The sequence below is a fragment of the Pontivivens nitratireducens genome, assembly GCF_011290545.1.
In the GTDB taxonomy this organism is placed as follows: Bacteria; Pseudomonadota; Alphaproteobacteria; order Rhodobacterales; family Rhodobacteraceae; genus Pontivivens; species Pontivivens nitratireducens.
Map to the genome: position 1 here is coordinate 568,985 of NZ_CP049811.1, position 55,757 is coordinate 624,741.

At 61.7% G+C, this 55,757-nt stretch carries 58 protein-coding genes (2 of these 58 running past the window's edge); 32 read left to right on the plus strand and 26 right to left on the minus strand.

Annotated elements, in window-relative coordinates:
- The 7 genes from G8E03_RS02745 to G8E03_RS02775 form a co-directional block, all read right to left on the minus strand.
- Positions 1-91: the 5' end (the start) of a CaiB/BaiF CoA transferase family protein gene (locus G8E03_RS02745; RefSeq protein ID WP_166188423.1), read on the minus strand. It extends 1,124 nt beyond the left edge of the window; the window shows 91 of its 1,215 coding nt (coding positions 1-91); the start codon lies at positions 89-91; the stop codon falls past the left edge of the window.
- 137 nt (positions 92-228) lie between these two features.
- Complete coding sequence (locus G8E03_RS02750) at positions 229-942, minus strand: RraA family protein (RefSeq protein ID WP_166188425.1); 714 nt, start codon at positions 940-942, stop codon at positions 229-231.
- Positions 939-1,799, minus strand: a complete 861-nt coding sequence (locus G8E03_RS02755) for an ABC transporter permease (protein WP_166188427.1) — start codon at positions 1,797-1,799, stop codon at positions 939-941. Before G8E03_RS02755 ends, G8E03_RS02750 begins: the two co-directional genes overlap by 4 nt.
- Positions 1,796-2,704: an ABC transporter permease gene (locus G8E03_RS02760; RefSeq protein WP_166188429.1), complete on the minus strand. Its 909-nt coding sequence runs from the start codon at positions 2,702-2,704 to the stop codon at positions 1,796-1,798. Before G8E03_RS02760 ends, G8E03_RS02755 begins: the two co-directional genes overlap by 4 nt.
- Complete coding sequence (locus tag G8E03_RS02765; protein WP_166188432.1) at positions 2,701-4,338, minus strand: dipeptide ABC transporter ATP-binding protein; 1,638 nt, start codon at positions 4,336-4,338, stop codon at positions 2,701-2,703. Before G8E03_RS02765 ends, G8E03_RS02760 begins: the two co-directional genes overlap by 4 nt.
- Complete coding sequence (locus G8E03_RS02770) at positions 4,331-5,899, minus strand: ABC transporter substrate-binding protein (RefSeq protein ID WP_166188434.1); 1,569 nt, start codon at positions 5,897-5,899, stop codon at positions 4,331-4,333. The genes G8E03_RS02765 and G8E03_RS02770 overlap by 8 nt, the downstream gene beginning before the upstream one ends.
- Positions 5,896-6,792 (minus strand): carbon-nitrogen hydrolase family protein, encoded by an 897-nt coding sequence (locus G8E03_RS02775; RefSeq protein WP_166188437.1) that lies wholly within the window; start codon positions 6,790-6,792, stop codon positions 5,896-5,898. Before G8E03_RS02775 ends, G8E03_RS02770 begins: the two co-directional genes overlap by 4 nt.
- 103 nt (positions 6,793-6,895) lie before the next feature.
- Between G8E03_RS02775 and G8E03_RS02780 the strand changes: the two genes are divergently transcribed.
- A complete protein-coding gene (locus G8E03_RS02780; RefSeq protein WP_166188439.1) occupies positions 6,896-7,786 on the plus strand; it encodes a LysR family transcriptional regulator in 891 nt (296 codons plus the stop codon).
- Between the two features lie 46 nt (positions 7,787-7,832).
- On the opposite strand, the gene G8E03_RS02785 is transcribed toward G8E03_RS02780, so the two are convergent.
- Genes G8E03_RS02785 through G8E03_RS02795 form a run of 3 tightly spaced genes read right to left on the minus strand, consistent with a single transcriptional unit; the run spans position 7,833 to position 10,583 of the window.
- Positions 7,833-9,086, minus strand: a complete 1,254-nt coding sequence (locus tag G8E03_RS02785) for a TRAP transporter large permease (RefSeq protein WP_166188442.1) — start codon at positions 9,084-9,086, stop codon at positions 7,833-7,835.
- The gene (locus G8E03_RS02790) at positions 9,083-9,592 is read right to left on the minus strand and encodes a TRAP transporter small permease (RefSeq protein ID WP_166188444.1); all 510 of its coding nucleotides are present in this window, start codon (positions 9,590-9,592) and stop codon (positions 9,083-9,085) included. Before G8E03_RS02790 ends, G8E03_RS02785 begins: the two co-directional genes overlap by 4 nt.
- Position 9,593: 1 nt before the next feature.
- Entirely contained in the window at positions 9,594-10,583 is a 990-nt protein-coding gene (locus tag G8E03_RS02795) for a TRAP transporter substrate-binding protein (protein WP_166188447.1), read from the minus strand.
- A gap of 379 nt (positions 10,584-10,962) precedes the next feature.
- Between G8E03_RS02795 and G8E03_RS02800 the strand changes: the two genes are divergently transcribed.
- On the plus strand, positions 10,963-11,616 hold the full coding sequence (locus G8E03_RS02800) for a 5-formyltetrahydrofolate cyclo-ligase (protein WP_166188449.1): 654 nt from the start codon (positions 10,963-10,965) through the stop codon (positions 11,614-11,616).
- Between the two features lie 125 nt (positions 11,617-11,741).
- Here the strand turns inward: G8E03_RS02800 and G8E03_RS02805 are convergent, their stop codons facing one another.
- From G8E03_RS02805 to G8E03_RS02825, 5 genes are all read right to left on the minus strand, one after another.
- Entirely contained in the window at positions 11,742-12,161 is a 420-nt protein-coding gene (locus tag G8E03_RS02805) for an EVE domain-containing protein (protein ID WP_166188460.1), read from the minus strand.
- Position 12,162: 1 nt separating this feature from the next.
- Positions 12,163-12,438 carry a YciI family protein gene (locus tag G8E03_RS02810; RefSeq protein WP_166188463.1) on the minus strand — a complete coding sequence of 92 codons (276 nt, stop codon included), beginning with the start codon at positions 12,436-12,438 and terminating at the stop codon, positions 12,163-12,165.
- 11 nt (positions 12,439-12,449) lie between these two features.
- Positions 12,450-13,520 carry a tRNA (adenosine(37)-N6)-threonylcarbamoyltransferase complex transferase subunit TsaD gene (gene tsaD, locus G8E03_RS02815; protein ID WP_166188466.1) on the minus strand — a complete coding sequence of 357 codons (1,071 nt, stop codon included), beginning with the start codon at positions 13,518-13,520 and terminating at the stop codon, positions 12,450-12,452.
- Positions 13,521-13,643: 123 nt separating this feature from the next.
- A complete protein-coding gene (locus G8E03_RS02820) occupies positions 13,644-15,098 on the minus strand; it encodes an NAD-dependent succinate-semialdehyde dehydrogenase (protein ID WP_166188468.1) in 1,455 nt (484 codons plus the stop codon).
- A gap of 30 nt (positions 15,099-15,128) precedes the next feature.
- The gene (locus tag G8E03_RS02825) at positions 15,129-15,314 is read right to left on the minus strand and encodes a DUF1674 domain-containing protein (RefSeq protein WP_166188470.1); all 186 of its coding nucleotides are present in this window, start codon (positions 15,312-15,314) and stop codon (positions 15,129-15,131) included.
- A gap of 92 nt (positions 15,315-15,406) precedes the next feature.
- On the opposite strand from G8E03_RS02825, the gene htpX reads away from it, so the two are divergent.
- From htpX to G8E03_RS02915, 18 genes are all read left to right on the plus strand, one after another.
- On the plus strand, positions 15,407-16,309 hold the full coding sequence (htpX, locus tag G8E03_RS02830; RefSeq protein ID WP_166188472.1) for a zinc metalloprotease HtpX: 903 nt from the start codon (positions 15,407-15,409) through the stop codon (positions 16,307-16,309).
- Positions 16,306-17,571 carry an RsmB/NOP family class I SAM-dependent RNA methyltransferase gene (locus G8E03_RS02835; RefSeq protein WP_166188474.1) on the plus strand — a complete coding sequence of 422 codons (1,266 nt, stop codon included), beginning with the start codon at positions 16,306-16,308 and terminating at the stop codon, positions 17,569-17,571. The genes htpX and G8E03_RS02835 overlap by 4 nt, the downstream gene beginning before the upstream one ends.
- 53 nt (positions 17,572-17,624) lie before the next feature.
- Positions 17,625-19,340 (plus strand): heparinase II/III family protein, encoded by a 1,716-nt coding sequence (locus tag G8E03_RS02840; RefSeq protein ID WP_166188476.1) that lies wholly within the window; start codon positions 17,625-17,627, stop codon positions 19,338-19,340.
- Between the two features lie 13 nt (positions 19,341-19,353).
- The gene (purH, locus tag G8E03_RS02845; RefSeq protein WP_166188479.1) at positions 19,354-20,943 is read left to right on the plus strand and encodes a bifunctional phosphoribosylaminoimidazolecarboxamide formyltransferase/IMP cyclohydrolase; all 1,590 of its coding nucleotides are present in this window, start codon (positions 19,354-19,356) and stop codon (positions 20,941-20,943) included.
- 120 nt (positions 20,944-21,063) lie between these two features.
- Entirely contained in the window at positions 21,064-21,540 is a 477-nt protein-coding gene (gene lspA / locus G8E03_RS02850) for a signal peptidase II (protein ID WP_347340508.1), read from the plus strand.
- Positions 21,541-21,572: 32 nt separating this feature from the next.
- Complete coding sequence (locus G8E03_RS02855) at positions 21,573-22,133, plus strand: DUF3035 domain-containing protein (RefSeq protein WP_166188481.1); 561 nt, start codon at positions 21,573-21,575, stop codon at positions 22,131-22,133.
- 118 nt (positions 22,134-22,251) lie between these two features.
- Positions 22,252-23,550, plus strand: coding sequence for a M16 family metallopeptidase (locus G8E03_RS02860; RefSeq protein ID WP_240910403.1), 1,299 nt, complete (start codon positions 22,252-22,254; stop codon positions 23,548-23,550).
- Positions 23,547-24,887 (plus strand): M16 family metallopeptidase, encoded by a 1,341-nt coding sequence (locus G8E03_RS02865; protein WP_166188483.1) that lies wholly within the window; start codon positions 23,547-23,549, stop codon positions 24,885-24,887. The genes G8E03_RS02860 and G8E03_RS02865 overlap by 4 nt, the downstream gene beginning before the upstream one ends.
- A gap of 269 nt (positions 24,888-25,156) precedes the next feature.
- Positions 25,157-25,825 (plus strand): cupin domain-containing protein, encoded by a 669-nt coding sequence (locus tag G8E03_RS02870; RefSeq protein ID WP_166188485.1) that lies wholly within the window; start codon positions 25,157-25,159, stop codon positions 25,823-25,825.
- 106 nt (positions 25,826-25,931) lie between these two features.
- Positions 25,932-26,987 (plus strand): flavin monoamine oxidase family protein, encoded by a 1,056-nt coding sequence (locus tag G8E03_RS02875; RefSeq protein WP_166188487.1) that lies wholly within the window; start codon positions 25,932-25,934, stop codon positions 26,985-26,987.
- A gap of 3 nt (positions 26,988-26,990) precedes the next feature.
- On the plus strand, positions 26,991-27,608 hold the full coding sequence (locus G8E03_RS02880; RefSeq protein ID WP_166188489.1) for a TetR/AcrR family transcriptional regulator: 618 nt from the start codon (positions 26,991-26,993) through the stop codon (positions 27,606-27,608).
- 91 nt (positions 27,609-27,699) lie between these two features.
- Positions 27,700-29,232: a catalase gene (locus G8E03_RS02885; RefSeq protein ID WP_166188492.1), complete on the plus strand. Its 1,533-nt coding sequence runs from the start codon at positions 27,700-27,702 to the stop codon at positions 29,230-29,232.
- A 314-nt stretch (positions 29,233-29,546) separates the two neighbouring features.
- Positions 29,547-30,689 (plus strand): ROK family transcriptional regulator, encoded by a 1,143-nt coding sequence (locus tag G8E03_RS02890; RefSeq protein ID WP_166188494.1) that lies wholly within the window; start codon positions 29,547-29,549, stop codon positions 30,687-30,689.
- A gap of 16 nt (positions 30,690-30,705) precedes the next feature.
- Entirely contained in the window at positions 30,706-31,500 is a 795-nt protein-coding gene (locus tag G8E03_RS02895; protein ID WP_166188496.1) for an ABC transporter permease, read from the plus strand.
- 2 nt (positions 31,501-31,502) lie between these two features.
- Complete coding sequence (locus tag G8E03_RS02900) at positions 31,503-32,279, plus strand: ABC transporter ATP-binding protein (RefSeq protein ID WP_166188498.1); 777 nt, start codon at positions 31,503-31,505, stop codon at positions 32,277-32,279.
- A 43-nt stretch (positions 32,280-32,322) separates the two neighbouring features.
- The gene (locus tag G8E03_RS02905) at positions 32,323-33,279 is read left to right on the plus strand and encodes an aliphatic sulfonate ABC transporter substrate-binding protein (RefSeq protein ID WP_166188500.1); all 957 of its coding nucleotides are present in this window, start codon (positions 32,323-32,325) and stop codon (positions 33,277-33,279) included.
- 63 nt (positions 33,280-33,342) lie between these two features.
- A complete protein-coding gene (locus G8E03_RS02910; RefSeq protein ID WP_166188503.1) occupies positions 33,343-34,887 on the plus strand; it encodes a sulfatase family protein in 1,545 nt (514 codons plus the stop codon).
- A gap of 153 nt (positions 34,888-35,040) precedes the next feature.
- Positions 35,041-35,985 carry a formylglycine-generating enzyme family protein gene (locus G8E03_RS02915; protein ID WP_166188506.1) on the plus strand — a complete coding sequence of 315 codons (945 nt, stop codon included), beginning with the start codon at positions 35,041-35,043 and terminating at the stop codon, positions 35,983-35,985.
- Between the two features lie 46 nt (positions 35,986-36,031).
- Here G8E03_RS02915 and G8E03_RS02920 read toward each other — a convergent pair whose 3' ends face one another.
- From G8E03_RS02920 to G8E03_RS02930, 3 genes are read right to left on the minus strand one after another with little or no spacing between them, the layout of a single operon-like run.
- Positions 36,032-36,628 (minus strand): Smr/MutS family protein, encoded by a 597-nt coding sequence (locus G8E03_RS02920; protein WP_166188508.1) that lies wholly within the window; start codon positions 36,626-36,628, stop codon positions 36,032-36,034.
- Position 36,629: 1 nt separating this feature from the next.
- Entirely contained in the window at positions 36,630-37,670 is a 1,041-nt protein-coding gene (gene mltA, locus G8E03_RS02925) for a murein transglycosylase A (protein ID WP_166188510.1), read from the minus strand.
- Between the two features lie 4 nt (positions 37,671-37,674).
- The gene (locus G8E03_RS02930; protein ID WP_166188512.1) at positions 37,675-38,340 is read right to left on the minus strand and encodes a Tim44/TimA family putative adaptor protein; all 666 of its coding nucleotides are present in this window, start codon (positions 38,338-38,340) and stop codon (positions 37,675-37,677) included.
- Between the two features lie 130 nt (positions 38,341-38,470).
- Between G8E03_RS02930 and G8E03_RS02935 the strand changes: the two genes are divergently transcribed.
- Both G8E03_RS02935 and secB read left to right on the plus strand, forming a co-directional pair.
- The gene (locus tag G8E03_RS02935; RefSeq protein ID WP_166188514.1) at positions 38,471-38,956 is read left to right on the plus strand and encodes an FxsA family protein; all 486 of its coding nucleotides are present in this window, start codon (positions 38,471-38,473) and stop codon (positions 38,954-38,956) included.
- A 78-nt stretch (positions 38,957-39,034) separates the two neighbouring features.
- Entirely contained in the window at positions 39,035-39,547 is a 513-nt protein-coding gene (gene secB / locus G8E03_RS02940) for a protein-export chaperone SecB (RefSeq protein ID WP_166188516.1), read from the plus strand.
- 53 nt (positions 39,548-39,600) lie between these two features.
- Here the strand turns inward: secB and dnaQ are convergent, their stop codons facing one another.
- Genes dnaQ through G8E03_RS02965 form a run of 5 tightly spaced genes read right to left on the minus strand, consistent with a single transcriptional unit; the run spans position 39,601 to position 43,132 of the window.
- Positions 39,601-40,299: a DNA polymerase III subunit epsilon gene (dnaQ, locus tag G8E03_RS02945; protein WP_166188518.1), complete on the minus strand. Its 699-nt coding sequence runs from the start codon at positions 40,297-40,299 to the stop codon at positions 39,601-39,603.
- Positions 40,292-40,888 carry a dephospho-CoA kinase gene (coaE, locus tag G8E03_RS02950; protein WP_166188520.1) on the minus strand — a complete coding sequence of 199 codons (597 nt, stop codon included), beginning with the start codon at positions 40,886-40,888 and terminating at the stop codon, positions 40,292-40,294. The genes dnaQ and coaE overlap by 8 nt, the downstream gene beginning before the upstream one ends.
- The gene (locus G8E03_RS02955) at positions 40,885-41,721 is read right to left on the minus strand and encodes a shikimate dehydrogenase (RefSeq protein ID WP_166188522.1); all 837 of its coding nucleotides are present in this window, start codon (positions 41,719-41,721) and stop codon (positions 40,885-40,887) included. Before G8E03_RS02955 ends, coaE begins: the two co-directional genes overlap by 4 nt.
- On the minus strand, positions 41,718-42,314 hold the full coding sequence (locus tag G8E03_RS02960) for a Maf family protein (RefSeq protein ID WP_166188524.1): 597 nt from the start codon (positions 42,312-42,314) through the stop codon (positions 41,718-41,720). Before G8E03_RS02960 ends, G8E03_RS02955 begins: the two co-directional genes overlap by 4 nt.
- A complete protein-coding gene (locus tag G8E03_RS02965; RefSeq protein WP_166188526.1) occupies positions 42,311-43,132 on the minus strand; it encodes a pyruvate, water dikinase regulatory protein in 822 nt (273 codons plus the stop codon). Before G8E03_RS02965 ends, G8E03_RS02960 begins: the two co-directional genes overlap by 4 nt.
- A 490-nt stretch (positions 43,133-43,622) precedes the next feature.
- On the opposite strand from G8E03_RS02965, the gene hemJ reads away from it, so the two are divergent.
- The 7 genes from hemJ to G8E03_RS03000 all read left to right on the plus strand — a co-directional run bounded on the left by hemJ (position 43,623) and on the right by G8E03_RS03000 (position 50,961).
- Positions 43,623-44,069 (plus strand): protoporphyrinogen oxidase HemJ, encoded by a 447-nt coding sequence (gene hemJ / locus G8E03_RS02970; protein ID WP_347340509.1) that lies wholly within the window; start codon positions 43,623-43,625, stop codon positions 44,067-44,069.
- Between the two features lie 130 nt (positions 44,070-44,199).
- Positions 44,200-45,471: a transcription termination factor Rho gene (rho, locus tag G8E03_RS02975; RefSeq protein ID WP_166188528.1), complete on the plus strand. Its 1,272-nt coding sequence runs from the start codon at positions 44,200-44,202 to the stop codon at positions 45,469-45,471.
- A gap of 46 nt (positions 45,472-45,517) precedes the next feature.
- Positions 45,518-46,810, plus strand: a complete 1,293-nt coding sequence (mnmE, locus tag G8E03_RS02980) for a tRNA uridine-5-carboxymethylaminomethyl(34) synthesis GTPase MnmE (RefSeq protein WP_166193787.1) — start codon at positions 45,518-45,520, stop codon at positions 46,808-46,810.
- Between the two features lie 11 nt (positions 46,811-46,821).
- Positions 46,822-48,687, plus strand: coding sequence for a tRNA uridine-5-carboxymethylaminomethyl(34) synthesis enzyme MnmG (gene mnmG / locus G8E03_RS02985; RefSeq protein WP_166188530.1), 1,866 nt, complete (start codon positions 46,822-46,824; stop codon positions 48,685-48,687).
- 47 nt (positions 48,688-48,734) lie between these two features.
- A complete protein-coding gene (rsmG, locus tag G8E03_RS02990; protein WP_166188532.1) occupies positions 48,735-49,292 on the plus strand; it encodes a 16S rRNA (guanine(527)-N(7))-methyltransferase RsmG in 558 nt (185 codons plus the stop codon).
- Positions 49,293-49,304: 12 nt separating this feature from the next.
- On the plus strand, positions 49,305-50,102 hold the full coding sequence (locus G8E03_RS02995) for a ParA family protein (protein WP_166188534.1): 798 nt from the start codon (positions 49,305-49,307) through the stop codon (positions 50,100-50,102).
- The gene (locus G8E03_RS03000) at positions 50,089-50,961 is read left to right on the plus strand and encodes a ParB/RepB/Spo0J family partition protein (protein WP_166188536.1); all 873 of its coding nucleotides are present in this window, start codon (positions 50,089-50,091) and stop codon (positions 50,959-50,961) included. Before G8E03_RS02995 ends, G8E03_RS03000 begins: the two co-directional genes overlap by 14 nt.
- Here G8E03_RS03000 and hemW read toward each other — a convergent pair whose 3' ends face one another.
- Genes hemW through rph form a run of 3 tightly spaced genes read right to left on the minus strand, consistent with a single transcriptional unit; the run spans position 50,962 to position 53,451 of the window.
- Positions 50,962-52,134, minus strand: coding sequence for a radical SAM family heme chaperone HemW (gene hemW / locus G8E03_RS03005; RefSeq protein WP_240910404.1), 1,173 nt, complete (start codon positions 52,132-52,134; stop codon positions 50,962-50,964). It lies immediately after the preceding gene.
- Positions 52,127-52,741, minus strand: coding sequence for a non-canonical purine NTP pyrophosphatase (locus tag G8E03_RS03010; RefSeq protein WP_166188538.1), 615 nt, complete (start codon positions 52,739-52,741; stop codon positions 52,127-52,129). Before G8E03_RS03010 ends, hemW begins: the two co-directional genes overlap by 8 nt.
- Entirely contained in the window at positions 52,738-53,451 is a 714-nt protein-coding gene (gene rph, locus G8E03_RS03015; RefSeq protein ID WP_166188540.1) for a ribonuclease PH, read from the minus strand. Before rph ends, G8E03_RS03010 begins: the two co-directional genes overlap by 4 nt.
- 138 nt (positions 53,452-53,589) lie before the next feature.
- Here rph and hrcA point away from each other — a divergent pair, with 138 nt between their 5' ends.
- The 3 genes in view from hrcA to G8E03_RS03030 are tightly spaced (at most 23 nt apart) and all read left to right on the plus strand, a layout consistent with a single transcriptional unit that may run on beyond the window.
- Positions 53,590-54,660: a heat-inducible transcriptional repressor HrcA gene (gene hrcA / locus G8E03_RS03020; RefSeq protein WP_166193793.1), complete on the plus strand. Its 1,071-nt coding sequence runs from the start codon at positions 53,590-53,592 to the stop codon at positions 54,658-54,660.
- A 23-nt stretch (positions 54,661-54,683) separates the two neighbouring features.
- Positions 54,684-55,241, plus strand: a complete 558-nt coding sequence (gene grpE, locus G8E03_RS03025) for a nucleotide exchange factor GrpE (protein WP_166188542.1) — start codon at positions 54,684-54,686, stop codon at positions 55,239-55,241.
- Between the two features lie 10 nt (positions 55,242-55,251).
- Positions 55,252-55,757, plus strand: partial view of a pyridoxamine 5'-phosphate oxidase family protein gene (locus G8E03_RS03030; protein ID WP_166188544.1) — the 5' portion only. 103 nt of this gene lie beyond the right edge of the window; only the first 506 of its 609 coding nucleotides appear in the window; its start codon is at positions 55,252-55,254; the stop codon falls past the right edge of the window.

Sequence of the window (55,757 nt, forward strand, 5' to 3'; positions counted from 1 at the left end):
CACCGAAGTCGGAGAGCAAGGCCGTCGACAGCGGTGCGGCAATCACATGACCGAGTTCGATTATTTTCAGGTGTTCAAGGGGTCCGGCCATCTGCGCACTTCGCTAATAATCTAACATTTGTTAGATTATTAGCGAAGTGGAACGCAAACCTCAAGTCATGAGCTGATTGGCGGCCCGCAAATCCTCTTTTGATCCCGATGACCTGTTCTTCGCTGTAACCTTCAGGTCTAGATATCAGTCGGATTTGGCTCCATCGCTTCATTGACCATGCGGCTGGCGCCGGACAGTTGCCCCAGTGGCGGCGCATCATCGCCGCGCGCGCGCCGCCGTTCGGCCACGATCCGGCCACGGGACAGGGCGATGTCACTGACCGTCGCCGCATCGCCGGGCTGCATCACGTAGACGCCGTCCGCATCCGCCAGCACCGCGTCACCCGGCAGCACCGCCACGCCGCCCACGCTGACCGGAACATGCGCGCGCCCGGCCAGATTGGCCATGCGCGTCGTCATCGGGGACACGCCGCGGCACCAGACCGGAAAGCCCAGTTCGGCCAGTTCCTGCCCATCGGTGCAGGGGCCGTCGATGATGGCCCCGACGATGCCCTGCCGCATCGCCGCCTCCGCCACGCCGTCGCCCAGACAGGCGTGGCGCATATCGCCCAGACGGTCGATCACCAGGATATCCCCCGGCTGCGCCAGCCCGATCGCATGGTGCAGCATAACCGAGCACGGTCCGGGTATCTGCACGGTCAGCGCCCGCCCGACGGTGCGGGGGCCATGCCCCTGATTGGCGCGGATGCCGGGATCCATCGCGCCCCAATACAGGATATGGCCCAGCATCGTCGTCTCGCACTGTCGCAAGGTCTCGACCGTTTCGGGGTCCAGCGGCGGCGGGGTCGGGCCGATGGCGTATTTCGGGGGGGACGGCAGGGGCTTCGTCATCGTTCACTCCGCAATGTGGGGTCGAGTCTGTCGCGCAGCCAGTCCCCGATCATCGAGACCGACAGCGCGAGGCAAAAGATGATCGCGCCGGGCAGCAGCGTCAGCCACCATGCGGTCATCAGGCGGTCACGCCCTTCGGACATGATCTGGCCCAGGCTGGTCAACGGCGGTTGCACGCCCAGCCCCAGAAACGATAGCGCCGTTTCCAGCAGGATCGTCAGGGGCAGGTTCACCGTGAACTGTACCAGCGCGATGTTCAGGATGTTTGGCAGGACGTGGCGCAGATAGATCCGCGCCGGCGTCGCGCCCAGCGCGCGCACGGCGGTGACATAGCCGGATTCCTTGGCCTGCAGGGTCGCGCCACGCATCAGCCTTGCATAGACCTCCCAGCCGTTCAGGCCGACCAGCAGCAGGAACAGGGTGAAGGAATTGTCGAACATAGCCAGCATGAACAGCGCCACGATGATGATCGGCAGCGAGGCCTGCACGTCGATGGCCGCGACGATCACGGCTTCGGTCTTGCCCCGTTGTGCACCGGCCATGATCCCCAGCAGCGAGCCGAGCACCGCCCCGATCACTGTGCCGACGATCGCCACCACAAGCGTGATCTGCGCCCCCGTCACGAGGCGGGCAAACAGATCGCGCCCGCGCGCGTCGGTGCCCAGCCAGTAACCTTCGCTGCCCGGCGGCTCCAACCGATGAAACAGCGACGTCTCGCGAAAACCGTGCGGCGTCAGGAGGTGGCCGAACAGCGCGAACATGACGAACAGCGCCACGAAGCCAAGGGCGAGCTTGACGCTCAACGGGATCGGGGGGCGCTTTCGTGCGAGGGGTGCGGTGGAATGGACGTCCGTCATTTCGCGCGGATCCTCGGGTCGATGACAAGGTAGAGCAGATCGACGATCAGGTTCGCCATCACCATGGTCGCGGCCACCACCAGCACCAGAAACTGCACCTGCGCCAGATCGCGCGTCGCGACCGAACGGACCAGCAGTTGCCCGACGCCGGGCCAGGCGAAGACCTGCTCCGTCACGACGGAGCCCGCCACCAGCGCGCCCAGCGACAGCCCGATAAGCGTCACCAGCGGGATCGCGGCATTGGGCGCAGCGTGGCGCAGCAACCGCTTGGCAAAGGGCACGCCCCGTGCCTCCGCCGCGCGCATGTAGGGGGCGTTGATCGTCTCAAGCACCGATGAGCGGGTGAACCTTGCGAAGCTGCCCATCGCCGCCAGCCCCAGGGTCAGCGCGGGCCAGATGACGTTCGCGCTCTCCCCGCCCAGAAAGGTGCCGAAGGCCAGGGCCGCGACCAGGATCATCACCAGCCCGAACAGGAAATTCGGCATCGCGAAGGCAAAGACCGAAAAGCCCATCACCAGCCGGTCCAGCGGCGTGCCCCGGCGGATCGCGGCCAGCGCGCCTATTGGAATACCGATGGCGACGGCCAGCGCCAGCGCGGTGCCGCCAAGGTGCAGCGTATAGGGCAGACGCCTCAGAAATGTCTGCTCCACCGCGATACCGGTATGGATCGAGAAGCCGAAGTTCCCCTGCGCCAGACCCGCGAGATAGCCCAGATATTGTTGCCATAGCGGCTGGTCGAGGCCCATGGCGCGGGAATACTGGTCGATCACCGATTGCGGCGCGTCGGGCGGAACCAGCGCCGCCGCCGGATCGCCCGACAGGCGGATGAAAAGGAAAACCAGCGTCACCGTCACCAGCATGGTCAGCATGGCGCGCAGCAGACGGGAGAGGATGTAACCGATCATGCCGCGCTGCCCTTTTGAAACAGATCCAGCCCCGGCGCCGCGGCCAGCAAGGCTTGTGTATAGGGATGTTGCGGTGCGGCAAAAACGCGGCTCGCGGGGCCGTGCTCCACGATTTCCCCCGCTCTCATGACCAGAATATCGTCCGCGATGGCGCGGGCGACGGCCAGATCGTGGGTGATGAACAGGATCGCGAAGCCGAAGCGGCTTTGCAGATCGGCGAAGAGGTCCAGAATCTGCGCCTGAATGGACACGTCGAGGGCGGAAACCGCCTCATCCGCGATCAGCAATTCGGGTTCCAGCGCCAGCGCCCGCGCGATGCAGATGCGCTGGCGCTGGCCACCGGAAAATTCCTGCGGATAGCGCCCGCCTGCCTGCGCGGACAGCCCCACCAGGTCGAGAAGTTCGGCCGCTTTCGCCCGTGCTTGCGCAGGCGGCGTGCCATGGATGATCGGGCCCTCGGCCACGGCGGACAGGACCGTCTGGCGGGGGTTGAGAGCGGAAAACGGATCTTGCAACACCACCTGAATGGACCGCCGCAGCCTTCGCAGCGGGGCGCCGGTCAGGTCGGCGATCTCCTCCTCCTTGAAGCGGATCGAGCCACTGTCGATATCCTCCAGTCGCAGCAGGCACCGCGCGAGGGAGCTTTTGCCGGACCCGCTTTCGCCCACAACGGCAACGGTGCGGCCCCGCGCGATGTCCAGCGTGACATCCTTGACCGCATGCAGCGCCTTGCGGTTGCCCAGAAAGCCGCTGCGATAGACCAGATTAACGGCGCGCGCTTGCAGGATCGGGGTCTCCTCATCGTGCTCCAGAATGCGGGGCGCGGGGCTGACGGCGGCGATCAGCTTGCGCGTGTAGGGATGTTGCGGATTGCGCAGGACGTCGCCGGCCTGCCCGCTTTCCACCAGCACGCCCTGCTGCATCACCGCGACGCGATCCGCGATCTGGGCCACGACGCCGAAATCGTGGGTCACGAACAGCACGGCCAGATTATGTTCCCGCTGCAAACGGGCGATCAGGGTCAGGATTTCGGCCTGCGTCGTCACGTCCAGCGCCGTCGTCGGCTCATCCGCGATCAGCAAGCCGGGGTGCAGCAGCAAGGCCGCCGCGATCACCGCGCGTTGCGCCTGCCCGCCGGACAATTGGTGCGGATAGGAACGCGCGATCCGCTCCGGCTCGGGCAGGGCGACGTCGTGCAGCACCTCCAGCACGCGGGCGCGGCGGCGGGATCGGGGCACGCCATGCACCGCCAGAACCTCCGCCAGTTGGCTGCCGATGGTGCGCACGGGATTCAGGCTGGCGCCCGCGTCCTGAAAGATCATCGCGATCCGGGCGGATCGGATCGTGCGGAAATCGCGGTGACGCTGTGGCGGCAACTGCGCCCCATCGAAACGGATCGTGCCGCCCGTGACTGGCAGCGCATGGGGCAACATGCCCATGATCGCCTGCCCCGCCACGGATTTGCCCGAGCCGCTTTCCCCGACCAGGCACAGCGTCTCACCCGGTGCGATGTCGAAGCTGATGCGCGACACCGCCTCCGCCCGGTCGCCATCCGGCGGCAAGGCGACCGTCAGTTCGTCGATGGTCAGGAGCGGCAGGCGCGCCGCGCCTGGACCGGTTGCGGTTTCACTCATCGTAACCCGTCATGTAGAGGTGATCGAAGATCGTGACGTCCGAATTGCCCGGATCCCATTGCAGATCCTCATCAATCGCGTAGTTCACCACATTGCGCCACATATACATGCCGGGCGTCACGCGCTCCCACTCCGCCACCAGGTCGAGATAGGCCTGATACCTCTCGTCGAAGTCCTGCGCCTGCTCGAAGGTTTCGCCCAGCCTGACGAAATCCTCCGTCATGTCCCAGGTGCGGTGCGAGGCGCGGAAGCGGCTGGATTCAGGACCCCAGTCCATCCACAACGGGCGGTAGGGATCGCCGGAAAACTCGCTGGACATCGACATGTTCAACAGGTGGAACGGCCGCTCGTAGGCCAGCGAGAAGTTATCCTTGAGCGCGATGCGCACGTCGATGCCCAGATCGGCCCATTGCTCGACCATGAATTCCGCTGCGATCTCGTAATTGGGATAAAAACCGCGGGTGATGTGCCAGATCAGTTCCTGCCCGTCATAGTCGCTGGCGGCGAGGTATTCGGCCGCCTGTTCGGGGTCGTAGGGCATGGCGCGGGCGCGGTCGGGATCGAAATACTCGCCGTATTCGGGGAAGTTGAACGGCGTCGGCACGAAGGTCGCATCACCCCAGATTGCCTGCGCGATCGCCTCACGGTCCACACCGGCGACGAGGGCGCGCCGCAGATTCACATCCGTCAGCGGATTGTCGGGCAGGGCCTCGGTTTCCAGCATGTTGAAGGCGACCATCGGGTAATTCTCGATGCCCTTCTCCATCACGGTGATGCCATCAGTCCCTTCGAGGGAGGCGACCTGATCGGCGGGAACGCTGACCACCACGTCATATTCGCCCGCGACCAGACCCGCGAACCGGGTGGAAAACTCCGGCACGATCTCGAATTTAAGCGAGGCGGCGGGCGGCTCCCCGGCCCAATAGTCCTCAAAGGCCTCCGCCTCGACCGAAACCGACGGGTCGAAAGATGTCATGCGGTAGGGGCCGGTGCCGATGGGCATCTGGCCGAACGCGTCGGTTCCGACCTCCTCGTAATAATGCGCCGGCAGGACGAAGCCGATGGGCGTGACCATGCGGAACGGCAGGTTCGGATCGGGAAAGCTGGTTTCGACCTCCACCGTCAGGGGGCCGGTTGCCTCGACCCGGACGAAACCGCGCGCGTAGCGGGTGCCGCGCGGGGCCAGGGGTTCCTCCCCCCACAATCGTTCGGCGGACAGCGAGAAGGCTACATCCTCGGCGTCCATGATATGCCCGTCATGGAAGGGCACGCCGTCGCGCAGCGTGAATTCCCAGACCATGGGTGAAAGCTGCTGCCAGCTTTCGGCCAGCCACGGCACCAGTTCGGTTCCGTCGGGATCGTCCCAGCGGTTGCGGCGCACCAGCGTGTCGAAGATGTTGGAATGCACCCGCGCGCCGGTCGTCGAAATGCCGACCACCGGGTCCATCGTCGGCCACAGGTTGTCCACCGCGATCACCAGATCGGGGCGGTCCTGTGCAAGGGCGGGCATCGCCAGCGCCCCTGTCAGTGCCGTGGCGGCCATCAAGTTGCGATAGGTCATGTCAAAGCTCCTGTTGATGAATGTCTTGCCGGGGTGGAGGGCATGTCGTTTCTGGCGGGGCCGATATGGCGAAGGTCGAAGGCCCGGGCGTTCTTCAGGTTCGGGATCTGGCGCCGTGCCGCCGCGACGGCATCCAACGGCAGATCGACCGTGACTTGCCCGGCCACCGCGCCCCCCAGATCGGCCAGCACCTCACCCCAGGGGGAGATGATGAGCGAATGGCCCCATGTTGCACGCCCGTCCGCATGATCGCCAACCTGCGCCGGGGCGATCACATAAGCCCCGTTTTCGATGGCCCGCGCCCGCAGCAGCACCTCCCAATGCGCCCGGCCCGTGGGCACGGTAAAGGCGGAGGGCACGAACATCACCGTGGCACCGGCCAGCGCATATTCGCGGTAAAGATGCGGGAACCGCAAATCGTAGCAGATCGACATGCCCAGCGGGCCGAAGGGCGTGTCCACCAGAACGGCATCGGTTCCGGGGGCGTAACGGCTGGATTCCCCTGTCGCGTCGCGCCCGTCCAGGAACACGTCAAACAGGTGGATCTTGTCATAACGTGCGAGGATCTCACCTGCCGGGTCGATCAGAACCGTATGGTTGAAATACCTGCCATCGGGCGCCTTGACCGGGCTGGAGCCGGAATGAATCCAGATGCCATGCTTCGCGGCCTCCTCGCGGCAGGCGGCTATGTAGGGGTCGTGGCTCTCCTGCGTGATCTGGGCGCGGGCGTGGTCCTTGTCGCGGTCCATCAGGCCCGCGGCCTCGGGCAGGGTCAGCATGTCGGCGCCCTCATCCGCGGCACGCTTCGCGGCGGTGCTAAGGCTCTCGATATTTCGATCATGGGTGTTGTGCGATGTCATCTGAAGCATCGAAACCCGCAGCGTATCCGTCATGTCCGGCCCCCTGATTGCAGCACCTCCACCCTAGGGGGTGTGACCTTCAAGAAAATAGAATAAAATTGTTGTAACCTGTCTGTTTACCTCACATGTTTATTCTATGCAGAGCACGCGCCGTCTTCCCTCGCTCAACGCCTTGCGCGCATTGGAGGCGGTGCGCGAAACCGGCTCCGTTTCCGCTGCCGCGCGTCGGCTCAGCGTATCGCATTCTGCCGTCAGCCATCAGATGAAGCAGTTGGAGGAGTGGATCGGCCGGCCCATTACCGTGCGCCGGGGCCGCAGCGTCGCCTTTACCGAAGCGGGGGAAAGCCTGGCGCGGGTGGTGCACGATTCCTTTGACGCGATCCGGCACGAGATCGACCTGCTGCCGCTGCGCTTCGCCCGTGCGGTGTCCATCTCCGCGTTGCCTGTGATCGCGGAGGAGGTGCTGCTGCCCAATCTGGCGCAGTTTCGCAACGCCCATCCGCAGATCAGCCTGCACGTGTCACTGGCGCAGACCGATCGCCCAAAAACCCCCGCGCCCGATGTGGAGATCCTGTTTCGCAAACGCGACCGCCTGTTGCCGGATGAGGTCGTGCTGTTTCCCGGCGATGCCGTCCCCGTCTGCACCCCCGACCTGCTGCGGGCCGCCGGGGGCGATCCGGTCACCGCCGTGCGCAACGGACCGCTGGTCGCGGACGAGGATTCGCGCATGTGGACCCGCTGGCTGGCCGAAGCGGGTGAAGGCTGGACCCCCGAGAATGCAGCTCGGACCATCTACCTCGAAGGATCGTTCCTGCTGCAAAACGCCGCGATGCACGGCATCGGCGTCGCGATCTGTCGCAGGGCCACCATCACGCGGGCAGTGCAGGCATCGGGCCTGATCTGCTTGTCGGACTTCGCGATAGATCAGGACTGGGCCTACACGATGCGCGTCGCCACCGGGCGGGAGGTCGAACCCGAGGTGCAGATCGTTACCGCCTGGCTGCGCAGCCTCACGACGAAGGCATGACTGTGACAGGCAGCGCCTTATCACAGTCGCTCAAGTCAACGCCCCGTTAGTTTGCAAAAATCACCGGGATGTAGGCGATCATAAGATAGACGACGATCAGCACGGCCAGGTAGGGCACGACCGCCCGCGCAATCCGCTCAACCGGTTGATCCGTCGTGGACGAGGCGACGAACAGGTTGATTGCGACGGGGGGCGTCACCATCCCGATCGCCAGACCCACCACAATGATAATGCCGAAATGCACAGTCCCGATGCCCAGCTGCGCTGCAAGCGGCAGCAGCATCGGTGTCAGGATGATCAACGCACTCGCCGTTTCCAGAAACACGCCTGTAATCAGGATCAGGGCCATAACCACCAGCAGCAGCAGGAACACATTGTCGGTGAGAGACAGGGCAAGCGCGGCAATCGCGTTGGGCACCTGCCAGCTTGCCAATGTCCAGCTCAACACAGAGGAGGCGGCGATGACGAAGAGTATGACAGCCGTCGTAACGCCCGCCCGCAGGATGATCCGATATAGCCCGCGCAGGGTCAGATCCCGGTAAATGAACAGCGAAACGAGGATCGCGTAGTTCACGGCAACCACGGCCGCCTCGCTTGGCGTGAATACGCCTGAGAAGATCCCGCCAAGGATGATCAGGGGCGCCATCAGGCCCCAGCTGGCCGCGAAAAAGGTGCGAACGATGGTTTTCAGGGAAAGGCTGGTGCCGCGTGGATAGGCCCGCCTGTAGCCTTGGATCACGGCCACGATCATCAGGCCAAGACCCATTGCGACACCGGGGATGAAACCGGCCAGAAAGAGGCTCTTGACCGATTCCTGCGCGATCACCGCGTAGATGATCATGGGCACCGAAGGCGGGATCACCACGCCGATGGTTCCGGCAGCGGCGATCAGCGATGCAGCGGATGCCGGGTCATAGCCCTTGCGCTTCAGTTCGGGGACGAGGCTCGCACCGACCGCTGCGGTGGTCGCGGCGCCCGAACCGGAAATAGCGGCAAAAAACACCCCTGCCAGCACCGAGACGACAGAAAGCCCACCCTTGATAAAACCAAGCAGGCTGTCAGCGAAGGCGATCAGGCGCTTGGAAATCTCACCCTGAGCGAGGATATCGCCGGCCAGAACGAACATCGGCACCGCGACCAGCGCAAAGCTGTTGATGCCTGCGAACATCTGTTGTGGCACAACCATCAGGGGCACATCGCCCAGATTGAGCGCGGCCATGGTCGAGGCGCCGATCACGATCGCAACCGGCAATCCCATCAGAAGGAACAGAACGAAGAGCAGGACGAGGACAAGGCTCATTCAACAACATCCCGCATTCGATCCCGTATCGTCGTGTCGCCGGTCAATAATCGGACCAGGTCGATACACGACATCGCCGCCATCAATCCGCTCGCCACCGGCATCACGAGGTAGATGTTGTTCATCGGAATCCGCAGCGAGGGAGACCGCTGAAAGCTCTGAAGGTCCATATACCGCCAGCCGATCCAGGTCAGGGTGGCGAGAAAGGCAATCGAAACCAGAATCCCCGCGCCGATTACAATTCGGCGCAGGTTGGCGGGCAGGCTGTCGCGCGCCAATTGCACCGCGATGTGCCTGCCCTGTTGAAACGCCAGGGTGGCCCCAAGGAAGGTAATCCAGATCAACAGGAAACGTGCGACCTCCTCGGTCCATGTGACCGAGGTGAAGAACACACGCGATACGATCTGAAGCGATATGACGAATGTCAGCGCGACCATGCCCGCGACCACAACCGGCCCCAGCACCGCACCGACAATCCGATCCACCCACCCGAGCACCTTGAGCATGTTATCTGAGCGCTTCCTGAATGCGGGGCAGGTAATCGCCGAACCGCTCACCATATTTCACGTAGACCGGGGCGACAGCCTCGGAGAAGGCCGACAGATCCGCGTCGTCGATCACGTTCATACCGGAGGCGCGCAGCTCTTCGAGTTGCTGGCTCTCCTGCTCAGCGTTGAGCTCGCGTTCGTACTCGGCTGCTTCCTGAGCGGACTGAAGAACGATCTCCTGCGCTTCTTCGGAAAGGTTGTTCCAGACAGGAAGGCTCATCACGAAGATCGCCGGGGCGTAGGAGTGCCGCGTCATGGTCATGTTCGTCTGCGTTTCGTTCAACTGGAACGAGTGCACGACGTTAACCGGATTTTCCTGACCGTCAATTGTGCCCTGCTGCATAGCCGTCAACGCTTCGGTCCAGGCCATCGGAATTGCGTCGGCGCCCAGCTCACGGAACGTGTCGATATAGACCGGATTTTCCATAACCCGCACCTTGAGGCCCTGCACATCGGCGGGCGAGTTGATGGGACGTTCGGAGTTGGTCAGATTGCGAAAACCACGTTCCGCATAGGCCAGACCCTTCAGGTTCACCTCGGAAAGACGATCCAGAAGCTCCTGCCCGATGGGCCCGTCCAGAACCTCGTAGGCTTTCTCGGCCGAGGGGAACAGGAACGGCATTTCGAACACCGCCATATCCTCAAGGAAGTTCGAGACCGGGCCATTCGTGATCACGCCCATGTCAACCGTGCCGATCTGCATCCCTTCGAGCAATGTGCGCTCGTCACCCAGCGTGGCGTTCGGAAACACCTCGACGCTGATCTTGCCGTCCGACCGTTCCGCGACAAGCTCCTGAAACCGCGTGGCCGCCGCGTGAAAGCCATCGTTTTCGTTCACGACATGCGCAAGACGCAGGTTCGTTTCCTCGATCTCTGCGAAGGCGGGCTGGCTGATGGCGATTGAGGCCACGCAACCGAGCAGCACCGCGAACTTTCCAGTGATTTTCATGATATCCTCCCTAATATGCCTTGAGGTGAGAGACTTGTCGGGCATGTGCCGTCCCATTCCGGCATCCGAAAATGGCAAGTTGCGCCGCACCCAGGTGCCTCACGCCCCACGCCGATCAGGTGCCGACCCCACCCGCTCCGTTCGAGCAGGCGTTCTGCTTATCATTCCTTGGATTCGTTTAACATACCGCTCTGGACATGTGCGTGACGTTTCGGGCGCGCTGGCCCTATCGCCCTCGCGCGGGCGACAGACCTTGTGCCGCCGGGCTTTTCTTTGACCAAGGCAACCGCGAGAGACAGGGCCGCGCGCCGTTCTGGACAAGCTTCACAGCAGCGGTATCGTGAACCGTACAGGCCATTTGGAACCGAAGGAGGCGAGGATGCAGGATGACGATACCGGCGGTTCGGCCCCCTGTATGGCGCATCTTCTGATCGGGGGAAAACCGGTTGATCCGGGCACGATGCGCGATGTCGCCCGCTTTCGCAAAGCCGAACGCACCCGTCTGATGCAGTCACGGCGCGCCGTGAGCAGCCCGGATCGTGAAGCCCTCACGCGCGATTTGCGCGCCGCGCTTGATACGATCGTGACGCCGCATCCGGGTATGAGGATCGCCGCCTACTGGCCCATTCGGGGCGAACCCGATCTGCGCGACTGGATGGTGGCGGCGCATGAGGCAGGTGCGACGGTTTTGCTTCCCGTCGTGATCGCGAAGGACGCGCCGCTGGTATTCCGCGCCTGGTCGCCGGGCTGCGCGATGACACGTGGGATCTGGGATATTCCGGTGCCTGCTCACGGGGTGGAGGCGGTGCCGGATGTCGTAATCTCTCCCCTGTTGGGGGTGGACGGGGGATGCTTCAGGCTGGGCAATGGCGGCGGCTATTACGACCGGACGCTGTGCGACCTCCACCCCGCGCCGAGGGTGATCGGCGTCGGGTTTGCGGATTGCGTGATCCCCACGATCTTTCCGATGCCGTGGGACATTCCCATGGACAGTGTCGTACTGTCCGATGGGTCTGTGCGCCACAGGGCCTGAACCGATACATCCACATCGGATACTTCCCGCCGCACCCGCGCCGTTCATCCCAGTCAGACGATTCACGGATGAGGTCGCGCCGATCAGCGGCGCGATGAACCGTCTGCTAATCTGACTTTCGCCCCTTAATCCTTGTAACCGCCCAGATCGCAAACGATCCGCCATTCCTCATCCGTGACGGGTTGCACGGACAGGCGGGAATTGTTCACGAGGATCATGCCGGACAGCCGCGGATCGTCCTTGCAATCTTGAAGCGTGACGGGCCGCGGGAAGGGGGCGATCGCCTTGATGTCCACGCATTCCCACCGGTCGTCGTCGGCCTTGCTGTCGGGATGTGCCTCGGCGATGACCTCGACCACGCCGACGACGCGCTTCTCATCTATCGAGTGGTAGAAGAAGCCCCGGTCGCCGATCTTCATGGCGCGCATGTTGTTGCGCGCCTGATAGTTGCGCACACCGTCCCATTCCTCACCTTCGTCGCCCTTGGCGACCTGATCTTCCCAGCCCCATGTGTTCGGCTCGGATTTGAACAGCCAATATGCCATGTCAGCCTCCAATGACCCGCTTCCACGGGTGAATATCGACCGAGGCGAACAGACCCGCGCGGGCATAGGGATCGGCATCGGCCCATGCATGCGCCGCGTCCATGTCCGCGACGTCCAGAATCACCAGGGAACCGGCCATATCGCCCTGCGCGTCGAGCAGAGGGCCTGCCTGTGCCACCACCCCTGTCTGGGCGATATAGGCGAGGTGCGCATCGCGGTTGGCCTTGCGCGTTTCCAGCGCGCCGGGTTTGTCATGGGCAAAGATCGCATAGAACATGGTGTTTCCTCTCAGGCTTTCGCACCTTTCTTGCCGGAACCGAGCATCGGTACGGCGGTTTTGTCGAGCGGCCAGCGCGGGCGGGCCGTCAGGGTGTCCTCGGTCAGGCCGGCGTCAAACCTCTCCCACCCGGCCCAGGCGATCATGGCGCCATTATCCGTGCACAGTTTCAAGGGCGGCGCGGTGAAGGTAAAGCCCGCCTCATCCGCCGCACGCTGCAATCCGGCGCGGATCGTGGCATTGGCCGCGACACCGCCCGCGACAGCGATGGTGCTGGCACCGTGCAGTTCGGTGAAGGCCGCCAGCGCGCGCGCGGTCTTTCTGGCCAGCACGTCCGCCACGGCCTGCTGGAAACTGGCGCACAGCTCGGCACGGTCCTGACGAGTGATACCGCCCTTTTCCTCGACGATCATGTCGCGGGCGCGGCGCAGAGCGGTTTTGAGTCCTGAAAAGCTCATGTCACAACCCGGCCGGTCCAACAGCGGCCGGGGGAAGGCGAAGCGGCGCGGATCGCCGTTGGCGGCCTCTGCCTCCACCAACGGGCCGCCGGGCTGCGGCAGGCCCAGCAGCTTGGCTGTCTTGTCGAATGCCTCCCCAGGTGCATCGTCGATGGTGCTGCCCATGCGGGTGAAATCGTCGGGGCCGGTCACGGCGAGGAACTGGCAATGCCCGCCCGAGACCAGCAACATCAGATAGGGAAACGGCACCCCGTCCGTCAGGCGCGGTGTCAGGGCATGCCCGGCCAGGTGATTGACACCGATCAGCGGTTTTCCCGCTCCGGCGGCCAGCCCCTTGGCGAACATCACGCCCGACAATACACCGCCGATCAGGCCGGGGCCGGCGGTGACGGCAATCAAGTCGATGTCGGAAAGCATCACGCCCGCCTCGGCCAGAGCTGCCTCGGCCACGATGTCGAGCCGTTCGGCATGGGCGCGGGCGGCAATCTCCGGCACGATGCCGCCGAAATCGGCATGCAGATCGGTTTGCGAGAACACCCTATTGGACAGGATCACGCGATCCGCGCCGACGACGGCGGCCGCCGTGTCGTCACAACTCGATTCTATGCCAAGGATCAGGGTCATGGGCGTTGCCTAACGGCTGGCGCGCGGGGCGTCCATTTCGGATTCGCCGCGACATGCCCGCCGGAGGTTCCGACCTTTGTGGTCTGATGCCTCCGGCGGGGATATGTGAGGAAAGTGAACGGATCAGATGCCGCCCATGCACATGTACTTGATCTCCAGATATTCCTCGATGCCGTATTTCGACCCCTCGCGGCCGAGGCCGGATTGCTTGACGCCACCGAAGGGCGCGACCTCAGTCGAGATCAGTCCGGTGTTCAGGCCGACGATGCCGTATTCCAGCGCCTCACCCACACGCCAGACCCGGCCGATGTCGCGGGTGTAGTAATAGGCGGCGAGGCCAAAGACCGTGTCGTTGGCCAGGGCGATGCCCTCCTCCTCCGTCTCGAACTTGAACAGGGGGGCCACCGGGCCGAAGGTTTCCTCACCCGCGATCTGCATGTCCTGCGACATGCCGGTGACGACGGTGGGGGTGAAGAAGGTGCCGCCCTTGTCGCTTTTCGTGCCGCCCTCGATGATTGTCGCGCCCTTGGACACGGCGTCGTCCAGGTGGGTCTGCACCTTTTTGACCGCATCGGTCGAGATCAGGGGGCCGATATCCGTGCCCTCCTGCATGCCGTCACCGACCTTCATCGCCGCGACCCGTTCGGCCAGCTTGCGCGAGAATTCGTCATAGACGCCCGACTGCACGTAGATGCGGTTCGCGCAGACGCAGGTCTGGCCGGCATTGCGGAACTTGCAGATCATCGCGCCTTCGATCGCGGCGTCGATATCGGCGTCGTTGAATACGAGGAACGGGGCGTTGCCGCCCAGCTCAAGGCTCATCTTCTTGATGGTGCCGGCGCATTGTTCCATCAGGATCGAGCCGACGCGGGTCGAGCCGGTGAAGGTAATCTTGCGCACCTTGTCGTTCTCGCACAGCTCCTTGCCGATGGCGGAGCTGTCGGACCCGGTGACGACGTTAAACACCCCCTTGGGAAAGCCTGCCTGTTCGGCCAGCTCAGCCAGGGCCAGCGCGGTCAGAGGGGTCAGTTCGGCGGGCCGGGCGACAACCGTGCACCCTGCGGCCAGACCGGGGGCCAGCTTGCGCGTGATCATCGCCAGCGGGAAGTTCCACGGCGTGATCGAGCCGACGACGCCCACGGGCTGCTTAATGACCACGATACGCTTGTCCGCCTGATGCGGCGGGATGGTGTCGCCGTAGATGCGCTTCGCCTCCTCAGCGAACCACTGGATAAAGGACGCGCCGTAAGCGACCTCACCGCGCGCTTCCTTGAGCGGTTTGCCCATCTCGGCGGTGATGATCCTGGCCAGATCCTCCTGATTTTCCATGATCAGGCGATACCATTCCATCAGGATCGAGTAGCGTTCCGAGGCGAGTTTCGCGGCCCAGTCGGCCTGTGCGGCATCCGCGGCGTCGATGGCGCGGGCGACCTCGGTCCGGCCCAGATCAGCAACCTGCGCGATCACGCTGTCATCCACCGGGTTGGTTACGTCGAAGGTGGCACCGCCATCCGCGTCGGTCCACGCCCCGTCGATATAGGATTTCGTGACGAACAGTTTCGAGTTGTCGAGTTTCATGGTGCCCTCCCGGCGGTCGGTTTCATTCGTTCAAAAGTCGCAGGTGATGCCCTTCTTCTCCCAATCACCGAAGCGGATCGGCTCGGGCCCGTCGCGGCCGCCCAGTTCCTCGGGCAGATCCAGCGGCGGTGTGGCCCGCTTGCGGTCCTCGGCCTCGGCCAGGGCGCGGGTCGCGGCGGCGCGCAGGCGGGCGGTCTTTTCGGGATCGTCGGTCATTCCTACATCTCCTATCGGGGCCTACATCTCCTATCGGGAGGTGCCTATACTGCATATGTTCCACCGAGTTTCGGACGCAAGGGGTCACGGCGATGAACTATTTCAAGACGGGTCTGCTGCTGGCGGGGTTGACCGCCCTGTTCATGGGTGTGGGCTATCTGATCGGCGGGCAGTTGGGGATGCTGATCGCGCTGGGTTTCGCCGTCGCCACCAATGCGTTCGCATGGTGGAATTCCGACAAGGCGATGCTGAGGATGCATGGCGCGCAGCCTGTGACCCGCGCCTCGATCCCCGAAGTGTTCCAGATGGTGCAGGAGCTGTCGCGCAACGCCGATCTGCCGATGCCCAAGATCTATCTGATCAACGAGGCGCAGCCGAATGCCTTTGCCACCGGGCGCAATCCGGAAAACGCGGCGGTGGCGGTCACGGCGGGTCTGTTGCGCAGCCTGTCCCCGGATGAGGTGCGCGGCGTCATCGCGCATGAGCTGGCGCATATCAAGAACCACGACACGTTGATCATGACCATCGCGGCCACCATCGGGGGGGCGATCTCGATGCTGGCGCAGTTCGGGCTGTTCTTTGGCGGTGGCAACCGTGAGCGTGGGGCGTTGAGCGGGATCGGCATGATCGCGGCGGTGCTGCTGGCGCCCCTGGCCGCGATGATGATCCAGATGCTGATCAGCCGCACGCGGGAATATTCCGCCGACCGGATGGGGGCGGAAATCGCCCGTGATCCCATGGGGCTGGCCAATGCTCTGCGCAAGATCGCGGGCGGCGCGCAGGTCCGTGAAATGACCAGTGCCGAGAGCAATCCCGCAACCGCGCACATGTTTATCGTGAACCCTCTGACTGGACGCGGGACCGACAATCTGTTTTCGACGCACCCAGATGTGAACAACCGGATCGAGGCATTGATGAAGATGGCAGGCTCCCCCCAGATGAGCGGACCGCAGGTGCGGACCAGCTCCGTTCCCAACATTCGGCGCAACCGGTGAGCGCGCCGGGCCTTCCCGCGCGGCTGGCGGCGGCGGAATTGTTGATCGGGGTGCTGTCCGACGGCATCATGCTGGGCGATCTGGTGGACCGTTTGCCCGACGACCTGCCCCCACCGGCGCGGGCGCGGGCGCAGAGCCTCGCCGCGATGGTGCTGCGCAATCTGGAGCCGATCGACACCGTTTTGGAACAGTTCCTAACGCGTAAGCCCCCCGCCCGCGCCATGCAGGCTCTGCGCATCGCGGCGGCGGAAATGCTGATCGATGAGGTCGCCCCCCACGCCGCCGTGGACGCCGCCGTGCGCGCCGCCCGCAACGATCCGAAGACCGCGCGGCTCAGCGGTCTGGTCAATGCGGTCGCGCGCAATATCAGCCGCGAGGGGTTCGACATCTGGGCGCAGATGGACCCGCAGCGCCTGCCAAACTGGCTGCGCACGCCGCTGGTCCGCGCTTACGGTGAGGATACGGTGGACGCGATGGAGCGGGTTCACGCAGGCGGTGCGCCGCTGGACCTGACCCTGCGTGGCGATCTGCCCGAGGGGTTGGAGGGGGAGATGGCCCCGACCGGCACCCTGCGCCGGTATCGCCCCGGTCAGGTCAGCGCCCTGCCCGGTTATGACGAAGGCGCGTTCTGGGTGCAGGACGCCGCCGCCGCCCTGCCCGCCCGCGTTCTGGATGCGAAACCGGGCGAACGGGTGCTGGACCTTTGCGCCGCACCGGGGGGCAAGACCTTGCAACTGGCCGCCGCCGGTGCGGATGTCGTGGCATTGGATATCTCCTCGAAGCGGTTGGAGCGGGTGCGCCAGAACCTCGACCGGACCCGGCTGAAGGCCGAGATCGTGCGCGCGGATGCGCTGAAGTGGACACCCGACGCACCGTTCGACGCGATCCTGCTGGACGCGCCCTGTACCGCCACCGGCACCCTGCGGCGGCACCCCGACCTGCCCTTCGTCAAGACGGGTGAGGAAAACAAGTCGCTGGTGCAGTTGCAGCGTGAGCTGCTCGAACGCTCCGCCCAGTGGGTCAAGCCGGGGGGGCGTCTGGTGTTTTGCACCTGCTCGCTGCTGCCATCCGAGGGGGAGGTGCCGGTCGCCCGCTTCCTGGAAACCCGTCCCGACTGGACGCTGGACCCGATCGACGCCGAGGCCCTGGGCGGCGATGCCGAATGGTGCGTGGACGGCGCACTGCGCCTGCGCCCCGATTTCTGGGCTGAACAGGGCGGTATGGACGGCTTCTATATCGCGCGCCTGCGCAAGAAGGCATGACATCCCCCTCACCCTGTGGATAAAGTCGCGAAAAGCGAGAGTTCCCGACCGGCATGGCCAAATCAAACTTCAGCAGCCGCGCGCGCAGCGCCGACAACCGTATTCAGGCGTGGCGCTCCGCGCTGGGGGGCAAGGTCACGGCGATCACGACCCAACCCGAACCCCGCGCCATCGGCACGGTGGCCCGGGCGCGGCAACTGCAATCGGGAAACTTCCTGTTCAACGGTGAGTTGGTGGAGGCTCCGCACACCTCGATCTGGGATATCGAGCAACCCTCCGATGCGTTCACCTTCGCCCTGCACGGGTTCGAGTGGCTGGACGATCTGGCCGCGGCGGGCGATCCGGCGGCGCGCAGTCTGGCGCAGGACTGGCTGTGGCAATGGATTGATCGCTACGGCGCGGCGCGCGGGCCGGGCTGGTATCCCGATCTGGCCGGGCGGCGCCTGATCCGCTGGATCAGCCACGCGCCCTTCGTTCTGAAGGGGCGTGAAAGCCGGGTGTCCCACAAGTTCTTCAAGAGCCTCGGCCGGCAGACCAACTATCTGGCCCACGCCTGGCCCGACGCGGCGCAGGGCTTGCCCCGGGTGGAGGCGCTGACCGGTCTGCTCTATGCCGCGCTGTCGCTGGAGGGAGCCGAAGGGTTGCTGAAGGGCGCACGCCGCGGTCTGGCCAAATCCTGCGAGGCGCTGGGTGAGGATGGCGCGGTGCGCAGTCGCAACCCCGAGGAATTGCTCAAGCTGTTTACCCTGTTGGTCTGGGCGGATCACGCCCAGCGCGATGCGGGGCAGCCCACCGATGCGGCGCAGCAGAACGCCATCGCCCTGATCGCACCGACCCTGCGCGGATTGCAGCTGGGCGACGGGGCGCTGGCCCGCTTCAACGGTGGCGGGCGTGGCGGGGAGGGTCAGCTCGATCAGGCGCTGGCCGACAGCGGCAACCGCTCCGCCACCCGTGGCAAGACGATGATGGGATATACCCGCCTGTCCGCGGGACGCACCACTGTCATCATGGATGCCGCCGCCCCGCCCGAGGGGGATGCCGGTCTGCGGGCACATGCGGGAACCCTCGCCTTCGAAATGTCGGCGGGCCGGCGCCCGGTGATCGTGAACCAGGGGGCGGGCGATGCGTTCGGGGCGGACTGGCGGCATCATGCCCGCGAAACCCACGCCCATTCCACGGTTGAGGTCGCGGGTGCCTCCATGGCGCGGTTCGTGCCGATGCGCGTCTTTGGCCGACCCGATACCGAAGCGTTGGTCGATGGGCCGAAACAGGTGGCACTGGAACGGGCGGTGGATGCCAGCGGGCATTGGGCGCTGGCCAGCCATGACGGCTACACCGCCAGCCATGGCCTGTTCCACGAACGCCGCCTGTTCATGACCCCCGACGGGGCCGAACTGCGCGGCGAGGATACGTTGAGCGCCCAATCCAGCAGGGGACAGGCCCGGTTCGCCCGGATGCGCGAATCCGGTGTGGTCACATGGTGCGCCCGGTTTCATCTGCATCCTGAGGTCGAGGCCTCACTGGATCTGGGGGGTGATGCCGTCAGCCTGTCCCTACGCTCGGGCGAGGTCTGGATCTTTCGCCAGTCGGGTGGAGATCTGGCGCTGGAACCTTCGACATATCTGGATCAGCGGCGTTTGAACCCGCGCCTGACGCAACAAATCGTGGTCTCCGTCGCCGCGATGGATTATGCGAGCCGCATCAATTGGGTTGTGGGCCGCGCGGGGGACCGCAGGCACGCCGTCCGCGATTACGAGACCGACCAATAAGAGGCTGCTTTTCATGACCACAGATCTCGCCCCGATCCGGCGCGCATTGCTCTCCGTTTCCGACAAGACCGGGCTTCTGGGCCTTGGCCAGGCCCTCGCCGCGATGGGGGTCGAGCTGGTATCGACCGGAGGCACGGCGGCGGCGCTGCGCGATGCAGGGCTGGCGGTGCGGGACGTATCGGAACTGACCTCCTTTCCCGAAATGATGGACGGTCGGGTCAAGACGCTGCACCCCGGTGTGCATGGTGGCCTGCTGGCCCAACGCGCCAACCCCGCGCATGTCGCCGCGATGGAGCAGCACGACATCGCCGCAATCGACCTGCTGGTCGTCAACCTCTACCCGTTCGAGGCGACGGTGGCGGCAGGCGGCGACTATGACACCTGCATCGAGAATATCGACATCGGCGGCCCCGCGATGATCCGCGCAGCGGCCAAGAACCACGGCGACGTGACCGTGATCGTCGACAGTGAGACCTATGAGGATCTGGTCGCGGAGCTGGAGGCAAACGGCGGCGCGACCTCACGCGCGTTCCGTCAGGCGATGGCGGCGCGGGCCTATGCGCGCACCGCCTCCTACGATACGGCTGTATCGGCGTGGATGGCCGACGCAATCGGTGATGCCGTGCCGGAACGGCGCAGCACCGGCGGCACCTTGCGCCAAACCTTGCGCTACGGCGAAAACCCGCACCAGTCCGCGGCGTTCTACGTCACCGGCGATCCCCGCCCCGGCGTGGCCAGCGCACGACAGCTTCAGGGCAAGGAGCTGAGCTACAACAACATCAACGATACCGATGCCGCGGTGGAGCTGGTGGCCGAGTTCGACGCCGACAGGCCCACCGTCGCGATCATCAAGCACGCCAATCCCTGCGGCGTCGCGACCGGCGATACCATGGCCGAGGCTTACGCGCGCGCCTACGATTGCGACCGCACCTCCGCCTTCGGCGGCATCGTCGCGCTGAACCAGCCGCTGGACGGCCCCACGGCGGAGGCGATCAGCAACATCTTCACCGAGGTCGTCATTGCACCGGGCGCGGATGACGACGCCCGGCGCATCTTCGCCGCGAAAAAGAACCTTCGCCTGCTTCTGACCGACGGTCTGCCCGATCCCGCCATGGCAGGCCGCACCTGGAAACAGGTCGCCGGCGGCTGGTTGGTGCAGGACCGTGACAATGGCCGACTGGACATGAACGACCTGAAGGTCGTCACCAAGCGCCAGCCATCGCAGGCGGAGCTAGCCGACATGCTGTTCGCGTGGCGGGTGGCAAAGCACGTGAAATCCAACGCCATCGTCTATGCCAGGGAAGGCGCGACCGTCGGCGTCGGCGCGGGGCAGATGAGCCGCGTGGATTCCTCGCGCATCGCCGCGCGCAAGAGCATCGATATGGCCGAGGCACTGGGTCTGTCCGCCCCGTTGACGCAGGGATCCGTCGTGGCCTCCGACGCGTTCTTCCCCTTCGCGGACGGCCTGCTTGCCGCGGCCGAGGCCGGGGCCACCTCTGTCATTCAACCGGGCGGGTCGATGCGGGACGAGGAAGTCATCGCCGCCGCGGACGAGGCGGGCCTGTCGATGGTGTTCACCGGAATGCGCCACTTCCGCCACTAGCACCGCGACCCGGCACCCGGGTCACCACAATATCCCTGCCGGGGACTTCCGGCGGGGCAATCGCTTGAAAACATCGCACGTGGCACGCATCCTGTGCCCTCAACAGTTTCCGGAGCCCTCATGCCGCTGATGCGTATCGTGCTGTCCGCCCTTGTGGCCTTTGGCCTCGACCGTTTGTCGAAGGTCTGGATCGTCGAATGGGCGAACCTGAAGGAACGGCACTATATCGAGGTGTTCGATCCCTATCTGAACTTCGCCATGGGCTGGAACAAGGGGGTCAATTTCGGCCTGTTCGCCGGACATGAGGAATGGACCCGCTGGGGCCTGACGGTGCTGGCCCTCGTGGTCTGCGTATGGATCGTCTGGTGGGCGCGTGCGCAGCGTGGTCTGTGGCTTCACCTTGGGGCAGGATTGGTGGTCGGGGGGGCGCTCGGCAATGTCTGGGACCGGGTGCAATACGGTGCCGTGGCGGATTACCTGAACATGAGTTGCTGTGGCTTTCGCAATCCATATACCTTTAACGTGGCAGATATCTTCATCTTCGCCGGGGCGGCCATGCTCATCGTGTTGAGCGGCCGCACGAAAGACGACGCGTGACGCAGCCACCCGAATTGCGTATGGGAGAGACCATGAAGACGACATTTCCTTCCGCCCCGATCCGGGCCATCGCCACCGGGCTCGCGCTCGGCGCGATTTTCACGCTCAGCGCCTGCGGCGATGATCTGGATGAACAGCGCAGTCTGCTGGAACGTGTTCAGGTCGAGCAGGGCGGACCCGATCCGTTTCTGGTGGTCGAACGTGGTCCGCTGGACATTCCGGATCAGCTTGGCTCCCTGCCTGCGCCGCGCCCCGGTGCGCCCAGCCGGGTCGATCCGCAGCCTGACGCCCTGGTCGCAGCAGCGCTGGGTGGCGGAACGCGTGCAGCGGGCGGTGCTCAGGGCAGTGGGGAGCGGCAGCTTCTGGCCAGTCTGGGCGCGACGGATACGCCTGCGGATATCCGCACCCTGATCGAGCAGGACCATCAGCGCACCCTCGAAGGCAAGGATCCGGGTATTCTGACACGCGCCTTCTCGAATATCGGCAATCCCTATCGCGATCAGCAGCTTGATCCGATTGTCGAACTGGTGCGCCTGCGTCGGACATATCCCGATGTGGTAACGCCGAACGCCCCGTTGAGCACACCTCAGTAACGACACCCCGCTTGCTCGTACGGCTAAGCACGCTACGCTGATACGCAGATGATTCAGCGGAGCGTGCACATTGACCCTGACTTCCCGGCTCATAGGCCTGATAGGCCTGTTGTTGTCCTTGATCCCATCCACAGCGTGGTCGCAGGTCGAAACCCACCGGTTGGACAATGGGCTGGAGATCGTGGTGATTCCCGATCACCGCGCCCCTGTCGTGACGAACATGGTGTGGTATCGCATCGGATCGGCGGATGAACCGCCCGGAAAATCCGGAATTGCGCATTATCTCGAACATTTGATGTTCAAGGGAACCGACGAGATTCCCGAAGGGCAGTTCAGTCAGATCGTGTCCGCCAATGGTGGACAGGACAACGCCTTCACCTCCTATGACTACACCGGATATTACCAGCGGATTGCCGCGGACCGGTTGCCACTGGTCATGCGGATGGAGGCGGATCGCATGACGGATCTGATTATCTCGGAGGCCGTCTGGGTGCCCGAACGGGACGTGATTCTGGAGGAACGGCGCAGCCGGGTCGCATCCAACCCCTCCGCCATCATGGCCGAACAACGCGATGCGGCCCTGTACCTAAACCACCCCTACGGCACGCCCATCATCGGGTGGGAACATGAGATGTCCACCCTGACCCGTCAGGACGCGCTGGATTTCTATGCCCGCTACTACGCCCCGAACAACGCCATCCTGATCGTCGCCGGCGACGTGACTTTGCAGGAGGTGGTGCCCCTGGCGGAGGAATATTTCGGTGACCTGCCCCCGTCGGACGCGATACCCGAGCGTATTCGCCCCCAGGAACCTGTGGCGGTGGCCCCGCGCAGGCTGGTTTATGCCGATCCGCGTGTGCAGCAACCCTATGTCATCCGCAGCTATCTGGCGCCTGAGCGGAATGCCGGGGCGCAGCAGGATGCCGCCGCTCTGACGATTCTGGCTGAACTTCTGGGCGGGGGGCCGACCTCGGTGCTTTATCGCGCACTGGTGGTGGATGCGGGTATCGCGGTGTCCGCCGGGGCGTTTTATAGTGGCACCAGTCTGGACCAGACCAGCTTCGGTCTGTACGCGGTGCCCGCGGATGGCGTCGATCTGAAACAGGCCGAGGCGGCGCTGGATGCCGCGATGGCCGATTTCATGCAGACCGGCCCGGATGCGGCGCATCTCGACCGCATCAAGGTACAGGTCCGCGCCTCCGAGATCTTCGCCCGCGACAGTCAGGAGGGGTTGGCCCGTGCCTATGGCGCTGCGCTGACCTCCGGTCTGACGGTCGAGGATGTCGATGCCTGGCCCGCTGTGCTGGATACCGTCACGGCGGAGGATATCATGCGTGTGGCGCAACAGGTGCTGGACCTGCGCCAATCCGTCACCGCACAGTTGCGCGGAACCCCCGAACCGGAGGCTGTCCAATGATACGCTATGCTCTTGCCGCTCTTTTGGCGCTGATCCACCAGAGCGCCGCCGCGCAGACGGAAATCGAGCAGGTCGTAACCCCGGCTGGCATCACTTTCTGGTTATCACAGGAACCCTCGATCCCCATCGTCAGCATGAAGATCCTGTTTCGCGGTGGCACCGCACTGGACCCTGACGACAGGCCTGGCGCGGCCACCATGATGACCGGGCTGCTCAACGAGGGGGCGGGGGATATGGATGCGCTCGCCTATGCCGCCGCCAGTGAGGAAGTCGCCGCGCGTATCGGTTTCGACGTGGGGCGCGACACGCTGTCCGTATCGGCCACCATGCTGCGCGAGGTGCGGGCCGAAGTCGTGGATCTGGTGCGCATTGCCCTGCACGAACCGCGATTCGATGACGACGCGGTGGAACGTGTTCGGGGGCAGATGATGTCCATCATCCGCTCGAACCAGAGCGATCCGGGCGAACTTGCCAGTCACACCCTGTTCGCACACGCCTTCCCCGATCACCCCTATAGCCGACCGACCGATGGCACGCCCGAGAGTATTGCCGCGATGAGCGTGGCGGATCTGCGCCGCATCCACCGCGCCGCCATTGCGCGCGACCGGGCCTTCATCGCCATCGTCGGTGACGTGACCAGCGATGAGGCCTCGGAAATGGTGGACCGGGTGATGGTCGGGCTGCCCACATCCGACACGGCCCTGCCCCAATATGCGGCCGATCAGCTTCGCGGCGGCGTGCACACGATCGACCTGCCGGGTGGGCAAAGCCGCGCTTTGTTCGGTCATGCCGGGATTGAGCGCGACGACCCGGATTTCATGGCGGCCTATGTGATGAACCACATTCTGGGCGGCGGGGGGTTCACCTCCCGATTGACGGAGGAGGTGCGTGAGAAACGCGGCCTGACCTACGGCATTTCGACCTTTCTGACGTCACTGGATCATGGCCCGCTTTACCTCGGCTCGGTCGCCTCAGCGAACGAAACGATTGCGGAGGCATTGGAACTGGTCCGCATCGAATGGGCCCGGATGGCACGCGAAGGTGTGAGCGAGGAAGAGCTGGAGCAGGCGAAACGCTTCCTGACCGGCGCCTATCCTCTGCGTTTCGATACCAATGCCAAGATCGCGGATATCCTCGCCGGTGTGCAGGAGGCGGAGCTGGGCATCGACTACACCCACGAACGGAACGCGATGATCGAGGCGATCACCGTCGAGGATATCGCCCGCGTCGCGGAGCGTTTGCTGCAACCGGAACACCTGACCTTCATCGTGGTGGGCCAGCCGCAAGGGCTCGACACCGTATCCGACCCTGCGCAGCAGGATGCGCTTCTAAGATAAAAACGCATAGGCACCATCCCGATCCGGCGGACCTCGATCAGGGGCGGTTTTGCCCTGTGAGAGATTCCGCGCGTAGCGCCCGTCCTTCACGAGTTCGCCAATCTCCCATCATCCGCGATTTCCATCCCGGCGGGCTCTGTGCGGAACGTGGTTGTACACGGTTCCGTGATCAGAACGCGCTCACGACGCCCTTTTCCTTCGTAACGAAAAATCTACCTAGTACAAGGTAGGCAAATTATCACGGGTTATGCCCGGAAAGGACTCATTTCATGGAACTGAACGCTGATTTTTCCGAACGTGTGCTTGTCCACTCCGACGAGGTGGAGTGGCAGGCTTCCCCCATGCCCGGCGTTGACCGACGGATGCTGGATCGCATCGGCGGCGAAGTTGCCCGCGCCACGACCATCGTGCGCTATGCACCCGACAGTCAGTTTTCCGCGCATACCCATTCGGGCGGCGAGGAGTTCATCGTGCTGGACGGTGTTTTTCAGGACGAACACGGTGACTTCCCAGCCGGAACCTATGTGCGCAATCCGCCCACGACCAGCCATACCCCAGGGTCTGAGCAGGGTTGCACGATCTTCGTCAAGCTGTGGCAATTCGACATGGATGACCGCAACCAGTTCCGCAAGGACATGGCGGCAGAACTGGGCGATGCGCAGGACGGCGTGGCCGTGGCGGAACTGCACAGCGACCCACGTGAGACTGTCAGATATGCGCATCTGGATGCCGGTGCACATTGGCACGTGTCCGACGCCGGCGGGATCGAACTGTTGATGATCGACGGCACGATGATTCAAGGCGGTGAAGAGTTGCGCAAGGGATCGTGGCTGCGCCTGCCGGAGGGGGACCCTCTCAAGGTTGAGGCCGGTCCCGATGGGGCGAAGGTCTGGATGAAAACAGGCCACCTGCCCTTCGCCACGCCGCCTGCGGCATAACGGAAACTGATCCGGCTTGGTGCAATCGATTTATCGGCAATCAGCCGATCCAAAAAGCGATCTGGGCGTCAGGGGTGAACCTGCACCGGACAAAGAAGGACTCTGGATGGAAACCGACATTTTGATCGTGGGCGCTGGCCTTAGCGGGCTGGCGCTTGCCCGGATGCTCGAAGCTGAGGGTCAGAAGTACCTACTGGTAGAGGCCCGGGATCGGACCGGCGGCCGGATTTCCACTGTCGAGGTTGCGGGCGCGCGGTTCGACATGGGGCCGGCATGGTTCTGGCCGGGGCAACCCCGCATGGCAGCGCTGGTTCAGGAACTCGGCCTGGAGCGGTTCGATCAGTATTTCGAGGGTGATCTGAGCTATGAGGACGAGTCCGGTCAGGTCCAGCGCGGACGCGGCTATGCCTCCATGCAGGGGTCGTACCGGCTGCGCGGTGGTCTGACCTCACTGACCGATGCCCTTGCCGTACAGCTTCCTGAACCCCGTCTGCGATTGAACAGCCAGCTGACGCGCCTGACCGATACGGGCGACAAAATCGTGGCGCAGTTTGCAACGGGCGATCCGGTGTCGGCCAAACGCGTTGTTCTCGCACTTCCGCCGCGCATTGCGGCCGAAATCGCGATGGTGCCGCCGCTTCCCGATACAGCTGTGACCGCGATGTCATCCTGCGCGACATGGATGGCCGGTCAGGCAAAGGCCGTCGCCGTCTATGAAACCGCGTTCTGGAGGCATGAGGGGTATTCCGGCGATGCGATGAGCCGTCGCGGCCCGATGGTCGAAATACACGACGCATCGCCCCGCGATGGTGGCGCATATGCACTGTTCGGCTTCATAGGGATTCCCAGTGCGCACCGTCGGAACGCGTCACAGCTGAACGCTGCGGTTCTGGCACAGCTCGGGCGCATCTTCGGACCGAAAGCCGCCGATCCGATCGCCCTGCACATCAAGGATTGGGCGTTCGACCCCCACACCGCGACCATAGCCGATCAACAGCCACCCATGGCCCATCCTCACTACGGATTACCCTCTGCGATGAAGGGTCTCTGGAACGATCGCCTGATCCTGAGCGGAACGGAGACCGGCCATCGGTTCGGTGGCTATCTCGAAGGTGCCCTGGAAGCGGCGGAAATTTCACTAAGCAGGTTGAAGGAAAGTTGAAGAATGACCGACAGACCATCCGCCTCAAAGGATCGCAGGGCTGAGCTGCTCGATTCCGCCGAACATGCCGCGCGCAGCCGGGGGTTTGACGGATTCAGCTACGCCGATCTGGCAAGGGACGTGGGTATCCGCACGGCCAGCATCCACTATCACTTCCCCAGCAAGGCGGACCTTTCGGCGGCTTTGATGCAGCGATATCACGAGAATTTCGAAGAGATATGCGCGCAAATAGATGCCAGCCACGCAACAGGCAGTGCCCGCATGATCGCCCTGATCGACCGCTACCGACAGGCACATGGCGCGGGCGAACGCGTTTGCCTGTGCGTTGCCTTCTCGATCAGCCGTGAACATCTGTCGGCTGATGTCATAGACCGGATCGCGGGCTTTCGCCGGATGATGCGCACATGGATCGCGGCGACATATGCGTTGGGTCAATCGGACGGCACCATCGCCAGCGTCACCGATCCGGAGGCGGAGGCACCGGCCACTCTCGCCGTTCTGGAAGGTGCGCAGCTTTGCGCGCGGGCGGAGAACAACCCCGCCAGATTTGATGAGGCTGTCGCGGTGCTTACCGGCAGGATGAGGCAGCAACGCGATCTTACCATCCGTCAAAACGGTTGAAGACCCGGGCAATGGGCACAGTTTTATAGGGATGGGGCCGCCAGATCCGCCGTCTTCTGCATTATGACACAATTCAATTTCGGAGAAACACATGACACATCCCAAGGATGATCCAAACACCACCACGGATGCCGGCATCCGTGTCCAAAGCGATGAACACTCGCTTACGATCGGACCGGATGGCCCGATTGTCCTGCACGATCACTACCTTCTGGAGCAAATGGCGAACTTCAACCGGGAACGCATTCCCGAGCGTCAGCCGCACGCGAAGGGCAGCGGCGGTTTCGGAACGTTTGAGACCACGCAGGACGTCTCCCGCTATACCAAGGCCAAGATTTTCCAACTCGGCGCGAAATGCGATGTGGCGATGCGCTTCTCGACCGTAGCAGGTGAGCGTGGCAGCCCGGACACCTGGCGCGACCCGCGCGGCTTCTCGGTCAAGATGTATACAGAAGACGGCAATTTCGACATGGTCGGAAACAACACGCCCATCTTCTTCGTGCGCGATCCGCTCAAGTTCCAGCACTTCATCCGCAGTCAGAAACGCCGTGCGGACAACAACATGCGCGATCATGACATGCAGTGGGATTTCTGGACATTGTCGCCCGAAAGCGCCCATCAGGTCACCTATCTCATGGGCGACCGGGGGATTCCGAAAACCTGGCGCGAAATGAACGGCTATTCCAGCCACACCTATTCCCTGGTGAATGCCGAGGGGGAGAAGTTCTGGGTCAAGTTCCATTTCCATACGGACCAAGGCGACGGCAACGCCTATCTCAGCCAGGAGGAGGCCGACAATCTGGCCGGGGCCGATGGGGATTTCCACCGCCGCGATCTGTTCAACGCGATTCAGGAGGGAAATCACCCCAGCTGGACGCTCAAGTGGCAGATCATGCCCTATGAGGATGCCAAGACCTATCATCTGAACCCGTTCGATCTGACCAAGGTATGGCCGCACGCGGATTATCCGCTGATCGAGGTTGGAAAGCTGACGCTGAACCGCAACCCGACCGATTTCCATACCCAGATCGAACAGCTCGCATTCGAGCCGAACAACATGGTGCCGGGTGTCGGCCTGTCGCCGGACAAGATGTTGCTGGCGCGTGGCTTTTCCTATGCCGACGCGCACCGGGCGCGGTTGGGTGTGAACTACAAGCAGATTCCGGTGAACAAGCCGCAATCCCCCGTTCACAGCTATTCCAAGGACGGGGCCGGACGCACCGAGCTTGCCTCCGATCCGGTCTATGCGCCGAATTCATATGGTGGCCCCTCGGCCCAGCCCGAACCCGGCCCCGAGGCCGGTCTGTGGCATACGGATGGTGACATGGTCCGCCAGGCCTATACCCTGCGCCAGGATGACGACGATTGGAGCCAGGCCGGAAATCTGGTCCGCAACGTGATGGACGACGCCGCGCGCGACCGTCTGGTCTCGAACATCGCCGGGCACTTGTGCGACGGAGTCAGCGAGAAGGTGCTTCAGCGCGCCTTTGAATACTGGCGGAACGTAGATCGCGAAACCGGTGACAAGGTCGAGGCCATGGTTCGTGAGAAGCTGGACGGGGCGTCCGACGCACCCGGACTTGCATCTGCCGAAAGCATCCGCGCCAGACACGCCGCTGAATAAACGCTATCGCGGCAGCGGGGCCAAATGGCTCCGCTGCTGCACTCCACGCGAATACAGGCATATCGGGGTGCAAGCAGACGTGCCGAATCGGCATGACGTTCCAGCAAAACCCGAAATCCCCCCGATCCCGGCAGCATCTGGCTCCGCGACCATTCCCCTGAATTTTACGCTCGGCCATGCAGACTCCCCGTATGGGGGTCAGGATCGTCTGTGATTCCGCCGGATCTCAAGGGCGCTGTTCGCGACGGGGTTGACTTATTCCGAACGCTCTTATTAGTTTCCTTACTAAGTAAATATATAGGAGGAAATGCAGCGTGAGAAACGGGACGGGTGAAATACTGACACGCTTGCGTGATGCCGGCCCGCTCTCACGGGCGGAGCTGGCCCGGCAGACCAGAATCTCCTCGGCGGGTGTCACCAAGATCACCGCACAGCTGCATGCCGCCGGTCTGGTCGGGGAATATGCGCTGCAAGGGCATTCGGTGGGCCGCCCGCCTGTTTCGCTGTCGCTCAATCCTGATGCCTATCGGGTGCTTGCCATCCATCTGGGGGCCGGTCAGGCGCAGGTTGCATTGTTTGACCTGATGCTGAACGGCGGTCCTGTCCGCTCCGCCGGGTTCGACCTTACCGATCCGATAGAAAGCATAATCGACGTGGCGGTCCGCCTGTCGAACGAGGTCATGCAGGAGGCAAGTTCCACGAATCTCAAGATCCTCGGCGTCGGCGTCGGTGTTCCGGGCAGCGTCGATGACACGAAGCGGATCAACATCCATTCCGTCCTTGCCGGGTGGAAGAACGTGGCATTCGCGCAGGCATTCGAGTCCTTGCTGGGACTGCCCGTGGTGATAGAGCACAACGCCACCGCCATCGCGATGGCAGAGGCGCGCTATGGCGATGGGCGTGAGGCCGAGAGCATCCTGCACCTTTTCCTGGGACAGGGTCTGGGTGCCGGGTTTGCCCAGACTGGTCCGGGCGAACGCTGTTCGCCGGTCGAAATCGGCCATGTCGCCGTCAATCCGGGCGGGCCATCATGCCGCTGCGGCGGGCACGGTTGTCTGGAGCGCTATTTCTCCGAGCAACCGTTGCGGCAGGTTGTGGGCGATACGGATATCGCACGGCCCGATCTGGTGGCCGCCGCGATGAGGACGGATGACTGGCCGACGATCTACGAATATTTGCTTCAGGCATTGTCCACCACCGTCACACTTCTTGGGCCGGAAAGGGTTGTTCTGGGGGGCGATTTGAACACCGCACCGGACGCGTTCCTGAATGATCTGCGGCGCGATCTGGCGCCGCGGGTCATGCCCCAGCAGCGCGAGCGGCTGAAGATCGGGCGCACCAGCCTGCCCGGCCCGGCAGGTGCGAGCGGCGCGGCCTGCGTGGCGCTTGAGTCCTTCTTTTACAGCGGGGGACCGGCATTTGCGCAGCCCATGTCCCAACTGGCCCCGCAGACCTGACCGGACGGAGAAACAGATGAGTGTCGTCAGCGATATAGCAGTCTCCGAACCCGGAAACAGACGGTGGGCACCCGGAAACCTGTTCTGGGCCACATTGTCGTTTGCCGGCGGGATCGGCCTGTGGTGGCTGGCAACGGTGGCCGGATTCTCGGAATTGCCGACCCCCTGGTCCGTTCTGACACGGATGATCGAACTGGGCATCGACGGGCAACTGTGGCTGGACATGTATGCCTCGCTGCGCCGGGTTCTGATCGGCTTTGCGCTGGGGTCGATCCTCGCCGTGCCGGTCGGCTTTCTGATGGGCTGGTACAACATCGCGCGCGCGCTCATCGACCCGTGGATCCAGTTCTTTCGCGTGATCCCGCCGCTGGCGATCATCCCGCTGGCCATCGTGACCATGGGGATAGATGAAACGCCCAAGATCTTCGTAATTTTCCTGGCGGCGTTTCTGTCGGCTGTCGTCTCGACCTACCAGGGGGTCATCAGCGTGGACAAGACCTATATCAACGCGGCGCGCGTGCTGGGGGCGAGCGACGGCACGATTTTCGCGCGCGTGATCATCCCCGCCTCGACCCCGTTCATTCTGGTGGGATTCCGCATCGGTCTGGGTTCGGCCTGGGCCACCGTGGTCGCGGCGGAGCTGATCGCGGCGCAGTCGGGGCTGGGATTTCGCATGCAGCAGGCGCAGCTCTACTACGACCTGCCCACCATTTTCGTCAGCCTCGTCGCCATCGGCATCCTGGGTCTGATCATGGACCGGGTCGTCGTGCGCATCGAAGAGCGGTTGACACATTGGCAGGAGAGGGTCTGACCATGGCCGAGGCAAAGATATCCTTTCGCAACGTCGCCAAGGTGTTCGGCGCGGGCGCGAATGCATTCACCGCGATCAAGAACCTGACATTCGACATCGACGACGGAGAGATCGTGACCGTTGTCGGCCCGTCCGGCTGCGGCAAGTCCACGGCGATGAACATGGTCGCCGGCCTGATTTCGCAATCCTCGGGCGAAGTTCTGGTCGATGGCAAGCCGGTGTCCCGACCGGGCCCGGACCGGGGCGTGATCTTTCAGCAATACGCCTTGTTTCCGTGGATGACAGTCCGCGAAAATGTCGAGTTCGGGCTGAAACTTCAAAAGCTGGGCAAGGTCGAGCGCCGCCAACGTGCCATGCATTACCTCGGGCTGGTCGGGCTGGCCGATTTCGCGGACTCCTATCCCAAGACCCTGTCGGGCGGCATGAAGCAGCGATGCGCCATCGCGAGGGCCTATGCGGTGAACCCCACCGTCCTGTTGATGGACGAACCCTTCGGCGCGCTGGACGCGCTGACGCGGGTGAAACTTCAAAATCAGCTGCTGGAGACGTGGTCCAAGGACAAGCGCACCGTCATGTTCATCACCCATGACGTGGATGAGGCGGTCTATATCGCCCACCGTGTCATCGTTCTGGCGGCCAATCCCGGACGTCTACAGGAAATTATCGACGTCGATCTTCCATTTCCGCGCGACGACGAGGTTCGTCTCTCGCCCGAGTTCGCAGAAATCCGCAATCGCGTGTGGCGCGCTGTCTATCACCGCGACACCGAGGCGGCCTGACCAAGATATCAACAAGCCAAAATCAACAAGGAGGAGACCCAAGATGCTTACCAGACGTACAACCCTCGCGGCTTTTGCCGCACTGGCTTTTGCCGCGCCAGTATTCGCACAGGATCTGGACGAAATCCGCATGGGCTATATCGCGGACTATTTCGGCACCTCGATCGCGGCGATCGCGACCGATCAGGACCTGTGGGAAAAGCATGGACTCGATGCCGACCTGAAGGTGTTCACCAACGGTCCGATTCAGGTTCAGGCACTGAACGCAGGCTCGCTCGACTTCGCCTATATCGGACCGGGGGCGCTGTGGCTGCCAGCCTCGGGGCAGGCGAAGGTGATCGCGCCCAACGCGCTCGGCTATACCGACCGGGTGATCGCCCAGCCCGGCATCGACAGCATCGAAGACCTTGAGGGCAAGACGGTCGGCGTGCCCGAAGGCACCTCTGGCGACATGCTGTTGCGGCTGGCGCTGGCTGAGGCGGGCATGAGCCTGGATGATATCGACGTGGTGACGATGGATCCGTCAACCGTCGTGACTGCTTTCTCCTCGGGTCAGATCGACGCGGCGGGCATCTGGTATCCTTTCGTCGATGTCGCCCGGCAGCGGGTTCCCGATTTGAACGAGTTGTCCTCGAACGAGGAGTTCTTCCCCGAGATCGCCTTTCCGTCCTCGTTCATCGTCAGCGACGATATGGCAGGCAACGAAGACGTGATCCGCAAGGTCATCGCCGTCATCAAGGAGGCCAACGACTTCCGCGTCGAAAACCCGGAGCAGTCTGTCTCCATCACCGCGGAATTCCTGAACGTTCCCGAAGCGCCGCTTCTGGCGGAGAGCCAGCTCGCCCGCCTGCCCACCAGTGCCGAATATGAGGAATTGAGCCGTGGTGGCCAGGTCGCGAACTGGTTCGGAACACTGGCGGATCTGTATGCCCAGTTCGGAAAGATCGAAAATCCGCTTCCGGCTTCGGAATTCTATCTTGGCGATCTTTACGCGGAATGACAAAGACGGCCGGACCCGCCCGCGCGGCGGGCCCGACCATCCCGAGACGAGACGAGGCACCCCATGACGCGGCCCAATATTCTGTTCATCATGTGCGACGATCACGCGGCCAACGCGATCTCGGCCTATGGTTCGGGGCTGAACAACACCCCGAATATCGACCGGCTGGCCGATGAGGGGATGCGCCTCGATCATTGCTACGTCACCAATTCGATCTGCACGCCATCGCGCGCGGCGATCCTGACCGGCACCCATAACCACGTGAATCTGGTCACGACACTCGACACGCATCTGGACAACCGCCTGCCCAATGTCGCCAAGCACTTGCGCTCGTCGGGCTATCAGACGGCGATGTTTGGAAAGTGGCATCTGGGCGAGGGACCGACGCATCAGCCCACCGGCTTCGACGAATGGTTGGTTCTGCCCGGACAGGGCGATTACTTCGACCCTGAGATGATCGGACCGGACGGACCGAAAATCGAACCGGGCTATGCCACCGACATCATCACGGACAAGTGCCTGAATTTTCTGGAACACCGCGACCCGGACAAGCCGTTTTTTCTGATGTGCCACCATAAGGCGCCGCACCGCCCCTTCGTGCCGCATCCGCGCTATGACAGCCTTTATACCGACGATCTGCCCGTCCCCGAAACCTATGATGACGATTACGCGAACCGCGCTGCCGCCGCTGCTGCCGCCAAGATGCGCGTGCGGCAGGACCTGACCTATGAGGATCTGGGCCTCGTGTTGCCCGAAGGCGGTGACGAGGTGGGCGAAAGGGAAAAGCCCGGCACCGACATGCGCAAGGTGCCCCACGACCACACCGGTCTGGTGCTGATCGACCGCAAGACCGCCGAGCGCTATACCTTCGACAGCAAACGTCAGCTCGACCTGTTCAAATACCAGCGCTACATCAAACGCTATCTGCGCACCATCGCCTGCATCGACGACAATGTCGGGCGGATGCTGGACTGGCTCGACACGAACGGTCTGACCGAAGACACGATCGTGATCTACACCTCGGATCAGGGCTTCTTTCTTGGCGAACATGGCTGGTTCGACAAGCGTTTCATGTACGAGGAATCGCTGCAGATGCCGTTCCTCATACGCTATCCGGCGGGAATTCGCGCCGGTACGGTCGCGGATGAGATCGCGACCAATGTGGATTTCGCGCCGACCTTCCTCGATTACGGCTGCGCGCCGCTCCCGACCTATATGCAGGGCGTCAGCCTGCGCCCGGTTTTTGAGGGTCAGGCCGGTGACGGGTGGCAGGACGTGGCCTATCACCGCTACTGGATGAACATGGATGATATCCACAATGCCTATGCGCATTACGGGGTCCGGTCGGACCGCTACAAGCTGATCTACTGGTACAATGAGGGGTTGGGGCAGGCAGGTGCGAACGACGGCGATGCCCCGCCCGAGTGGGAGTTGTTCGACTGTCACGAGGACCCGAACGAGTTGAAGAATCTGGCACGCGATCCCGCGCATGCCGGGGTCTTTGCCGACATGCTGTCCCGGCTGGACGCGAAGATGGCCGAGATCGGCGACACACCCCGCCATGACACCGCCACCGTGCTGGCCAGATTGAACGGGGGGGCAGAATGAGAGGACTGCTCCACCATCTCAGACGACTGCTGGCCCGGAAACGGCGTCACGTGTATCGTCCCGAACTTCACTACATGCGCGGATCGGAAATGAAGAGCCGCTCGAAATAATCCGGGGGCTATCGTGACAGGCTGTTGCAGCACGAATTCAGGAATGTCGGCGGATACCGCGTCTTACATGAAGGCGGCACTGGCCGTACCTGCCGCACCGCAGGAGCTGCGCATGGCGCTGCGCGACAAGCTGATCGCGCTTGATGGCGGATTTTTCGATATGGGCGCACGTCGATCCCGCTTTTCCGAGGATTTCGACGCCCCCCGGCGCAAGGTCAGGTTAAGCCCGTTCCGCATCTCTGCCACCGCCTGCACAAATGCGGAGTTCGCGCGTTTCGTACAGACCACCGGATATCGCACCGTCGCGGAAATCGAGGGGTGGTCCTACGTTTTTCACCTGCTTCTCGACGATGCTTCGCGGTTTCCCCAAACCCCCAGGGGGCTACCCTGGTGGCGCAAGGTCGATGGCGCCTGCTGGTATGCGCCCGAGGGGCCGGGCAGCGATGTTGCGGAGCGCGAAGATCATCCTGTCGTCCATGTCGCCTGGTTTGACGCGCTTGCCTATTGCACCTGGGCCGGTCTCGACCTGCCGACGGAGGCGCAATGGGAATGCGCCGCACGGGGCGGTCTGGCGAACAGGAAATTCCCGTGGGGCAATGACATGTTGCCGAATGGCAGCCATGCCATGAACATCTGGCAAGGCCGGTTTCCGACGGAAAATACCTTGGGCGATGGCTATCTGGGCACTGCGCCCGTGACGGCGTTCGCGCCCAACGGCTACGGCTTGTACAACACCTGCGGCAATGTCTGGGAATGGGCGCGCGACAGCTACACCCCTCATGCGCCCAAGGGGCCGTTCCCGCTGCGCGATCCTGTCGGCATCTTGGACGGCAACGCGCGCATCCAACGGGGCGGATCCTATTTGTGTCATGAAAGTTACTGCGATCGCTATCACGTGCATTCGCGCACACGAAACGATGCCGACAGCTCAACCGGCAATGCCGGTTTCAGGGTCGCACTGGATGTTCGTGCCGCAGCGCAACGCTGATACGCAACGCTACACTGTGCGAAGGGCTGGAAACCCTCTCCACATCTCACCCACGGGCACGTCTGAGGTAGACGTAATATGCGCCCTCGCCGCCATGACTGCGATGCGCTGGAGCGATTTGCAGGACCAGCGCGTTGAGCGGCGGCAGGCGCAGCCATTGCGGCACCTGATGACGCAGCACGCCGTGCCGTTCGGGAATGATGGAATCGTCGGTGCCGCGCTTGCCCTTGCCCGTGATGACCAGAACCAGCCGTGTTCCGTTGCCATGGGCGCGCAGGATGAAGCCGCGCAGCGCATCGTGGGCATGGGCCGCCGTCATCCCGTGCAGGTCGATGCGCGCTTGCGGTCTGGTCCGGCCCCGCACCATACGCTCAAACGCGCGCCGGTCCATGGCAAGGGCTTCGCGCCCAGGTGCCGGGGCGGCCTCGAACCGTGCGGCGGGCTTGGATGGACGGCCGGCGGGTCGCAGGCTGCGCGGAACGCGGAATGTCGGCTCGACTGGATCGGGGCGTTCGGGGGACGATGGAACCTGCTTCTCACCGTTCGAGTGCGGTCGATCCCGATCCTGCGGGGTCAGGCTTTCGGCCACCCGCGCCCACAGCTCCTGCTCGTTCTGTGTCAGTTTTCTGCGCCGCCGCGGCACCTCAGGACCCGTCGTCGAGCATGGCGCGGGGCATCAGCACGACCAGCCGTCCATCGCCGCGCTGCTGGCCCGCCCGGGCATAGGCCGCGCTGCCGGAGCCGAAGAAGATATCCGCACGTTGCGCCCCCTTGACTGCCGCGCCGACATCCTGCGCGATCATCAGGCGTTTCAGCGGGCCATCGCTCGTCTCTGTCTCCAACCAGACGGGCAGACCCAGCGGCACGAAGCTATTGTCCACCGCCACGCTGCGCATCGCGGTCAGCGAAATGCCCATCGCACCTTGCGGGCCATCCTGACGGGTCAGGCCCGGAACCTCACGGAAAAAGATGTAACTGGGATTTGCGTTCAGCACGGCACGGCCCACGCTGCCATTTTCGCGCACCCAGGCCTTGATTCCCCGTGCGGACACCCCGTGCGGGGGCAGCAGACCCTCATCCGCCATATAGCGTCCGACGGACCGATAGGGATGATTGTTCCGCCCGCCGAAGCCCAACCGCAGGATGGAACCATCCTGCAACAACAGACGGCCCGAGCCCTGCACATGCAAAAAGAACGCATCGACCGGATCGTCGAGCCATGCGATCTCCAACCCGCGCCCGTGCAGGGCTCCGCCCTCGATCTGTTCGCGGGTCAGCCAGGGGTTGCGCGAAGTCGCGACCTCGGGCGGGCGGCGATACAGGGGATAGTTGAACCGATCGGTCCGGGTGGCGCTCGCTTGCAATTCCGGCTCGTAATAGCCGGTGAACAGCGGATCGCCGCCATCCTCGATCACGATCGGCTGGAATGCCGCTTCGAAAAAGGTGCGGGCATCCAGAGCGGCCTCTCCGGCGCGGCACAGGGCCTCCCAATGATCATCGGGCACCAGATCGCCGGTGGACGTGCGGCGGCAACTGCGCAGAAATGTCTCCAGCGCGGCCTCGTGATCGTCAGCCTGCCAACCGGACAGGGTGTCGTAGGACACCGGAATCATGCTCTGCGCATATGCGCCAATGGCACCGAAGACGCACAGCGACAGCGCACCGAGCAGGGAGCGGTACGCCATCCCCTCACGCTCCGGTCGCGACGAGCAGCCAGTTCGGGTTCTCGGACCCCATGACGCGCGAGAATGTCCAGACATCGGATTGACGCTTGATCGCCTGCGGATCGCCCTCGACAACCTGACCTTCGGCATTGCGCACGACGGAGGTCAGCTCCCCCACGAACCGCACGACGATGTCCGCGACATTGTCCATGTCGTCGAAGCGGGCGTCCTTCAGTTTGACCTCGCGCACGCCGACAAAGCGGGCCTCGACTGTCAGACCGGCCTCGGCGCGTTGCTCGACCGCCTCCTCGAATCCGCGATAGACATCGGGGGCCAGAAACTGCTCCAGCGTTTTCAGATCGCCGTTTTCATAGGCCATCAGGATCATCTCATAAGCTTGCTTGGAACCGGACATGAACTCCGTCACGCTGAAATCCGGTTCGATCCGCTTCATCTGGATCAGCGCCTGTCCGGCATCGCTGTCCAGATCCACGTGATCTGCGATATCGCGATCCTTGCCGTCGCCCTCGATCACCTCGAACCCGGTATCGGGTGCGGGGCCGCGCATCGGGGGGCGCGGCAGGTTGTCGGGCTTGGGCTCAAACCCGGTGCGCGTGCCCAATACGCTGCGCAGCTTGAGCACCAGGAATACCGCGACGGCCGCGAGGACGAGCAATGGCATCAAATTCATAGTCTTATCTCTCTTCCTCTGTCAGGCATTTTGAATACCCGGTGGCAAGACCCAAGTTAATGCATATCTAGGGAACGAACGGGGCCAAGTCCATGCGGTGACGATGCCGCGCCCCGATAGGAGACAAGACATGTGGATTTTTCTGGCGCTGATCGCAGTGCCGCTTATCGAGATCGCCCTGTTCATTCAGGTCGGCGGTCTGATCGGACTGGTTCCGACATTGCTGACGGTGCTTGTCACTGCCTTTGTGGGCACGTGGCTGCTGCGACAGCAAGGGGGCGATGCGCTGCGCCGACTTCAAACGATCCTGCGATCCGGCGGCGATCCGCGCGGGCCGCTGGCGCATGGGGCCTTGATCCTGGTCGCCGGTATCGTGCTGCTGACGCCGGGGTTTTTCACCGACGCCGTCGGATTGGCCCTGCTGATTCCGTTCGTGCGCGATGCCGTCATTCGTGAGTTGGCCAAACGGGTTACGGTCACGGCGACGCGCGGCGGCGGCGATGCCGGGCGTGGACCGCGCACCCGTGACGATGTGATCGAGGGTGAGTTCGAGGTGGACCTGCCCCCTGACGACGCGACGCGCGGTACGTCCGGCTGGACACAGCGCGGCGACTGATCGCTGCGGGCGTTGTTATGGTCTGACCGCTCTGATAAACGCAGTGCCGAACAGGATCACATTCCAGCGAGGACCGTCATGACCGACGAGACCACGGGCACAGCCGCCCCGACACCCGATCAGCAGGCCCCACAGCCGCAGATCCGCATCCGCAATCAGTATATCAAGGATGTCTCGTTCGAGAACATCGCCGCACAAAAGGGCGTCGTTCCCGCCTCCCCGCCGCAAGTGCGGGTTGGCGTCAACCTCGACGCGAAGAAGGTCGGAGACAGCGAGATCTATGAGGTCGTCCTGACGCTCAAGATCAATGCGGAATCGGATGAGAAGCCGGTTTTCCTGATGGAGCTGGACTATGCTGGCATGTTCGAGATTTCGAACGTTCCGGCCGCGCAGATGCATCCGTTCCTGTTGATCCAGTGCCCGACGATGATCTTCCCGTTCGCGCGTCGCATCGTCAGCGACATGACCCGCGACGGCGGCTTCCCGCCGGTCAATGTCGATCCCATCGACTTCATGGCATTGTACCGCAACGAGTTGCTGCGTCGCCAGCAGGCGCAGAAGGCCTCCGAGGGCAATTCGGGCACGGCCTGATCGACTTGCGAAAATCAAGGACGGCGCCGGTAGGACCGGCGCCGTCTATTATCCTAGGGCGTGCTGAAATCGTTCCAGAACGCGTTCTCGCCCAGCTTCTGCACGAACCCGTCGAAGGCCAGCCTCTCCGCTTCGGTAATACGTGGGGGCAGGGCGGTGGGACGCGGCGGCGGGGTCCAGTCCCTGTTCGCGCCATCCTCGGACATATCGCCCCGCACCACCGACAGAGTGAAGTCCGGCTGCCGACCTCCGACAAGTTCCAGATATACCTCGGCCAGGATTTCGGAATCGAGCAGCGCGCCGTGTTTCGTTCGCGCGGAATTGTCGATGCCAAAGCGGCGGCACAGGGCATCGAGCGAATTCTGGGCCCCGGGAAACCGGCTGCGCGCAATGGCGAGCGTATCGGTCGCCTGGGCCGGCGGCAGGCCCGGCAGACCCATCCATTTCAGCTCCGCGTTCAGGAACTTCATATCGAAGGCGGCGTTGTGGATCACCATCTTGCTGTCGCCTACGAAATCCAGAAACTCCTGCCCGATCTGCTTGAACACGGGTTTGTCGCTGAGGAATTCGATGCTCAACCCGTGCACGTTGAACGCCTCGACCGGCATGTCACGCTCAGGATTGATGTACTGGTGATAGGTTCGCCCGGTCGGCATGTGGTTCAGCAGTTCGACCGCGCCGATTTCCACCACACGATCACCCGATAACGGGTCGAGGCCGGTGGTTTCGGTGTCCAGCACGATCTCACGCATTCAACTTGCCCCTTATGACGCCCAGCACGGCCCGCACCTGATCGCGCGCCGCCTCGATGCCGCGCGAGGTGTCGATCACATGATCGGCCCGCGCCCGTTTTTCCGCATCCGGCACCTGCTTTGCAAGGATAGCCTGAAATGCCTCCTCCGTCATGCCGGGACGCTCCAGGACACGTGCGTGCTGGACCGGCGCGGGGGCGCTGGCGACGACCACGCTGTCATAGAGACCGGCCTGCCCCGTCTCGAACAGAAGGGGGATGTCGAACAGCACGATCGGTGCCTTGGCGGTGGCGAGAAAATTCGCGCGATCGCCGGCGACGAGGGGATGGACCGCCACCTCCACCTGTTTCAGCAGGGAGGGATCCGCCAGAACCGCTTCTCGCAACAGCTCGCGATCCACGGCGTTGTCGCGAATGGCATTCGGAACGATGGCCCGCAACGGCGCGACTGCCGCGCCGCCGGGTGCATATAGGCGGTGAACCACCGCGTCCGCATCCCAGGTCGGCACGCCCTCCGCCGCGAACAGATTGGCTGTCGTGGATTTGCCCATACCGATGGAGCCTGTCAGCCCGATACTATACGCCATCATGCGGCCAACACGGCTTGGCGAAGGGCGGCGTCAACCTCTGGCGAATGATCGAACCATTGGCGGAATCCCGGCACAGCCTGGTGCAACAACATGCCCAGCCCGTCCACCGTGACCAGTCCCGCGGCCGTAGCCTCACGCAGGAAGGGTGTCACCAGTGGGTTATAGACGATATCCGTCGCGATGGCCGAGGCAGGTGCCGCAGCGAAGCTGATGTTCAGTTCCGGTTGGCCCGCCATGCCAAGCGACGTGGTGTTGATGATCGTCATCGCCCCGTCCATGGCATCCGCCGCCCGGTTCCAGTCGATCACACTGATCCGCGCCCCGTATTGATCCTTGAGGATTTCGGCCCGCTGCCGCGTTCGGTTCGCGATCCGTATTTCCGGCGCACCCTCCGTTATCAGGGCGGAGACGATACCACGGGCGGCCCCACCCGCACCCAGCACCAGACAAGGGCCATTGCGCGCCGACCAGCCTGCCGCGTTCTGACGCAAGTTCTCGATAAATCCGTAGCCGTCGGTATTGTCGGCATAGATGCCGCCATCCTCGCGAAAGATCAGCGTGTTCGCGGCGCCGATCAGGGCCGCGCGATCGCTGATCTTGTCCGCCAAGGGCAGAACCGTCTGCTTGTAGGGCAGGGTGACGTTGATGCCCCGGAACCCCAGGCGGGGCAGGGAGCGGACGCCATTCTCGAAATCCTGCGGCGCGATGTCCATCGGGATATAATATCCGGCAATGCCATAGCGTTTCAGCCAATGCCCATGCAAAGCAGGTGAGCGCGAATAGCCGATCGGCCATCCGACGACACCGGCCAGTGGCGGAGATGTGGTCTTCATTCCGTCAATATTCCCCGTGCGCGTAAAAACCCCAGAACTTCGAGCAGCGGAAGACCGAGTACGGTGAAATAGTCCCCCTGAACGCGGCTGAACAGCTGCGCGCCCTTTTCCTCAAGTTTGTATCCGCCCACCGTGTCGAGCAATCCCGCAGCGCCCTCGGCGATATATTCCTCAAGATATGTGTCTGAAAAGGAACGCATGATAAGCTGGGCCCGCCCGATATGACGCCAGACCGGGCGTCCGCCCTCGCAAATGACGGCTGCGGACAACAATTCGTGGGACTGCCCGCGCAATGTCCGCAATTGCTCACGCAGGTCTGCCGTGTCGCGCGGCTTGTCGAACATCTGCCCCTTGCAGACGAGGATTTGATCCGCGGACAGAACCAGTGCGTCGCCGTTGCGTGCCGAAACCCGCAGGCCCTTCAGCTCCGCCAGTTTGTCCGCGATGTCGCGCGGGGGCGCGCCCTCGGCCGCCATGGCGCGCTTCACCGCATCCTCATCCACGCGGGACACGTCGATCCTGTGGGCCACGCCGGCCCGCTCGAGCATCGCGGATCGCGCAGCAGAACCTGAGGCGAGAACGATCTGGGTCATGATGTACGCTTTCTAAGCTCGACCAGAATGGCGGCGGCGGTTTCCTCGATCGAGCGTCTGCTGACGTCGATCACCGGGATATCGTGACGCTCGAAAAACAATCTGGCCTCGGCGACTTCGGACCTTATGGTGTCGATATCGGCATAGCCCTGCGTTCCACCACGATCCAGCGCCACCAAACGATGGGCGCGCACCTGCGCGAGGCGACCCGGACTGACAACCAGACCGACCACCGGAACCCCGGCCTCCATCGCGGCGAGCAGACCGGGGGGCGCGGGAACATCCAGCACCAGGGGAACGTTGGCCGCCCGAACGCCCTGATATCCAAGATAGATACAGGTCGGCGTCTTGGAGCTGCGACTGACACCGACGACAATCACATCCGCGGCCAGCAATCTGTCAGGGTCCACGCCATCGTCATGCGCCATAGCGAAATCCAAGGCGGCGATACGCTCGTTATAATTGTGATCGACACGATGCTGTTGTCCGGGCTGGGAACGCGCCGGCGCGCCGAGGTGACGCGCCATCGCCTGTACCGTGGTGTCCAGAACGCCGACCGCCTCGATCCCTCGCTGCATCGCCAAGTTGGTCAGGTGGTCCTGCAATGTCGCATCCGACAGCGTGTGCAGGATCAGCGCCGGTTGAGTTATCTGCTCGACGATATGGGAAATATGCTCACGCGTGCGAACGAAGGCGTTCTCCTCGGTTGTGAAGTCCGCAAATTCGAATCGAACCGCAGTCGCACGCGCGGCAGAAGCCAGCGTATTGCCGGTGGAATCAGAAATCAGGTGCAGCGTAAGCCGTTTTTGCTCGGTCAAGGCCATCAATCCTGTGGATAAAGTCGTGGATATACCTGTCGAAGATATCTGTGCGGCGCTGTGGAGAAAAGCACCGTGCGGGTTTTACACGCGCTCCACCCAAGACGCTACACAGGCTGGGACCTGCTTTTCAGTTTGGAATGCGGGGCTGTGGATAAAATCGGACCATTCCGGCGCGATGTGGGGAATTTCAAAGAGTCAATCTGAGTCGGTGACACGGAAGTCGAAGATTTGCCTTATAAGTTTCTGTAATTTCAATGTTTATCAATTTTTCTCGTATTCAGCTTCCACCACCTGCACAGGCGGTGGAAGCGATTCTCGTGTTAACAACCATGTGGAAGAAAATGCGCCTGTCGATAATCCCCAGCTTTCACAGCCCTTCTACAAACCACATCCTTAGACTCTTTCTTAATATTAAGAGGGTCACAGACCCCGCTTGATTAAACTCCGAACTGCGGCAAAGAAGGAAACAAGCGAGGAAGGACGACACATGATTCAGGATCTGCTGGCCATCGCCTATCCATGGCTGAAAGCCGCTCACGTGATTTCCGTGATCTCCTGGATGGCGGGGATTTTCTATCTGCCTCGACTGTTCGTTCATCACGCCGAAAGCGGGGAGGCAGGGAGTGACGTCTCCGAAACCTTCAAGATGATGGAGATGAAACTTTACAGTGTGATCATGACGCCAGCGATGATCGCGACCTGGACGTTTGGAATATTGCTCGTGGCGATTCCGGGCGTACTCGGATGGTGGTTTCTGCCAAAATTCATCGCGGTACTGATCATGACCGGCTTTCACGCCTGGCTGAATGGACGGCGGAAGGAATTTCTCGAAGACAGAAATACCAGATCCGGTCGTACCTATCGTTTTGCCAATGAAATACCGACTGTGTTGATGGTAATCATCGTGATTGCGGTCATCGTCAAACCATTTTGAGCACGACGTTGTTGACATATTCGACTTAACCGCCATATCTGACGAAAGGCGCGGGCGGGATCTGCGCTTCCCTTCCTCTTACTGTAATCTGGTGCGTATGAGCACCGATCACATAACCGGACCGAAATTGATGGATATTGAACGCCTCTCGCTTGCCGAGTTGAAAGCGAAGAGCCCTGCCGATCTGCTGAAGATGGCGGAAGAGCTCGAAATCGAAAACGCCTCTACGATGCGTAAGGGCGACATGATGTTCGCGATCCTCAAGGAAACCGCTGAGGATGGAGTCGAGATTTCCGGGGATGGTGTGCTTGAAGTGTTGCAAGACGGCTTCGGTTTCCTGCGCTCGCCCGAGGCGAACTATCTGCCGGGTCCGGACGATATCTACGTTTCCCCCAGTCAGATCCGAAAATTCAGCCTGCGCACTGGCGATACCGTAGACGGTGTCATCCGCGCGCCTAAGGATGGCGAAAACTATTTTGGTCTGGTGAAGGTCACGCTGATCAACTTCGAAGATCCGGAGAAGGTCAATCACAAGGTTCACTTCGACAACCTGACGCCGCTCTATCCTGATGAGCGGCTGTCGATGGAAGTGTCGGATCCGACTGTTAAGGACCGCTCCGCCAGGGTGATCGACCTCGTCTCACCCATCGGGAAAGGTCAACGCTGCCTGATCGTAGCGCCGCCACGTACCGGTAAGACGATGATTTTGCAGAATATTGCGAATTCGATCGAGAAGAATCATCCAGAATGCTACCTGATTGTTCTGTTGATCGACGAACGGCCAGAAGAGGTCACCGATATGCAGAGATCAGTCAAAGGCGAGGTCGTTTCGTCGACCTTCGATGAGCCGGCCACCCGCCATGTCGCCGTTTCCGAAATGGTCATCGAAAAGGCGAAGCGCCTGGTTGAGCATAAGCGGGATGTTGTCATCCTGCTGGATTCGATCACGCGTCTGGGTCGGGCTTTCAATACGGTCGTGCCGTCCTCGGGCAAGGTTCTGACCGGCGGTGTCGATGCCAACGCGCTTCAGCGTCCGAAAAGGTTCTTTGGTGCTGCGCGAAACATTGAGGAAGGTGGATCACTGACGATCATTGCGACAGCGCTGATCGATACGGGCAGCCGTATGGATGAAGTGATCTTCGAAGAGTTCAAGGGAACCGGTAACTCCGAACTGGTTCTGGATCGCAAGATTGCCGATAAACGGGTCTTCCCCGCCATCGATATCATGAAGTCAGGCACGCGTAAGGAAGAACTTCTGGTTGATAAGTCCGACTTGACCAAGATGTTCGTGTTGCGGCGGATTCTAAATCCTATGGGAACAACGGATGCAATCGAATTCTTGCTCGGTAAGTTGAAGCAGACAAAGAGCAATTCTGATTTCTTTGACTCCATGAATACTTAGTAGTTTATCAGGGTGCGTGTATTGCACTCTATGGGTGTGATACATGCTGGATACTATCTTTGCGCCTGCAACTGCTCCTGGTAGGGCAGGCGTTGGCATCATACGGATTTCTGGTCCATTGGCGCATACAACGGCTGAGCGTTTGTGCGGTACGCTGCCTGAGCACAGATCCTCTGCACTGCGCTGGGTTCGGGATAGTCGCGATGGGTCGAAAATAGATCAGGCCTTGATCCTCCGCTTTGATGCTCACGGCAGTTTTACGGGTGAGCCGGTGGTTGAAATCCATCACCACGGATCACCCGCGGTCTTGTCTCAGTTGGTAAAGGTACTCGCGGATCAGCCCGGATTGAGAATCGCTGATGCAGGTGAGTTTACCCGGCGAAGTCTGGAAAACGGTCGATTGGACCTTTCTCAGGTCGAGGGCTTGTCAGACCTGCTGGATGCAGACACGGAAAGCCAGAGACGACAGGCTTTGCGGGTTATGGATGGTGAACTATCCAGATTGGTTGTTTCTTGGCGCGCAGATTTGCTGCGCTCGATTGCACTAATCGAAGCGACGATTGATTTCGCGGACGAGGACGTTCCGGTTGATGTCTATCCTGAAGTGCGAGAGCTGGTTAGGGGTGTACTGAAGGATATGAAATCTCAGCTTAGCGGGGCGAAAGCAGCGGCTGACATTCGCGGCGGCTTTGAAGTGGCTATTGTCGGGCGCCCAAACACCGGTAAATCGAGTTTGATCAATCGTCTAAGTCGGCGAGATGTCGCGTTGATATCTGATTATGCCGGCACGACTAGGGATGTTATCGAGGCTCGTCTGGATGTCTCTGGTCATGCGGTAACTTTTCTCGATACAGCAGGTCTTAGAGAGACAAGTGATGTGGTTGAGGGTATGGGCATTGATCTGGCAAAGCGGCGCGCAACGTCGGCAGATATGCGTATTTTTTTGTTGGAACGGGATCAGGTAGACCCCGATGATACTATTGAGGTTCAGTCTCAGGACCTGATAATACATGGTAAAGACGATGATGGCAGCAAAGGTGGCGTATCGAGCTTATCAGGGCGCGGTATCGAACGTTTGCTAAAGGATATCGAAGACAGGCTGAATTATCTCACCAGTGGCTCTTCGTTGTTGATTAGGGAGCGCCATCAGGTCGCCATGCGAGCTGGGGCAGAGTACTTGGGGAACGCTCTTTCATCTCTTGATGAAGATTACAGCGGACCTGAATTCGTGGCAGAGGATCTGCGATCTGCTATACATGCTCTGGACCAGCTGATCGGTCGAATCGGGGTCGAGGATGTTCTTGGGGACATCTTCTCCAGTTTTTGCATAGGTAAGTAAGGTTGTTTCACGTGAAACATAATGCGTTTGATGTAATTATCGTGGGTGGTGGGCATGCGGGTTGCGAAGCCGCTCTCGCCGCGCAACGGATGGGATCTCAGGTAGCTCTCATTACGCATCGCCGTGATCGTATTGGAGAAATGTCCTGTAACCCCGCCATCGGAGGTCTGGGTAAAGGACATTTGGTTCGAGAGATTGACGCATTGGATGGCGTAATGGGCCGTGTTGCGGATCGGTCGGGTATACAGTTCAGGTTGTTGAACCGACGGAAGGGACCCGCGGTTCAGGGCCCACGTACACAAGCGGACCGGGATTTGTATCGCCGTCATATGCAAGCTGAATTCGATAACTTGCCAAACTTGGCTGTTATTGAGGCGGCTGTTGACGATTTAATCATCGCAAAAGGTAAAATCGCAGGCGTAACCTTGGCAGACGGTAGCGAAATCTCAGCTGCTGCTGTGGTTATTACCACGGGAACCTTTCTGAGAGGTGTAATTCATATCGGGACTGTGACCAGACAGGGCGGCAGAATGGGTGATCCCGCCACATCCAAACTGGCTCAGCGGATTGAAGACCTGGGCCTTCCTCTTGGACGGCTGAAGACGGGCACTCCGCCGCGGCTGAAAAGCAAGAGTATTAACTGGGAAATTCTGGAACGGCAGGAGGCTGATGAGAATCCAGTAAGATTTTCGTTCCTGAACTCAGGTGATCTGCCTCCTCAAATAGCATGTGGAATTACCCATACGAACGAAGCCACGCACGAATTAATTCGGAAAAACCTAGAAAAATCAGCTATGTACAGTGGAAACATTACCGGGCCTGGTCCTCGCTATTGTCCATCCATAGAAGACAAGGTCACTCGATTTTCTGATAAATCAGCTCATCAGGTTTTTCTGGAACCAGAGGGTCTGAATTCGGACTTGGTGTATCCGAATGGGATTTCAACGTCACTTCCACTCGAAATTCAGGAGCAGTATGTAACATCTATGCGCGGTTTGGAATTCGCCGAGATCGTGCAGCCGGGATATGCAATTGAGTATGACTACGTGGATCCCAGAGCTTTGGATTCTACATTAAGGGTAATAAACTGCCCCGGTCTGTTTTTGGCTGGCCAGATCAATGGCACTACAGGATATGAGGAAGCGGCTGCTCAAGGTTTGATTGCCGGATTGAACGCGGCATTATCTGTGGCTGGTGCGGAACCGTTTATTCTGGATCGATCTCAAGCATATATCGGAGTAATGATAGACGATCTTGTAACCCGTGGCGTTGCGGAGCCATATCGGATGTTCACGTCCAGGGCAGAATACAGGCTCTCATTGAGAGCAGATAACGCGGATCAGCGACTGACGCCGCTCGGGATGGAGATTGGCTGTATCAGCCGAGATCGCGCCGAGAAATATGAGGACAAGGCCACGAATTTGGCAGATGCGCGTTTCCTTCTTTCCGGACGCACGGTCACTCCCGACAGGGCAAATGCGGTCGGCTTGAGGGTAAACCGCGATGGGCATCGCCGTTCGGTGTTCGATTTGATGGCGCGAAGCGAAACTACGCCGACCCATATAGTGGAACTTTGTCCTGAATCTTCAGCGATTTCGTCTGATATTCTGTCTCAGCTATCAATCGACGCGACCTATGCGAGCTACATTGAACGTCAGGGCCGGGATATCGCCGCTTTGAAGCGCGATGCGGAGAAATCGCTACCCTTGGACTTGCCTTATCAATCTATCGCTGGCCTTTCGACCGAGCTGAAGACCAAGTTGTTGGCAACGCGACCGGATTCTATTGCGCAAGCTTCGAGAATTGAGGGTATGACCCCTGCAGCACTTGGCTTGCTCATTGCGGCGACCCGACGAGCCGAGCGAAAATCAGCGTGATTTCTTCAGGGCGAGAATTAGTCGAGGAGGGTGTTTCACGTGAAACAATGAGAGCCATCGATAGGTACGTTGAATTGCTGATTCAATGGAATCCAAAGATTAATCTCGTTGCCCCGAATACCATTCCTGAAGTCTGGACACGTCACGTTTTAGATTCCCTGCAAATCGCGCATTTAGGCGAAGAGTCGAGAAGATGGGTAGATATTGGATCTGGTGGAGGTTTCCCCGGTCTGATCGTAGCGTGTATGTATCCCGAGAAAGATCTCGTTTTAGTTGAAAGTGACACACGCAAATGTCTTTTCATGCGCACCGTAATTCGCGAATGTAAGCTGAGTGCGAAGGTAATGAATCACCGTATCGAAGAACTGGAACCTCAATCGGCAGATGTGGTGAGCGCCCGAGCATTGGCTTCTTTGCCTTCACTTTTCACCTTGGCCAAATCGCACCTCTCATCGGAAGGGCAATGTTTGTTCATGAAGGGCGCGAATCGAAAACTTGAGCTTGAAGCCGCGCGGAAGGACTGGACTTTTGATGTCGAGGAAGTCCAGAGTTTGACGAGTCGAGAAGGCGCTATCCTTCGTATCAAGGGCCTGAAACATATTTGAAAGTGTCCTGAAATGAAAATAATTGCTCTCGCAAATCAGAAGGGTGGCGTAGGTAAAACCACGACCGCTATAAACTTGGGCACAGCTTTGGCCGCAGTGGGCCAACGGGTGCTGTTGGTTGATCTCGATCCGCAGGGCAATGCCTCTACAGGGTTGGGAATTGAGAACTCAGCTCGTCAGCAATCAACCTACGATGTACTGGTTGATCGTAAACCGATCGCTGAGATTGCTCTTTCGACAATTGTACCGAACCTGTTTATCGCTCCAGCGACGCCTGATCTCAGCTCGGTTGATCTTACACTTTCGAAGGAGCCGAGCCGCGCAAATCGCCTCAGGGACAGTCTGCGCGCTGCGGGGGATCAGTATGACTATGTTCTGATCGATTGCCCGCCCGCGCTGAACTTGCTGACCCTGAATGCGCTGTCGGCCGCGGCTACAGTGCTTGTTCCGCTACAATGTGAGTTCTTCGCTCTCGAAGGACTTAGTCAACTCATGAATACGATACGCGAAGTTCGTTCAGCGTTGAATGCATCGCTTGAGATTCAAGGTATTGTGCTAACAATGTATGACCGCCGCAACAATTTGTGCCATCAAGTTGCTGCGGACGCGCGGCAGACGCTGGGTGATCTGGTTTTTGAAACTGTGATTCCCCGGAATGTAAGGCTATCTGAGGCACCTTCGCACGCCATGCCAGCCTTGCTATACGATGAAACCAGCGCAGGCAGCCTGGCATATCAGCGCTTGGCGGCAGAACTGCTCACACGTGCCACGCGTGTCGAAACTATGAGGACTTCCCATGCGAAAACCTGATCGTAAGGGGCTTGGGCGTGGCTTGTCCGCGCTTTTGGTCGATGTGGATCCGGGCCAGGGTTCGGAATCGACCGCTGTGCAAACGCTTCCAATCGACCAAATCACGCCGAATCCCGATCAGCCGAGGCGAACGTTCACTGAATCCGACCTGGACGATCTAACGCGTTCGATCCGCGAAAAGGGTATCATTCAGCCTCTGATCGTTCGGCCCGATCCTACCGGTGCCTCTGCCTACCAAATCGTTGCGGGTGAGCGACGCTGGCGGGCCGCGCAGCGAGCTCAACTGCATGAACTGCCGGTCGTTATCCGTGAATTCAATGATACCGAAGTTCTCGAAGTCGCGATCATTGAAAACATTCAGAGATCTGACCTGAATGCTGTGGAAGAGGCGCGTGGCTACAAGCAGCTTATGGAAAAGTTCGGTCACACGCAGGAAAAACTGGCAGAAGCACTCGGCAAGTCACGCTCTCATATTGCAAACTTGCTACGCTTGCTTTCCCTCCCAGCGCCAGTACTCGACATGTTGGTCGAGGGGCAACTTTCGGCGGGCCATGCCCGGGCGCTGGTTCCACTCGCCGATCCCATGCCTCTTGCGAACCAGATCGTACAGCAGCGGCTTTCGGTACGTGAGGCTGAAAAGCGGGCGAAAACTCCGGTCATTCCCGGAACCCGCCAGCCCAGTGCGAAGGCCAAGAAGGATGCCGATACCCGTTCGTTGGAAGGGGATCTTAGCGCAGCTTTAGGACTCACAGTCTCTATCACCCACAGATCTGACGGGCAGGGCGGGCAGATCAGCGTCACTTATCGCGATCTGGACGACCTCGACCGGCTATGTGGTTTGCTGTCCGGGGAAAACTGATCAGACAATCAGTTCGCGCAGGATCGCATTCGTCACCGGCCGCCCTTGTCGTGTAATCGACAAGCGATGATCTTGGATGGAAATCAGCCCGTCCTCTTCCAGCGTGACGAGGGCGGATTCGTCGAAAAAGCCGGGGTACAGCGCCTGCAATCTATGCATGTCGATACCTTCACGCAGGCGCAGCCCCATCAGAACACATTCGACCGCCTGATCGTACGGGGACAGAGCATCCGCAGGCTTGTATCCGTGACCCTGCCTTTGGACATTCTGCAGCCAGGCTTCGGGCATACGAAGCGTTTCAGTGGCCCGCCTCATATCGTCCGCTCCGGTTATCCGACCATGGGCCCCCGGCCCGATACCGGCATAGTCGCCATACCGCCAATAGATCAGATTGTGACGGGATTCCGCGGAATTCCGCGCGTGGTTCGAGATCTCGTAAGCCGGCAGTCCAGCCGCTTCCATAATATCCTGCGTATCGAAATACATGTCACTGGCAATGCTGTCATTGGGCATGCCGCGCAGCGCCCCACGTGCGTGAAGTTCCCCAAATCTGGTGGATGCCTCGATGGTCAGCTGATAAAGTGACAGATGATCCAGGCCCAATCTAATCGCTTGATTTAATTCAGCTTTCCATGATTCCCTGTCTTGCCCCTGTCGGGCGTAAATCAAATCGAAACTCACCCGGTCAAAGCACTCTCGCGCGATTTCAAAGGCCTCCATGGCTTCACGTGCAGTATGCATTCGCCCCAGGCGTTTGAGATCCACATCGTTGAGGGCCTGTATCCCCATGGAGACCCGGTTGATACCCGCGTCACGAAAGCCCTGAAACTTTCCGGCCTCGACGGATGTCGGATTGGCTTCGAGCGTGATTTCCGCATCTTCGGCCAGGCTCCATACCTGACCGATCTTGCCGATGACAGCCGCGATCGTATCCGGCTGCATCAGGCTGGGCGTGCCACCGCCGAAGAACACGGTATCGACGCGGCGCGGTCCGCTGAGGCTCGCGGCATGTTCGATCTCTCGGCACAATGCGTCACACCATGCCGCGTGATCGACCTCGCGCCGGACATGTGAATTGAAATCGCAATATGGGCACTTTGCCTGACAGAACGGCCAGTGAACATAGACCCCGAACCCGCCATTGCGCCAATCTGGTGTCAGAAGCTCAGCCAAAAGCTTGCGCCGTCAACAGTTTGAACGCGGCGGAGCGGTGGCTCAGAGGTTCCTTTTGCGCATAGGGCATTTCACCGAAGGTCAGGGTTTGTCCGTCGGGCAAGAACATTGGATCATAGCCGAAACCCTGTTCGCCGCGTGGGGGCCAGACCAGACGACCCCCGGCCTCACCGCGATAGATCTGGTCGTGCCCGTCCGGCCAGGCCAAACACAACGTGCAGACGAAGCGGCCCGTCCGCGGTTCCGGAGCGTTCCGCTCCTCCAACTCACGCCAAGTCCGGGTCATCGCCATCATGAAATCGCGGCCCTGGCCCGTTTCGGCCCAATCGGCGGTATAGACGCCGGGTGCACCGTCCAGCGCATCGACCTCGATCCCGGAATCGTCGCTGAGCGCAACCAGTCCGGTTTCACGTGCAGCAAAATGCGCCTTCAACCGGGCGTTTCCGGCAAAAGTATCCTCGGTCTCCTCCGGTTCGCTGAGGCCCAGAACACCGGCGGAGGTGACATCGATCCCGTATGGTTCCAACAGGGCCGAAATCTCCCGCAACTTTCCAGCGTTGTGAGAGGCAAGAACCATGCGCTCGCCTGAGGAGACCTTGCGGATCATGCGACGGCGGCCTTTTGTGCCGCGACCAGATCATCGACGCCCGATGAGGCCAGATCGAGCAGCCGGGTCAGTTCATCGCGAGAGAACGGCGCCCCCTCGGCCGAGCCCTGAACCTCAATCATTCCACCCTCACCGGTCATGACGAAATTGGCGTCGGTTCCCGCGGCGCTATCCTCGGCGTAGTCCAGATCCAGCACGGGTTGTCCGCCATAGATACCGCAGCTTATAGCGGCGACATGCGTGCTCAGCGGATCGTTTTTCAGATCGCCCGCCTTCAGCAGTTTGTTGATTGCCAGACGCAGTGCGACCCAGCCCCCGGTGATGGAGGCGCAACGCGTCCCGCCATCGGCCTGAATGACATCGCAATCGACGGTGATCTGCCGCTCACCCAGGGCGACGCGGTCGATCCCGGCGCGCAGGGACCGGCCTATCAGGCGTTGGATTTCCTGCGTGCGGCCCGATTGCTTGCCAGCCTGTGCCTCACGTCGGTTACGGGTGGTGGTGGCGCGGGGCAGCATGCCATATTCCGCCGTGACCCAGCCCAGACCGGTATTGCGCAGCCATGGCGGCACCCGTTCCTCCAGCGAAGCGGTGCACAGCACATGCGTGTTGCCACAACGGATGATGCACGACCCCTCGGCGTGCATGGTCACGTTTGTCTCGATGGAAACGGGGCGCAGTTGATCGACGGACCGGCCGGATGGGCGCATGATACTCTCCTGTAAAACTCGATCTTTCCCTATAGCAGGGGGTCATATCCGTCCAGTGATGCGCCATGCGTCCGGTCCGCAGCGCAGATGGACAGTGCCGTTGACCTGACTGCATCGCGTCTCTACCTCTTTATTGACATGAATGAACCCAAGACCAGCACTTTGGACGACATGAACGAGCGGGCCCGCGCGGTCTTTCGCTCGCTGGTCGAGACGTATCTGGATACCGGGGAGCCTGTCGGATCACGCACCCTGTCGCGGGCATTGGCGCAGCCGGTATCCGCCGCGACGATCCGTAACGTGATGCAGGATCTCGAAATGCTGGGCCTTCTTGGCAGTCCGCATGTCAGCGCGGGGCGGGTGCCGACCCAGCGCGGGTTGCGGATGTTCGTGGATGGCTTCATCGAGGGCGGGGATGTGAACTCCGTCGACCGGCAGGAGATCGAGCGTGCCGTCGGGACCGACAGTGACGACATTACCGGCGCGCTGGATCGTGCGGTGGGCGTGTTGTCGGGCCTGACACGCGGTGCGTCGCTGGTGCTGACCCCGCAGGTCGAGGCGCCGATCCGGCATATCGAATTCGTCTCCCTCTCGGATGAGCGGGCGCTGGTCGTGCTGGTCATGGCCGACGGGCGGGTCGAGAACCGGCTGTTCACCCCACCGCCCGGTCTGCCGCCATCCGCGATGCGAGAGGCGGCAAACTTCCTCAATTCCATCCTCGAAGGCCGCACCGTGAGCGAGGCGCGCTCCATCGTCGAGGCGGAGATCGTCTCCCGCCGGCAGGAGCTGGACGTGCTGGCTCGCAATCTGGTCGAATCCGGCGTGGCCCTGTGGTCCGAGCAAACGGGTGACGACCGCGACCGTCTGATCGTGCGCGGCACCTCGCATCTGATCGATTCGACCGGGGCGGAGGATGACCTGATCCGCATTCGCCAGCTTTTCGACGATATCGAGCGCAAGCGCGATCTCGCCCAATTGCTCAGTTTGACCGAGGAGGGCGACGGTGTGCGGGTTTTCATCGGGTCCGAGAACAAGCTCTTTTCACTTTCGGGTTCCTCTCTGGTCGTATCTCCCTATATGAACGCTGATCGGAAGATCATCGGCGCGATCGGTGTCATCGGCCCTACGCGGCTGAACTACGGGCGCATCGTTCCGATCGTGGATTACACCGCGCAACTGGTCGGTCGTCTGTTGAAGGACGGCCGATGAAGCGCTGAGGACGGAAGTCGAATATGTCGAACGAAAATGACGTGAACGAAGAGTTCGAAGACATGCCGGACGCCGAGGGCGAACCGGACGAAAACTCGCAAGCCTATGCCGATCCCGATGCGGAGATCGACAGCCTGCGCACGGAAAACGAAGAGCTGCGCGACAAGCTTTTGCGGACCTATGCGGACATGGAAAATCTGCGCAAGCGGCTGGAGCGGGATCGCAAGGACGCGGAGATCTATGGCGGAACACGTCTGGCACGTGAATTGCTGCCGGTGCACGACAATCTGAAACGTGCGGTCGAGGCCATTACGGAGGAGCAGCGTGAGGCCGCCTCCTCGGTGATCGAGGGGATCGAGCTGACGCAGCGTGAGCTTCTCAACGCCTTTGAAAAGCACAAGATCACCCGCATCGACCCTGAGATGGGCGACAAGTTCGATCCCAAGCTGCATCAGGCGATGTTCGAGGCCCCGATGCCCGGCGTTGCCGCGGGATGTGTGCTGCAGGTGATGGCCGAGGGCTTCATGATCGGTGACCGTCTGCTGCGCCCCGCGCAGGTCGGCGTGTCCTCGGGCGGATAAGGGGGCCGCGATGGGTCGCATCACTCAGGAGGCGGCCCTTCGCGCCCTTTACGGTGAGAAAAGCGCCCGCAGCGTGGCCAAGGAGCTGCACCGGCTCGATACGCATTGCCGCACGTTCATCGCGGCCTCTCCGTTCCTCGTGATGTCCACTTCCGGGCCTGACGGGCTGGAAGTGACACCGCGCGGCGATGCTCCGGGTTTCGTGATCGTCGAGGATGACACTCATCTGCTGATCCCCGACCGGCCCGGTAACAACCGTTTGGACAACCTGACCAATCTGCTGGGCGATCCGGCCATCGGTCTGATCTTCATGATACCGGGGGTGCGCGAAACGCTGCGGGTGCGTGGCATCGCGGAAATTCATGACGATGCTGACCTGTGCGACCGCTGCGCCGCGCATGGCAAACCCGCGCTGAGCGTGCTGCGGGTGAAGGTGACGCGCGCCTATCTGCATTGCGCCAAGTCGATGCTGCGATCCGGCCTGTGGCAGCCCCAGACATGGGCCGAGCAGCGTCC

What these genes read in the sequence shown, in the direction of transcription:
- G8E03_RS02955 (WP_166188522.1), bottom strand. Translation starts at nt 41,721, where the DNA reads ATGAAGACCACATCTCCGCCACTGGCCGGTGTCGTCGGATGGCCGATC.
- rsmG (WP_166188532.1), top strand. Translation starts at nt 48,735, where the DNA reads ATGAGAGCCATCGATAGGTACGTTGAATTGCTGATTCAATGGAATCCA.
- G8E03_RS02755 (WP_166188427.1), bottom strand. Translation starts at nt 1,799, where the DNA reads ATGACGGACGTCCATTCCACCGCACCCCTCGCACGAAAGCGCCCCCCG.
- G8E03_RS02840 (WP_166188476.1), top strand. Translation starts at nt 17,625, where the DNA reads ATGGCCAAATCAAACTTCAGCAGCCGCGCGCGCAGCGCCGACAACCGT.
- G8E03_RS02895 (WP_166188496.1), top strand. Translation starts at nt 30,706, where the DNA reads ATGAGTGTCGTCAGCGATATAGCAGTCTCCGAACCCGGAAACAGACGG.
- G8E03_RS02935 (WP_166188514.1), top strand. Translation starts at nt 38,471, where the DNA reads ATGTGGATTTTTCTGGCGCTGATCGCAGTGCCGCTTATCGAGATCGCC.
- G8E03_RS02880 (WP_166188489.1), top strand. Translation starts at nt 26,991, where the DNA reads ATGACCGACAGACCATCCGCCTCAAAGGATCGCAGGGCTGAGCTGCTC.
- tsaD (WP_166188466.1), bottom strand. Translation starts at nt 13,520, where the DNA reads ATGACCCTGATCCTTGGCATAGAATCGAGTTGTGACGACACGGCGGCC.
- hrcA (WP_166193793.1), top strand. Translation starts at nt 53,590, where the DNA reads ATGAATGAACCCAAGACCAGCACTTTGGACGACATGAACGAGCGGGCC.
- G8E03_RS02820 (WP_166188468.1), bottom strand. Translation starts at nt 15,098, where the DNA reads ATGAAACTCGACAACTCGAAACTGTTCGTCACGAAATCCTATATCGAC.
- G8E03_RS02795 (WP_166188447.1), bottom strand. Translation starts at nt 10,583, where the DNA reads ATGAAAATCACTGGAAAGTTCGCGGTGCTGCTCGGTTGCGTGGCCTCA.
- G8E03_RS02825 (WP_166188470.1), bottom strand. Translation starts at nt 15,314, where the DNA reads ATGACCGACGATCCCGAAAAGACCGCCCGCCTGCGCGCCGCCGCGACC.
- G8E03_RS02800 (WP_166188449.1), top strand. Translation starts at nt 10,963, where the DNA reads ATGCAGGATGACGATACCGGCGGTTCGGCCCCCTGTATGGCGCATCTT.
- G8E03_RS02875 (WP_166188487.1), top strand. Translation starts at nt 25,932, where the DNA reads ATGGAAACCGACATTTTGATCGTGGGCGCTGGCCTTAGCGGGCTGGCG.
- lspA (WP_347340508.1), top strand. Translation starts at nt 21,064, where the DNA reads ATGCCGCTGATGCGTATCGTGCTGTCCGCCCTTGTGGCCTTTGGCCTC.
- G8E03_RS02805 (WP_166188460.1), bottom strand. Translation starts at nt 12,161, where the DNA reads ATGGCATATTGGCTGTTCAAATCCGAGCCGAACACATGGGGCTGGGAA.
- G8E03_RS02765 (WP_166188432.1), bottom strand. Translation starts at nt 4,338, where the DNA reads ATGAGTGAAACCGCAACCGGTCCAGGCGCGGCGCGCCTGCCGCTCCTG.
- G8E03_RS02855 (WP_166188481.1), top strand. Translation starts at nt 21,573, where the DNA reads ATGAAGACGACATTTCCTTCCGCCCCGATCCGGGCCATCGCCACCGGG.
- G8E03_RS02930 (WP_166188512.1), bottom strand. Translation starts at nt 38,340, where the DNA reads ATGAATTTGATGCCATTGCTCGTCCTCGCGGCCGTCGCGGTATTCCTG.
- G8E03_RS02995 (WP_166188534.1), top strand. Translation starts at nt 49,305, where the DNA reads ATGAAAATAATTGCTCTCGCAAATCAGAAGGGTGGCGTAGGTAAAACC.
- G8E03_RS02865 (WP_166188483.1), top strand. Translation starts at nt 23,547, where the DNA reads ATGATACGCTATGCTCTTGCCGCTCTTTTGGCGCTGATCCACCAGAGC.
- mltA (WP_166188510.1), bottom strand. Translation starts at nt 37,670, where the DNA reads ATGGCGTACCGCTCCCTGCTCGGTGCGCTGTCGCTGTGCGTCTTCGGT.
- G8E03_RS02885 (WP_166188492.1), top strand. Translation starts at nt 27,700, where the DNA reads ATGACACATCCCAAGGATGATCCAAACACCACCACGGATGCCGGCATC.
- G8E03_RS02770 (WP_166188434.1), bottom strand. Translation starts at nt 5,899, where the DNA reads ATGACCTATCGCAACTTGATGGCCGCCACGGCACTGACAGGGGCGCTG.
- G8E03_RS02915 (WP_166188506.1), top strand. Translation starts at nt 35,041, where the DNA reads ATGTCGGCGGATACCGCGTCTTACATGAAGGCGGCACTGGCCGTACCT.
- G8E03_RS02790 (WP_166188444.1), bottom strand. Translation starts at nt 9,592, where the DNA reads ATGCTCAAGGTGCTCGGGTGGGTGGATCGGATTGTCGGTGCGGTGCTG.
- grpE (WP_166188542.1), top strand. Translation starts at nt 54,684, where the DNA reads ATGTCGAACGAAAATGACGTGAACGAAGAGTTCGAAGACATGCCGGAC.
- G8E03_RS02810 (WP_166188463.1), bottom strand. Translation starts at nt 12,438, where the DNA reads ATGTTCTATGCGATCTTTGCCCATGACAAACCCGGCGCGCTGGAAACG.
- G8E03_RS02785 (WP_166188442.1), bottom strand. Translation starts at nt 9,086, where the DNA reads ATGAGCCTTGTCCTCGTCCTGCTCTTCGTTCTGTTCCTTCTGATGGGA.
- dnaQ (WP_166188518.1), bottom strand. Translation starts at nt 40,299, where the DNA reads ATGCGTGAGATCGTGCTGGACACCGAAACCACCGGCCTCGACCCGTTA.
- G8E03_RS02760 (WP_166188429.1), bottom strand. Translation starts at nt 2,704, where the DNA reads ATGATCGGTTACATCCTCTCCCGTCTGCTGCGCGCCATGCTGACCATG.
- G8E03_RS02960 (WP_166188524.1), bottom strand. Translation starts at nt 42,314, where the DNA reads ATGACCCAGATCGTTCTCGCCTCAGGTTCTGCTGCGCGATCCGCGATG.
- secB (WP_166188516.1), top strand. Translation starts at nt 39,035, where the DNA reads ATGACCGACGAGACCACGGGCACAGCCGCCCCGACACCCGATCAGCAG.
- G8E03_RS02775 (WP_166188437.1), bottom strand. Translation starts at nt 6,792, where the DNA reads ATGACGGATACGCTGCGGGTTTCGATGCTTCAGATGACATCGCACAAC.
- G8E03_RS03010 (WP_166188538.1), bottom strand. Translation starts at nt 52,741, where the DNA reads ATGATCCGCAAGGTCTCCTCAGGCGAGCGCATGGTTCTTGCCTCTCAC.
- G8E03_RS02900 (WP_166188498.1), top strand. Translation starts at nt 31,503, where the DNA reads ATGGCCGAGGCAAAGATATCCTTTCGCAACGTCGCCAAGGTGTTCGGC.
- coaE (WP_166188520.1), bottom strand. Translation starts at nt 40,888, where the DNA reads ATGATGGCGTATAGTATCGGGCTGACAGGCTCCATCGGTATGGGCAAA.
- rph (WP_166188540.1), bottom strand. Translation starts at nt 53,451, where the DNA reads ATGCGCCCATCCGGCCGGTCCGTCGATCAACTGCGCCCCGTTTCCATC.
- G8E03_RS02905 (WP_166188500.1), top strand. Translation starts at nt 32,323, where the DNA reads ATGCTTACCAGACGTACAACCCTCGCGGCTTTTGCCGCACTGGCTTTT.
- hemJ (WP_347340509.1), top strand. Translation starts at nt 43,623, where the DNA reads ATGATTCAGGATCTGCTGGCCATCGCCTATCCATGGCTGAAAGCCGCT.
- purH (WP_166188479.1), top strand. Translation starts at nt 19,354, where the DNA reads ATGACCACAGATCTCGCCCCGATCCGGCGCGCATTGCTCTCCGTTTCC.
- G8E03_RS03000 (WP_166188536.1), top strand. Translation starts at nt 50,089, where the DNA reads ATGCGAAAACCTGATCGTAAGGGGCTTGGGCGTGGCTTGTCCGCGCTT.
- G8E03_RS02750 (WP_166188425.1), bottom strand. Translation starts at nt 942, where the DNA reads ATGACGAAGCCCCTGCCGTCCCCCCCGAAATACGCCATCGGCCCGACC.
- htpX (WP_166188472.1), top strand. Translation starts at nt 15,407, where the DNA reads ATGAACTATTTCAAGACGGGTCTGCTGCTGGCGGGGTTGACCGCCCTG.
- G8E03_RS02780 (WP_166188439.1), top strand. Translation starts at nt 6,896, where the DNA reads ATGCAGAGCACGCGCCGTCTTCCCTCGCTCAACGCCTTGCGCGCATTG.
- rho (WP_166188528.1), top strand. Translation starts at nt 44,200, where the DNA reads ATGGATATTGAACGCCTCTCGCTTGCCGAGTTGAAAGCGAAGAGCCCT.
- G8E03_RS02870 (WP_166188485.1), top strand. Translation starts at nt 25,157, where the DNA reads ATGGAACTGAACGCTGATTTTTCCGAACGTGTGCTTGTCCACTCCGAC.
- G8E03_RS02910 (WP_166188503.1), top strand. Translation starts at nt 33,343, where the DNA reads ATGACGCGGCCCAATATTCTGTTCATCATGTGCGACGATCACGCGGCC.